The following is a 57,671-nucleotide window of genomic DNA, read 5'->3' on the forward strand; positions in this document are numbered from 1 at the left end:
CCTGCCTTTATCAAATCAGCATAAATACTTTTCATTGCCACGGTATTTTCAGTAAGGGAATCATCCCATTTATCACGTTTATCAAAGCCTAAATCACTAATTTTAAAGTAATGATCCGTTTTGATACCACTTTTATCCAAACAAGCTTTAGTGCAGCCCAGTTCACAACCATCAATGGCAATAATAGTTCGCCCTGAATTGGCTAGCTCCATTATTGGTTTAACATTACCAACTACGCCTGAGATACAAGACATATCAGCAATACCATCACCATCGAGGGTTAATGAAATATTGTGCGCCATTTGCGCGAGATTTGAGCAACCCGAGCAAGAGTAAACTATTGGTTTACCCTTTGTACTGTCGGTGTTTATTTGAGCTGATTTTTGTAAGTTCGACATTAAAGTCACTCCTTAGCTACTTTATTAGTTACCTTATTAGCTGGCAACATTACCAATAGAGGCATTTTAACAAGTAGAAATAACTAAGAATTGATTTAGATCATTACAACAAATAATACCCACTATTAATATGTGGTTAATTGTACCATTCAGTTACTATTTGTTTTATTTTGTCCATTGCTAAGTATTTTTGACAAGCTTTACTCACTCGTTCAATCGCTTTTTCCTCAAGCTCTTCAACACTCGGCCCCTTGCTTACATCATGACCAAGCCAATGCATAAAGAGCTGCAATGCTGCGGGTTGATCAAATAATCCATGTAAATAACAGCCAGCTATTTGCCCATCATCACTTAATAATCCCTGCCCCTCGCCTTGAATATTAAGTAAATTAGACGATTTCGTTCCAGTATCATTGAAAGTGCTCTGCCCCGCATGAATTTCATAGCCCTTAATTTCAGCGCTTTGCTGAGCAAGTTGCAAGATACCTGAAACATTAATCAAGGTTTTCTCAGCCTTTAATATTGTCTTCATCGCAAAATAACCTAAGCCTTCACTCATTCCTGTTTGCCCTTCTAGTCCTTCAGGATCGTCAATTAATTCACCTAACATTTGATAACCACCGCAGATGCCTATGACCTTGCCTTGATAACGCAGGTGTTTAGCAATACCATCATGCCAACCTCGTTGACGCAAAAATTTGAGATCACTACGAACATTTTTACTACCCGGTAAAATAATAAGGTCACAAGCGGGAATAGTTATTTTTTCGTGATTACTCTCGCCCTCAGAGCCCTTGGCAAAAAGGAACTGGCAATCAATATCTTCATGATGGCGTAGGGCATCAAAGTCAGTATGATTACTCATATGTGGATATACTAAGACCACAATACGTACTTTTCCAGAGGTCGATGTCCCCTCAACTGACGTTTGCTGAGTCACTAACGCATCCTCAGAAGAAATATCTAAGCCGTGTAAATACGGTAAAACCCCTAACACTGGTTTATTCGTCTTTTCCTCTAACCATGTCAGACCTGATTCAAGTAATTTAATATCACCGCGAAAGCGATTAATAACAAAACCAACCACTCTGTCTTGCTCTGATTGTGACAGCAGCATTAAGGTACCCACTAGTTGAGCAAAAACACCACCTTTATCAATATCCGCTATGATCAAAACGGGACAATCAACGGCTTCAGCAAAGCCCATATTGGCAATATCCCCTTCTCGTAAATTTATCTCTGCAGGGCTTCCTGCGCCCTCCACAACTATCAAGTCATATTGCTGCATTAACCGTTCATGCGAACTTAGTACAGCTTGCATCGCCACTTTTTTATAATCTTGGTACTCACTGGCCTCCATATTCGACGATGTATTATGCTTAAGCGCCTTACCGTGAACAATAACTTGTGCGCCAGTGTCGCTATTAGGTTTTAGTAATATAGGATTGAAATCTACATCTAACGCTAAGCGCGCAGCCTTAGCCTGCAGCGCTTGTGCTCTACCAATTTCACCACCACACGGTGTAACAGCACTATTAAGCGCCATATTTTGTGGTTTAAAAGGAGCCACTTTAATGTGTAAATCCGCAAAGACACGACAAAGACCAGCCACCAGGGTAGTTTTGCCTGCATCAGATGTTGTGCCTTGTATCATCAAGGTTTTACATTGCCTTACTTTGCCTTGCTCAAAAGGCTCCTGAGTAGAGTCAATATGACTTTGCTTAGCTTCCATCTTATAATTCCTCGACAAATGGCGTAGCAATGCTCGTCACTTGTTGGTGTAGTTGTGGATCTTGATAAGGCTGACTAATAACAACGCGAGACATACTGCCATAACCAATCTTTAAATTTTGGTGCCAGCTAGATTGTTGCCAATTTAACTGTAATATATGCGCTAAGATCATGCGAATAACGCCACCATGAACAACAACTAAAATCCGTCTAGGTGTTGGCGATCCTTTTTGCTTAGTGGCAATAGCTACTTGCTCTTCTAACAAATTTCTCCAAGCTTTTGTCACTCGATAATTGAAGTCTGACAGCGCTTCTGCTTCTGGTAATATAATATCCGCAGGTGCCCGGAAAAAGGCTTCAAGTTGTGCCCAATGCAGTTCAGTTTTATCTTCACCATGATGACCACCGTGAAAAGCGGTTTCCCTAAAAGAAAGATCATCAAATGGCACGCCATCAAAGCAGCCAAAGTTCATCTCTTGTAGATCAAGTGATATCTTTAACGGTAATTTATAGCTAAGTGAAAACTCTTGCGCTACAAGTTGGCAGCGTATTAGAGGAGAGCAAAAAACACCTTGATAGGCTTTATTTGTTTGTTGTTGGGTTACTAACCGCTCAAGTAAACGCGCGTTTTCTGAAGCAACAGGCTTAACATCAGTACAACCATATAAAGCAGGTTTACCCTCGACCTTTACATGTCTTATTAAGTCAATTTCAAGCATAAAAGATCCTTTTATTTACTCGATAATACTTTTTATACACAACGGAATACCAGCGGTTACTAAAGTGACCTTATCGGAGATCTCGGCTATTTTTTGGTTTAACCAACCACAATAATCAACATATAAACGGGTAGACTCACCCATTGGCACTACGCCTAGGCCGATCTCATTGCTAACAATCACAATATCGACATCGATGGCAGTTAATTGGGCGGTTAAAATGTCTATTTTACTTTGTAAATGTTGACCTTGCTCAGTGCTGCTTGCTTCGTGAACGTTATAAAGTTGGTTGTTCAGCCAGAGCGTTAAACAGTCCAGTAAGTAGACATTATTATTATCAAGGTCCGTCAGTGTTTCAGCGAGCGCCAATGGACATTCAATTAATTGCCAACCATCACCTCTATCACGTTGATGTTGGCTTATTCGACTACCCATCTCAGTATCAATGGCGGTTGCCGTAGCAATATACACCGCTTGTTTACCCTGTTTTTCCGCCAGCGCTGATATTTGTTGCTCAGCAAAGCGCGACTTTCCCGAGCGGGCACCGCCTAAAACAAAATGAATCACCCTGTAACTCCAGTAAAAATATGTCCTGTAAAAGCAATACCTGCGAAAATATCATTATTGATATAAGAAACCAGTGTCAGATAAATAAGTAACTCACAAATCTGCTGTGCCGCGCCTAAACAGTCTCCGGTAAAACCACCTATTTTTGTCATTAGCCACTGCTTAAATAGCCAACGAAAAGCCAATAAAACACACAACAACGTGAAGATAACTTCGCTTGAATAAAAAGCTAACGGAGCGACTCCTATCAAAAGTAAAAGGCTCAGTTCTGATGAGGATTGTGCTTGCGCTAATGGCTTACTTTTACTTTGCTCAGTATCACTTACATAAGGCATGGATGAAATTAAGCTACCAGCAATAGCTCTAGATAAACATTCTGCTAGTATTATGGCTAAAAGTAAGTGATTACTATCTTGCTTAGCTAGCTCTAGCAGTAAGGTATATTTTAACAATAAAGCTATCACTAAGGTAACAGCACCATAAGTACCGATTCGACTATCTTTCATAATGGTCAGACGTTTTTCAATGGTAAATGCTCCGCCTATACCATCAGCCATATCAGCTAAACCATCCTCATGAAAAGCGCCGGTTAACAGTAAGCTGATACCCATAGTAAGCAAAATAGAAATATTGGCAGGTAAAAAAGAGTTAAAGCTGACATAAGTAAATCCGAGCAGTAACCCTGTGACTAATCCCACTAAGGAAAAGTATCTGTTAGCTTTATTCAACAAGGCCGCTGAATAATGCATTTTTTTAGGGACAGGTAAACGAGTAAAAAAGCTTAACGCCAAATAAAATAAATTCAGTTGAGCTTTTAATTTATCTTTTAGCGGCTCATTTATCCCTGCAGTCATACCGTCACTCCAGCACTTTCAAAACTGGCCATATTATTATAAAAGCTGGCTGAAGCCTTTATCAAAGGTAAAGCAAGTGCTGCGCCTGTACCCTCTCCCAAACGAAGGCCTAGATTTAATAACGGCTGACAGCTAGTATTGCTAAAGGTTTGCGCCGCCATCAACTCTTCAAGCAATATTTGGTGCGCTTTCTCTTGAGAAACATGAGAAAAAATAAGGTAGTTGGCTACATTTTTATCTAAGCGCTGTGCGACTAAGGCAGCAACAGTGACAATAAAACCATCAATAACAACAGGTAGACTCGCAGATGCCGCAGCTAATATTGCAGAGACCATTTGCACTATTTCAAAGCCACCTAACTCAGCTAGGAGCGTTAGAATCTCTTCATGAGTTAAACCTTCTGCTTTATCTGATAAAGTGACACGCTGTAATGCATTTTCAATCAAACCAATTTTATTAGTTAACTGTTCATCAGTAATACCGGTACCTCGGCCAATACATTCTATAGCACTAAAGGAAGTTAATGCTGACATTAATGCCGCGGCAGAGCTGGTATTAGCGATCCCCATTTCACCTAATAATAATAACTCAACACCTTGCTCAACTTGTGTATTAACCAGTTGTTTTGCATATTCAAACCCTTGTTCTACCTGAATGATTGACATAGCAGGTCCGGCTGAAAAATCATTTGTTCCTGCACCAAGTCGTTGCTCAATAAGTTTAACTCCAGCCACTTTATTGTCGCCCGGTTGGGGAAGCTCATCACGATTGATAGATTGTAATATGCCGCAATCAATCACAGTCAATGCAATATCATTGCTTTGACAAAAACAATTAATTGCGGCACCTCCATGTAAAAAATTGAGCACCATTTGTTTAGTTACCGCACTGGGTGCAATACTCACCGCGTTGACATTAATACCATGGTCGCCGGCAAAAACTAACATAGTCGGTTTTTTTATACTTATTTGGTCTACACTATTTAGCTCGGTGCTTTGTGTACGCCTTTGTTCAGTGATCAATGCAAGTTGTAAAGCCAAGGGTTCTAGAACACCTAGAGCACCTAGGGGTTTAGTTTTATTGTCAATTTTGGCTTGTATAAATTCTACGGTATCTTTACTTAAAGAGGAGATGAGCATCATGAGGTTTAGTTTAAATAGTTTAAATATAGAAAGTCATGACATGATTTTAAGCTATTTAACTGACAAAAACATAACTGATTTAACTATGATATGCCGAAAAACTCACCTTAACTGCATGTTGCGTATTGTATTTTGTCTTATTTTGTTGCGCTTTATTCTTTAAATTTTACCCATAGCTAAACTAGGAAAAAGAGAGAAAACTCTGTACCATCACTCATACAAGTTTTACCTTAAAATTTTACGTCAGGCTGATATAGTTTTATGCAATCATATACAAAATATACCCTTATCCTTTCCAGCATATTGTTGGCCAGTTGTGTTAATCAAAACACAAAAATTGCCGATAACATTATGCCCACCACTAACCCATGTACTAAGCTAGAATTACTTAAAAGTGCATATTACGATGATTTCAGTCAATTAAAAGAAATCAAAGTAACTGGCCGAGTAAGTAATATGTGGAAAGCTAAATATCAACTTTTTGGTGAACACTGCCAAGTATTTTCATGGGGTGGAAAACAGAATACCTATTCTTGCAGTCTAGTGGCGCCAAATGAGGAAACTGCTCAAAAATATTACCAAAGTGCTAAAAGAATTACCCAAGAGTGTTTAGGTGAAGAATGGCAGTTTGAAGAGAGTAATAGAGCGCATGATGATGGTTTAAAAACAAGCTTTACTAATGATAATGCTAAACCGAGTGAGAAAGTCACCTTTTCAACACACTTAGTACCCACCTCGGGATTGTTTTCGACAACTTGGACGATTTTCTATTATGTTGGTAATATTTCACAACCAAAACAATAAACCACTCGTTGAAAAGCATCTTGATGGCTTAAATTTTTAGCTTGGTAAGTTAACTAACCTGAACTCTGTTTAATAGATAGTTAAGCTTATGAATTATATTACGTAAATGATTCAAATCTGTCGAGCTTGATATTTTTCTTAATTCGAGGAAAATTTACGCGTCAATAGCTGACCTATTGCAAGTGTATTTAACAAAGAAGTTAGTAAAATAGTTACTAGAGAAATATTTATTAAGCACAGTTCAGCTTAACCATTATTGAGTTAAATTTATCTGTAAAAAAGCTGATAGTAATTTACACAAAAGTCACTATCAGCTTTAATTATTTACCAAGCATAGTCTTGTTAATTCTCGTCTGGGTCAAAACCATCTAAAGTCACACCAGATAAACCACCGGTACCGCCTTGCTCATTACTGCGTAATTTAATCATTAAGCGTAAATCATTTGGCGAATCTGCATGATGTAAGGCATCAGCATAAGTAATCATACCATTTTGATAGTGGTTGAATAATGCTTGATCGAACGTTTGCATACCCAATTCTTTTGATTTTTCCATCACCTCTTTAATACCACCAATGTCACCTTTTTTGATGAGTTCACTGATATAGGGAGAGTTGAGTAAAACTTCGATAGCTGCTATTCGGCTATGACCATCTTTTGTCGGTACAAGTTGCTGAGCAATAATACCGCGTAAATTTAACGCTAAATCAAATAACAATTTTCCATGCTGGTCCGCAGGTACTAAATGCATAATACGGTCAATCGCTTGGTTCGCATTGTTCGCATGCAACGTAGCAATACATAAATGCCCTGTTTCTGCAAAACTAAGTGCATGCTCCATTATTTCTTGGTTTCGAATTTCTCCAATTAATATTACATCTGGTGCCTGACGTAATGAACTTTGCAGTGCCGCATCAAAGGATACTGTATCTAAGCCAACTTCACGTTGAGTAATCATACTTTTACCGTGCTCATGAACAAATTCTACCGGATCTTCAATGGTGAGAATATGGCCGTGGGAATTACGATTACGATAACCGATCAATGATGCCATTGATGTCGATTTACCGGTACCTGTACCACCAACAAAAAGCACTAAACCACGTTTAGACATGACTACTTCTTTTAGAATTGGTGGTAAACCGAGATCATCAACATCGGGGATTTCAGTGACGATTCGACGAACAACCATACCCGCCATGTCTCGTTGCCAAAAAGCAGAAACACGAAATCGACCAATTTCATCAATTTCAATAGCAAAATTACATTCTTTTTCTGTCTCAAATTGCTTCTTTTGCTTATCATTCATGGCGTCATACACCAATGCTAAAGATTGTTCTGCCGTTAAGACCACATCATCTATAGGTTGTAATTCACCATTAATTTTTGCACTCACTGGTAACTTAGCCGTAACGAACATATCAGAGGCGTCTTTTTTTACCATTCTTTCTAATAATTCATGAAGATTCATTTACTGTCCTCTATACCATTCAGTTCTACATTCAAAAAAACGCTTTCTTAAAAACCCGACTATTAAAATCCTGAAAATTGGTTCTTATCAGTCGCTTTTTCCATCGCATGTTGTTTAGTGATCATGCCTCGGTTAACAAGCCCCTGTAAACATTGATCCATAGTTTGCATGCCATGTTGCATACCCGTTTGAATAGCAGAGTACATTTGAGCAATTTTATCTTCACGAATAAGGTTTCGAATAGCAGGAACACCAATCATAATTTCATGGGCTGCCACACGACCACCACCCACTTTTTTAATTAAGCATTGTGATATTACTGCGCGAAGTGACTCTGACAGCATTGAACGAACCATTGATTTTTCTTCGCCTGGAAAGACATCAATAATACGGTCAATAGTTTTTGGTGCAGACGTTGTATGCAAGGTACCAAAGACTAAATGGCCTGTTTCTGCTGCTGTCATAGCTAAACGGATAGTTTCTAAATCTCGCATTTCGCCGACTAAGATAACATCGGGATCTTCACGCAATGCTGAACGTAGTGCCGCTGAAAAGCTTAACGTATCACGGTGCACTTCCCTTTGGTTAATAAGGCATTTTTTGTTTTCATGCACAAATTCTATTGGATCTTCAATGGTTAAAATGTGATCGTTTTTATTATCATTAATATAATCAACCATTGCTGCTAGCGTGGTTGATTTCCCTGAGCCTGTTGGTCCAGTAACTAACACCAAACCACGTGGTGTATCAGATATTTGACGAAAAATATCAGGACAGCCTAAATCATCAAGTGAAAGAATTTTACTTGGAATGGTACGAAATACCGCAGCTGGGCCTCGGTTTTGATTAAATGCATTCACCCTGAAACGTGCTAAATTAGGTACCTCAAAGGAGAAATCGACTTCTAAATTTTCTTCATACTCTTTACGTTGACGATCATTCATAATGTCATACACTAACGCATTGACATCTTTGGCATCAAACGCCGGAATATTAAGTTTACGTACATCACCATCAACACGAATGGCTGGCGGTGTACCTGTCGATAAATGTAAATCTGATGCGTCATGTTGCACACTAAATGCAAGTAATTCGGTAATATCCATAAAAGCCTCTTTTTATAGGGCGATAAAAATAATAATCATATTATCTTTTATCGGTAATTATTTAATAGGTTATAATTTAATAGGTTATACTAACCAGAAAATAAGATAAGTTAAAACAGTTCACTATAATTCCACATGATAAACATTAAAGAAAATATTGATAAAATTAAAGCGCAAATTCAGCAAGCTTGCCAACAAAGTGGCAGATTAATTCCCCTTGCTGAATTATCAAAGCACTCATTGCCTGTATCACTACTCGCTGTCAGTAAAACTAAGCCTGCTGCACTCATTGAACAGGCTCATTTAGCTGGTCAAAATGATTTTGGTGAAAATTACCTGCAAGAAGCCGTAGAAAAAATAGCTGAGCTAGCACATTTACCTGAGTTAATTTGGCACTTTATTGGTCCTATTCAATCAAATAAAACTAAACAAATTGCAAGTAACTTCTCTTGGGTTCACAGTGTGGATAGAGAAAAAGTTGCACTGCGTTTAAATCAACATATTGAAGATGATAATTGCCACAATACTCCGCTAAACATCTGTTTACAAGTGAATATTAGTAATGAAGATTCAAAATCAGGGGTAAGTATTGAGCAGGTTTTTTCTCTCGCTAAAATTGTTGATAATTGTGATAAACTCACCTTACGAGGTTTAATGGCTGTTCCCGAAAAAAATGCCCCTAAAGACTGTTATGAAAAAATGCAGCAGCTATTTAATCAGCTTAAAAAACAATACCCCAGCGTTGATACCCTCTCTCTTGGCATGTCTAATGATTTAGATAACGCTATAGCCCACGGTTCAACTATGGTGAGAATTGGCACCGCCATTTTTGGTGCCAGAGAAAATAAAATTTAATCGTTTAGGAACATCTCTTATGAATAAAATAGCCTTTATAGGTGCCGGAAATATGGCACGCGCCATAATCATTGGTTTAGTAAATTCGGGTATTACTCCACAAAATATTATCGTCGCAAACCCTTCTGAAGCGAAGAGGCTCAGCCTAGCTAAAGAATTTGGCGTTTTACAAACCAATGATAATATCAAAGCCAGTGAGTTCGCCGATATTATTGTGCTTTGTGTGAAGCCACACTTTATTACAGATGTTTGTCAGCAAATAAGCCAGACTGTTAATATTACAGGAAAATTATTTATCTCTGTTGCAGCAGGTACAACGGTTGAACAAATTCAATCGGCTTTAGCAAAAGATAATACAACAAACCTTACTCCTGTTGTACGTGTCATGCCTAATACACCTTCTCAACTCGGTTTAGGCATGAGCGGTCTATATGCTTCGAATGAAGTGAGTACAGAACAAAAAAGCAGCGCAGAAAAAATCACTAATGCTGTGGGTAAAAGTATTTGGCTAGACACTGAAGATAAGATTAATAATATTATTGCGGTTGCAGGCTCTGCCCCAGCTTATTATTTCTTATTCATGGAAGCCATGGAAAAACATGCTATACAATTAGGTTTTACCCCAGCAGAAAGTCGTATGTTAGTGCAACAAACAGCGCTTGGGTCTACGCAAATGGTTGCGCATAATACAAATGACGATATCAGTACTTTGCGTGCTAATGTGACCTCCAAGGGTGGCACAACACATGCAGCAATAGAGCGATTTAAAGATGATGGCATAGACGAATTAGTTAAAAATGCTATGAACGCAGCCATTGCTCGTGCTGAAGAAATGGCTAAATAACACCTTTTTATTGTAATTCAAATTAACTAGAGGAAAACCAATGGAAGCACTTATTTATTTGCTTAGATTCGCCTTCGACGCCTTGTTAATGATTTTAATCATGCGTGTCTGGCTACAATGGGTTAAGGCCGATTTTTATAATCCATTGAGCCAATTTATTGTCAAGGTAAGTAATCCGCTAGTCATACCACTGCGCCGAATTATTCCTGGTCTAGGTGGTATAGATCTAGCTACGATTCTCATTGCCTATGTGGTAGCAACATTGAAGTTTGTTACTTTAGCCGCTTTATCTGGCGAAAGCTTAGGTTTGTTAGCTTTTTACATTGGTTTATTAGTGTTATTAAAGCAAGCAGGATTTTTACTGTTTGTTCTGATGATTATTATGGCCATTATGAGTTGGGTTGTTCAAGGCTATAATGCAACGTTAATGGTACTTAGCCAATTAACTGAACCTTTCTTAAATCCTATCCGCAAAATAATTCCAAATATGGGTGGTTTAGATTTATCCATGCTATTAGCATTCTTGGCGATGAATGTGATTAATATTTTACTTTCAAGTTCATTGCCTTATTGGGCTGCTTTGTAAAAAAATACACCCGGTATATTTTTGAGCTTAGCTTATATTTTGTTAGGTCTGTTCTATAATGAAGAAATGATATAGAACAGTTTAAAATCCTGTGTACTTTTCTGGAGATTTACATGAAAACTTCAATCATAAAACTACTTATTGCCTTTAGTCTTAGTTTGTTTGTTATGACCAACGTTAGCGCTGAGAACATGAAAAAACTAGGTACAATGAATGTACATTACATGGCTATCGGTTCTACATTTTTTACACCTGAAATTGCTAAGGTCTACGGTATTACGCGTAGTCGTTACAATGGTTTAATCAATATTTCAGTATTAGATAATAGCCAAAAAGGTACCCCTGCCAAAACAGTTAGCATTACCGGTAAAGCCAAAAACAATCTAGGGCAATTTAAAGATTTAGACTTCAAAGAAGTCAAAGAAGGTACTGCTATTTATTACCTTGCTCAAGTTAACTATAGCAATGAAGAAACACTTCATTTTGATATTATGATTAATGATGGTAAAGAAAAGCAACAATTGAAATTTTCACAAATCTTCTATGTTGATTAGTTCGTCGGTGATTTTCGCTTACTATTGAAGAGTCTTAACAGGCTCTTTTTTTTAGTGTTAAATTTAGCGAAATATAGCTATTTAGGATAGAATACCGCGATTATAGCCCCATCAATAAAACTCAAAAAAGCCACAGGTAACTCTCATGTCAAAAGTTGTATTAGCGACAGGAAATCAAGGTAAAGTTAAAGAATTAGCCCACTTACTGGCTGAGCAATCAATAGAAATAGTACCGCAAAGTGAGTTTGATGTGCCTGAAGTGGCCGAAACAGGCACTACTTTTGTAGAAAATGCCATTATAAAAGCCCGTCATGCGGCAAAAATCACTGGCTTACCAGCTATTGCGGATGACTCTGGCTTAGAAGTAGATGCGCTTAATGGTGCGCCAGGTGTCTACTCCGCTAGGTACGCGGCAGATATAACTCAAGGTCAAGTAACCGATGATGACAATACCAATAAGTTACTGGTAGCGTTAGCTAATATCCCTGATGAGCAAAGAACGGCTCGCTTTCACTGTGTTTTGGTCTATATGAAACATGAAAATGATCCAACACCACTTATTTGTCACGGTGTATGGGAAGGCTCTATCTCTAGAAGTAAGCAAGGTGAACAAGGGTTTGGCTATGATCCTGTTTTTTGGCAAAACGATTTACAAATGTCTTCTGCACAGCTATCACGAGAAGTGAAGAACAAGCTAAGTCACCGTGGTCAAGCATTAGCTAAGTTGGTTGAAAAACTCGCTATTACTACATCATAAAATGAATCTGAGCCCTTACTTATGTTAGAACTGTTAGAAAACCAACCGCTTTCACTATATATTCATATTCCATGGTGTGTTGAAAAGTGCCCTTATTGTGACTTTAACTCACATGCCGTTAAAAGTGCTATTCCAGAGCAAGATTATGTCACAGCCTTGATTGCCGACTTGGACGCGGATATAGAGCGTTTTGGCTTAACCAATCGAGCTTTACACACCATATTCATTGGTGGTGGAACACCGAGTTTATTTTCTGCTGCGTCTATTAAAAGTTTACTAAAGCAGGTACTCAGTCGTTTTGATCATAAAGCAGATATTGAAATCACTTTAGAGGCAAACCCCGGTACTGTTGAAGCTGATAAATTCATAGGTTTTTTCGATGCCGGTGTGAACAGGCTTTCTATCGGTGTACAAAGTTTTTCCTCTGATAAATTAATTAAATTGGGTCGGATCCATGATAGTAACCAAGCCAAAATAGCAGCGAAATTAGCAACAGAAAGTGGTGTGACGAGTTTTAATTTAGATCTAATGCATGGTTTGCCTAATCAATCATTAGATAATGCCCTTGATGATCTAAAAATGGCTATCAGCCTCAACCCTAATCATATCTCTTGGTATCAATTAACTATTGAGCCAAATACCATTTTCCACTCTAAACCACCTAAGTTACCGGTAGATGATATTTTATGGGAGATTCAAGACCAGGGCGTAAAATTACTCAATGAAGCAGGTTATCAGCAATATGAAATTTCTGCCTATGCTAAATCCGGCTATCAATGTCAGCATAATTTGAATTATTGGCAATATGGTGATTACCTTGGTATTGGTTGTGGTGCCCATGGAAAAATCACCGATAGTCGAACACAAAAGATAATGCGTACCATTAAAGTAAAGCACCCTAATGGCTATTTAGATCAAAGCCGTGATTTCTTAGACCAATTATCTGAAGTTGATAAAAGTGAGCGCCCTTTTGAATTCATGATGAATCAGCTAAGACTGCACAGAACTTTTAGTATTGGACAGTTTCAAACAAGTACGGGTCTTAATATAAGCTCGGTATTACCCTTGCTAAAAAAAGCTCAACAAAGAAAGTTGATGGTTTGTGAAGTGATAGATAATGAAGAGCACTGGCTAGTAACTCAAACAGGACAACGATATTTAAACGACTTGCTGGAAATATTTTTATGATAGAGCCATCCTCAGCAAGTGCCCCCTCTCCTCTAAGCATTGAACAGCAAGAGCAACTTGATTTAATTTTCATGCAAAGAGCTTTTGAACTAGCACAACAAGCTGAGCAACATGATGAGATCCCTGTTGGTGCGGTAGTAGTGCACCAAGGAAAAATCATTGGTGAGGGTTTTAATCAGTCAATCATGCTTAATGATCCCTCAAGTCATGCTGAGATGAATGCCATCAGACAAGCAGGAGAGTTTCTTAATAATTATCGATTACTTGACTGCACTCTATACGTAACACTCGAACCCTGCCCTATGTGTGCGGGTCTGCTAGTACATAGCCGAATAAAGCGCTTAGTTTATGCCTGTAGCGACCTTAAAACAGGTGCTGCTGGCAGTGCTTTTAATCTAGTGAATAGTCCACTGTTGAATCATCAGATAAACGTCCAGTCAAACATCATGCAAGATGATTGTAGTCAGCTACTTTCCACTTTCTTTAAACGACGTAGAAAAGAAAAAAAGCAAGCCAAACAAGCGGCTAATAACACCTCTATTTAATAACCAATATAGTCTCCTGACATTGGGATTAGAAATAGCAGCAGATTGATGGCGAATATTGAGCCTTGTGCTAACTTATAAGTGTCACGCGTATTTAATCTTATCGATTATTCAGGCTTTATAGCTGATGAATAATATATAATTTTTCAATCCTGTATCTAGCTCATGGAAAGAACCCTATGCCGGCTAACTTAGCTAGTAATCCAGAACAATCGTCTATTCAAGAATCTCCTCAAATTACTATTCCTGAACCAATTTTTGATCAAAATAAAAAAAACGTTCTTTTAATAGTCTTAATGCTGTGTTTGATACCCAGTATTCTCAACCTTGTAGGCGTCGATTTTTCCTCATCGGTGATTAAACTTGAGAGTAGCCAACCGATTGATGTTAGCAATGTATATGATAACCTTGCAGGAACACTTCAGCATACTCTCCTAGAGTGGTCTGCTGTAATACTCGCCATACTCACCTTTATTCTAGCACTAATGCATTATCGCATTTATAACGACATTGCTATTCCTATTATGGGGATGACTCTTCTTTGTTCCGGCTTTGTTGATGCATTTCATATACTAGCAGCAACTCGAATTATTACCGCTGAAGTGGCCAATACTGACTTCATAGCCTTTACTTGGGCTTTATCCCGTATTTTTAATGCCTTTATTATGGTTATTGGTACTTTAATTTGCTTCGTTCTATATGCTAAGAAGCGTCAAATGAGTACGACCGAATTTCAAAATAATGATTTAAATAATAAAATTAAAAAAAATGAGCAGCGAGTATTATTACTAATAGCTATTTGTTTTTTTACACTAGTTTTTCTATCAATCTTTATTGCAATAAATAGTACTAGCTTTCCACAAACTCAATTTACACAAGCTTTTATCACCCGACCTTATGATGTACTGCCACTCGGGCTTTTTATTTTTGCCTCCAGCTTATTTATTAATTTATATAAGCAATACCCGACACGAGCAAAATATGGTCTATTGCTCAGCTTAATACCTGCAATCGCCACCCAACTTCATATGGGCTTTGGCTCAGCAGCATTGTTTGATAATCATTTCAACATAGCTCATAGTTTGAAAATACTCGCTTATGGCTGTGCATTTTCAGGTGTATTAGTTGATTTGAGTCATTCAAGGCTAGACGGCATGAGCCAGAGCGAAAATATCAGTACAGGATCAACCTCACGCAACAAACAAGAACCCGATGAAGCACTTCATAGTAAATTATTAACGGTTGGTCACGCTAAGCACTCCATTAGTATGCAAATACCCATTGCTGCTTTTATTTTAGTCTTAAGTGTTACCAGTCTAGTAAGCTTTTTGTTCTATTTTGAAACAGAACGTTTATTAACTCAACAAATAAGTAATGAGGTAGCTATTGAAAGCAATTTAGTTGAGCCGATGATCGAGCAACTTTATAGCCAAGCTCATTCTGATATATTATTTCTTAGTCGCACACCTCCAATTCAAGGCATGTTAAAGTCAGCAGGCAATGGTGATATTCATAACTATACGTTATGGAAAGATCGCATGGAGCAAATTTTTAGCCAATTCCTTATTAATAAGGCATTTTATTATCAGATCCGTTTCATTGGCGTTGCCAATAATGGCCAAGAACTTATCAGTGTTCGTAACGACAACTACAGCGTAATCATTCCTAGTTATCGTTTACAACAAAAGTCTTCAAGGCCTTACTTCAAGGCAACGCTTGATAAAGATCCTGGACAAGTATATTTTTCAAAAATAGAGCTTGCTAAAAATCACGGTAAAATTGAACAGCCACACAAACCCGTGTTGAGAGTTGCCACGCCCGTATACGATCCGGTTACAGGCAATAGATTTGGATTAATTATTATTAATTTGAACTTTGGTGAGTTTATCGCGCAATTAAAAACAAGGGAGATGAGTCAACTCTCATTTTATTTGGCAAATAAATCCGGCGATTTTTTATCACATCCTGATAATGATAAAGTTTTTGGTTTTGACCTTCAGCAGCGTTATTTAATTCAAGAAGAGTTCCCCACGTTAACACCAATTGTCAGTAAACAAATAAAAGAACATAGCCTTGGTAAAGTGTCCATTAATGACAATCAGTACTTGGGCCATTATCAACAGGTAAAATTAACTCATTTCGATAGCCTCCATCAATTGAACTTATTAGTACTTAAAAATACCACCAAAATGGAACAGACTCTAGCTGCCTATAGAATACGTAGCTTATTACTTGGCAGTACTTTAGCTTTAGTTGCTCTAGCAATAGCTATCATTGCGGCCAGACGTATTGCTAATCCACTGCAACAAATTACACTCAGTTTAGAGAACTATGAGACATCTAATCAACTAGGTGAGCTGCCGATCCAAAGCAGTACTGAAATTGGAGTGTTAGCCCGTAGCTTTAATAATTTATTTGCACAAATGCAGTTCTCATTGCGAGAACAACAACATTCTGCACTACTTGAAAAACAAAGCTCTGACCAAATAAATGCCATATTCTCAAGTGCTGCTGAAGGTTTTATCACGATAAATGAGCGTGGAAGTATTATTTCTTTCAATCAAGCAGCCCAAAAAATGTTTGGTTACAGTGAAGAAGAGACGCTCAATAAAAATATTAATATGTTAATGCCGTTCAATGAGAGCGCCAAACATGATGCCTATCTGAGTAACTATAAGAATACCGGTATTGCCAGCATTATGGGCGTTGGCAGAAAACTACAAGCGCAAAAAAAATCAGGCGAAGAATTTCCCATTCACTTATCCATATCGAAAGTAAGCAGTGAACAAGGAGTTGTTTTTACCGGGATTGTTCGTGATATTTCAAAAGAAGAGTTACTTGAGTTAGCACAAGAAAAAAATCAACGCGCATTAATGGAGGTCAATGAACGCATAAGCTTAGCTACGGATGCGGCAAGTATCGGTATTTGGCAATATGAAATAGCCAATGACAAGCTAACTTGGGATAAGTGGATGCATAAAATTTATGCCACATCACCACAAGACTTTACTGGCAATATTAACTATTGGCAGCAGACAGTTCATCCTGAGGATGTTGAATCAGCGATCCAAGCAGTAAACAACGCCATAGAAAGGAAGTCTAGTTTAGACAGTGAGTTTAGGATAATTACTCCTACAGGTACTATAAAACACATAAAAGCCATGGCTTTAGTGAAACTAGATGGTCAGGGTAATGCGGTACAAATTACAGGCGTTAACTTTGATATAACTGAACGAATAGTTGTTGAGCAAGAACATATTGCAGCCAAAGAATTAGCAGAGGATACTGCTCGACATAAAGCTGAATTTCTTGCCAGTATGAGTCATGAAATTCGTACACCAATGAATGGTATTCTGGGCATGTTAGGCTTATTACTTAGAAATGACTTAAGTGAAGAACAAATGCATAGAGTCGAATTGGCTAACTCAAGTGCAGAAGCGTTACTTTATTTGATCAATGACATTCTGGATTTTTCTAAGATCGAGGCAGGAAAACTTGACTTAGAAGTGATAGATTTTGACTTAAGAAAACTCTTTGGGGAGTTTAGTGAGTCACTTGCGTTAAAGAGCCAAGAAAAAAATATTGAGATTATTTTAGACAACAGAGGCATCCAACAAAGTCATGTAAAAGGTGATCCTGGACGTATCAGGCAAATTCTGAACAATTTAACCGGTAATGCGATTAAATTCACCGAGCAAGGTGAAATTGTTATCACGGCAACATTAATGGAAAAAAATGAACAGTTAAGCTTAGAATGCAGTGTAATCGACACCGGAATTGGCATCCCGAGAGATAAAATCCCTTTTTTATTTCAATCATTTACACAGGTAGACGCCTCTACAACGAGAAAGTATGGCGGTACGGGTTTAGGACTCGCGATTTGTAAGCAGTTATGTCAGTTAATGCAGGGAGATATAAAGGTTACCAGTATTTTAGGGAAAGGCTCTACTTTTTCATTTACTATTAACTTAGCCAAAAGTACTAAAGCACATATTGTCTTACCCAATGTAGACATTAATAATGTACCTATGTTAATCGTTGATGACAATGCGACCAATAGAGAAGTATTAAAAGCTCAATTACAGCATTGGGGCGCCATCGTATATGAGGCTGATTGTGGTTTAACTGCCTTATCAGTACTTGAAAATAATGTTTTAGACCCGCAACAAGACAATATCGTAATGGCATTTTTTGATATGCATATGCCACATATGGATGGTTCTGAACTGGCTAGAAATGTCAAAAACAATGTACTATTAAAAGATATAAAATTAGTGATGATGACCTCTATGGCAGCTCGTGGAGATGCTAGCTACTTTATGAGTTTAGGCTTTGCTGCTTATTTTCCTAAACCAGCCATAACAAAAGATTTATTTAAGACGTTAAGTTTGTGTTTATCCGATAAAGACTCTTTATCACAAGATTTACCCTTGATAACTCACCACTATTTGAAAGAAGTTGAACCTGAAGACATGAACAATAAAAATTTCAGCCAGTGCCGATTATTGCTAGTAGAAGACAATCGTATTAATCAAGAAGTAGCTCGCCATATTCTCGCTGAATTTAACATAATCCCTGATGTTGCTGTTAATGGCTTAGAAGCATTAGCACTACTTCAATCAACAATGGGACAAGCTACAAAAGGTAAAACGAATTACGATATAATTTTAATGGATTGCCAAATGCCTGAAATGGATGGTTATCAAGCAACCAAAGCCATTCGAAATGGAGAGGCTGGAGAAGATAATAAAGCGATCACCATTATAGCAATGACGGCCAATGCGATGAAAGGTGATAAAGAGAAGTGCTTAGCCTCAGGCATGACCGATTATTTAAGTAAACCTATCGATCCCGTAAGCATTAAAGAAAAACTATCTCAGTACTTTGAACTTTCGATTGAAAATGAATTGAGCATTACCCCCTCTAGCCCTCCGTTAGAAATACAAAGTGCGATTGAAGTATCTGAAGTAGTAACAACTTCAGAGGTTATGACTGTTGACGATAAAGAAGCCGGCTCAGAAAAAGAACAACAGGTTATATGGCAAAGGGAGGAATTTAGTAAACGTTTAAATAACAATGAAATAATTCAGCAAAAACTTATTGAATTATTTTTAGAAGAAACGCCTAAACAACTTAATGAATTAGCCAACAGCATCGAACAAGGAAATAACACGCAACAACACGAAATTAGCCATAAAATTCAAGGTATGTCAGCAAACTTAAGTGCTAAAGCGTTATTGCAGCAAACCAAAGACTTTAATCAATATGTAAAGGAGTCAGATCCAGTTCAAGATAAAGTAGAGCGTTTATTCCAAGCAATGGAGTTAAGTTATCAAGTGCTTGAACAAGAATTAAAACATAGCCTCAGTAATAAATAGCCAGCAGCTAACTATAAACAACTGAATATTAATGACTTTAAGGTACTCAAATAAAGGAATGATTTATCTTGGCTGCTATTAACTTTTTAGCTTAAATTTGATATACCCAGCACATTAAGGTATTAATAGAGTCGTAACGACAGCAAAACAATAATAATAAAAAAACAGCTAAGGTTTTCACTACACATGATCAAACGTATTCTGCCCATTTATCACACGGGTTGGTTTTATCTGCTTCTATTATTCTGGGGTTTTAGCTTTTGGTATGTTTCCATTGGCGGTCTAAATCCATTGAATCAATTAAATATTCATTGGCAAAGTCAACTTAAACAATCCTCTGCATTGTCGGAAAAAAATTCGGGGTTAGAGACTAGCGATGTTTTAACGTTACAATCAGGGTTCAATGAACAAGATATAACATCAGTGATGGCACTCTTGTCATCTAACCCTAATAGCCAGATAACATTTTTAGGCCATCAATCAGACATTTTTATGAAAAAGCTTGAGGGTTACTTATCCTTAAAGCCGCGTAAGAATAAGATTGTTATCGACTCAAACCTAATAACATCAGCATCACCATTAAAGTCTCAAGCTACAATGACTTTTTCGCCGCTGCTCAATTGGTTTCGTTTTTCGTCCAAAGCGAACACGGATATTTTGAGTTCCCCCTACTTTATTTATACGCCTTTATTAAAAAATGAACGACAAAGTTTTCCTTTGGTATGGCACCAACAAGGGAAAATTCACCTCAGTTTAGCCGGCGAAATATTAAAGCAGCTAAGTTCAAGTACTGAACTACTTATCAAACAAGATTGGCAATTAAGTTTAATAAGCCAAGAAAATATTTTAATCCCTACAACATTGCCTTTAGGTTTTTTCGGTGAGGTATTTATATCAGCAAACTTACCTCGGGTTGATAAGATAAACCAAGAAAAGTCTGCTTCTCATTTATCTAAGTTAATCTCGGTAAGTCAGTTTATTCAAAGATACTCTTCTGGTACTACTAACCCAAGAAATGAATACAAAGTCATCATCATTACCGATAATGAAAACTCACACGATAAAATAATCACGCCGTTACTTAACAAGTTGCTTCAACACGATTATGTTTCACAGAGTCTAGTCATTCTAGTATTGACTTGGTTGCTATTATTTATCGCTATGATCCTAACTTGGTTCATTCGTCACTTTTCCTTAAAACAGCAATTAATGAGTGTATTTAGTTACACCTTGCTGCTACTTACTCTGCAATATTTTTTGTTCAATCAGCAGCAATGGCTTGAAGTTATGCCTGTAATTATTGTAATCATCGGTACATGGCTGTTACTTTTTGCTTATCAAAAAGAATATAGCTACTTTGTAGCCGCGCTTAATTATCAAGGTCCTTTGAACAAGATAGATGGATCTACGCCTCGGGTTGCATCCAAACTAACGAAGTTAACAAGCCACAACAAAGAACAATTGACTCCAGTAAAAACAAGCACGACTTTACTTGAAGAAAGAAATATGGCGGCAAATCGTAATCGAATGTCACCAGCAGATAAGCTATCACCGGATAACCTTGAACAAACGTTAGTAATACTTGATAACCAAGTACAGAGCCAAGCAAAATTCAGTCACCACCTTACGGTTGAAAACTTTGGTCGTTACCAAGTTGAAGGTATTTTAGGAAAAGGTGCTATGGGCATTGTTTATCAAGGTGTCGACCCTAAAATAAACCGTCATGTTGCTATAAAAACACTACAATTAAGCGATGATATTGATTCTCCGGAGTTTGGTGAAGCTAAAGAGCGTTTCTTTAGAGAAGCGCAAACAGCGGGTGGTTTAAGCCATGCTAATATAGTTACTATTTATGATGTGGGTGAGGATAATCACTTAGGTTATATCGCCATGGATTTACTCACTGGTGCACCCTTATCATTATTTACCCAGCCTGGGCAAACACTCCCTACGCCATTAGTTTATCAATTACTAATTCAGATAACAGATGCACTAGATTATGCCCACAAGCAAGATGTTGTGCATAGAGATATCAAACCAGCCAACATTATTTACGATGATGATTTACTCAAAGTTACCGTAACGGACTTTGGCATAGCCTACGTTAGTGATAACAGTAAAACCCGTACTGGCATTATTATGGGCAGCCCTTATTACATGTCTCCAGAACAAATACTCGGTTTAAAGGTAGATGGTCGTAGTGACATTTTCAGCTTAGGCGTCACGTTCTACCAACTACTCTGTGGGCACTTACCTTTTGAGGGGGAGTCCATCGCTACTGTTGCTTATCAAATTACTAAAGCGAGAGCCATTGCTGTCAATCAGCACAATACTAGCCTACCGACAAGTGCGATGCGTATCTGTAATAAAGCCATGCATAAGGATATTGAAAAACGTTATCAAACAATGGCTGAATTTAAACTAGCCTTAACGAGCGCGCTTAAAAGAGATTTTAAGCTCGACTAACTAACTAACTAACTAACTAACTAACTAACTAACTAACTAACTAAAGGTTAATCAATTAACTAGCTATGCATCATAATAAGATAAAGGTGAGAACAGTTACTCCTATGAATTATCACATAAAATCCCTTTGTCATCAGGGCGCGATTCGTGACAATAACGAAGATGCAATTAGTTACGGCACCGATGAAAAGACAGGTGTTACATGGATGGTAGTGGCCGACGGCATGGGGGGACATAATGCCGGTGAAGTGGCGAGTGCCATGTTAGTTGATCATATCAAGTGTGCATGGGATAAAATATCTCTAACTAAACAACTTGATTGGCCTACATGGATTACTGAGCAACTCAATGCCGCAAACTTAGCCATTCTTCATTCAGCAAGTAATAATAGTGCCCAGCAAGGCATGGGAACGACAGGTGTATTAATAGTTATTGATAACAATGAATGCCATATTGGCTGGGTTGGTGATTCCAGAGCATATACTTTAATAAATCATAAATTAGTACAAGAGACTGTCGACCACACCATGATTCAAGAGTTAGTCAATAAAGGGGCGATAACTGCTGAAACAGCAAAAAATGCCAATACTAAAAATTTGCTTTCACAGGCAATTGGCGTTCGAGAAAAAATATCAGTGGATACAACCACTATCGCAATCAATAATGGCGATACGATTATGTTGTCAACCGACGGCTTGCATGATTATTTAACTGAACACGAGATTAATCAGTATTTATCAGAATTTTCTCTTGATAAAGATGTCTGTCATGACATGTTATATCGAGCAATGGCAAAAAATAGCAGAGACAACGTTACCTTAGGTTTAATCTATTTAACCAAATAAAGTGACGTAACTTTAAGTAAAATAAACAATGTAGGAGTTTGTATGGCTTATCTAGCCTTGAGTGTTGAAGATGTAATTATTAATAAATGGCCATTAGCGGAAGGTATTTTACATATAGGCCGTGCCAGTGATAATGACATCCAAATTAATGATGGTGCAGTCAGTTCAAGACATGCTCGATTAATAACAGAGCCAGACCCATTCATTGAGGGTCAATTGATGACTTATGTAGAGGATCTTGCCAGTACCAACGGCACTGAATTGAATGGTACAAAGATAACTCGTGAAAAACTAAGCCATGATGACATCGTCACCATAGGGTTTAATCAATTTCAATTAATTGATAAAGAATCAAATAAACTTGATGAAACAGCTATTATTATTAGTTAACTTGGCTACTGGCCTGCGATTCAAATAGCTCATTTATTACTTGGTTAAAATGAGACTGTCTACGTGAGGTCATTTTATTATGCTGACGGTTTAGTTGTTTTTTACGTTGATTATTTTTTAATGATCTTTTCATCTTTTAAGACTTCCAAAGGTTATTTATATTATCTGTTCACTATAGAGGGCTATAGTGACAGTTTTATGACATTGGAAAATCAACAAGACGAGAGGGAGATTGCCGTTACTTTTATTGAACCACTTCAGATTTCTCTTCACCTTTCTCTTCAATTGTCGCTGTAGGCTCTTGCTCAGACAAAGCTTCCTTTGATGACTCATCCATTAGCCGCTCTTCAATTAGCGCCTTCATCAGTAATGCTGCTTGTGACTTATCTTGCGTTAGTTTTAAGGCTGTAGACTGCTCTATTGCTTTGTCATCTAACCAGCTTAATGTGTCGTAATATCGACGAATATTATCAACGTAATGCACAGGCTCTTCACCACGGGCATAACCATGTTTAGTATTTTTGTAATATTTTTTCTGTTGTAATAACGGCAAGCGAGTCTTAACTTCCACCCAACGGTCAGGATCTCCACCTTGGCGTTGGGTGATAATTCGTGCATCATTTAAATGACCAAAACCAATATTGTAAGAAGCTAACGCAAACCAAATACGATCTGGGGCCGGTATTCTATCCGGCATCATAGCAATCATGCGTTTAAAGTATTTTGCGCCGCCTCGAATGCTTTGTTCGGTATCTAAACGGCTTTTTATACCCATTTGTTTCGCTGTTGCCAATGTCAACATCATCATGCCTCGAACACCGGTATATGAACGTGCTGTAGGGTTCCAGTGTGATTCTTGATAGCTAATAGCTGCTAATAAACGCCAATCAAGCTCTTGTGCGTACTTTTTGAAGAAATCTCTATATTCAGGTAAAGTACTTTCTACCGCCTTAATAAATGTCCGAGTTTCAACATAATTAAACTGTTCAATATGACCATAATATTTGTCATCTAGCGCAAGTAAAGTACCGTTTTGATGTACTATACCAAAAAACTCCACCAAGCTTGCTAAGATGTCATCAGGGCTATTTTCACTCACCATCCAAGCCAGTTGTTCAGGCTCATCAATGCTAAAACCTATACTTATTTCGGGAAAATAACGGCGATTAATGGCTAAGCTATTACTGTCAATAATGGTGTAATCTATTTCGCCACTTAATACTTTTTTCAGTAACTCTTCGCTATCAAACTCAGCTGTTTCTTGCCAAACTAGTTCGCTATTTGTTTTTTTCAGCTTTTCAAGGTTTTCTACGTAACTTGAGCCTGAAGTCACCATTAACTTCCCGGTTAAATCAGCCACTTCCCTCGGTCTAATATTACCTTGTTTAAACACTAACTTCTGGCTAATAGTTTGATAGCTAGGAGCAAACCTAAAACGTTGTAAGCGTTTATCGGTAATTGATAATCCCGCCGCAAGTAAGTCTACTTCACCCGTATTTAATTTAATGAAAAGCTCATTAAGGCTATAAGTGGGGACAATACGTAATTCAACATTGAGTGAATCAGCATATTTTTTTGCTAACTCATATTCAAAACCAGCAAAGCCATCTGCGGTGCTGTAATAGTTTGTCGGGCCGAAGATAGTGCCAATATTGATATAACCTCTATCCAAAATACGGGATAAACTTGCTGTATCATTTTTTTTATTACAAGCACTCAACAACGTGGTCACAAAAATAACCAAGACCAACGCGGTAAATTTAGTCACTAACTTACGCTCTAACATACTCTCTAACATAGTAAAGAGCTTAGATTTTATTGAAAAAGATAAATATTTATTCATGTGCTCAATTGTGTCGTGTATTGAACTATTAGCCAAGCATTTTTTACCTGACAAGCATGTCAAGTTATTACTTCATTTTTTACGTTAACAAAAGCGTTATTTTCAACTATAATATGCGCGAAATTTTCGGTTAGCTTTTACTGTGCAAATTTAGCAATTAAAAGCCAATCAAAGCCTTACATAAAACTTGGTGATTACCCTATGACGATGTTGATTAAAAACCTTCGTGGCGCTCCAGCACTTTCTGACTTTAGAGTTAAAAAACTATTAGCTCAATGTGAACAATTACAACTGCCAGTAAATGATATTTATGCTGAATTTGCCCATTTCGCTCAACTTAATGAAGAATTAAGCGCAAGCGAAGAGAATGTTTTACAGCAATTACTTACTTACGGTCCAACAATTGAAGAACATCAACCTGCTGGTTTGTTTTTATTAGTGACTCCTCGTCCGGGCACTATCTCTCCTTGGTCATCAAAATCTACCGATATAGCACACAACTGTGGCTTAGCTAAAGTAGTTCGTTTAGAGCGCGGTATTGCGTATTACGTCACGTTAAAAAGTGATACGCCATTAACCACTGAGCAAGAAGTACAATTAAACGCTTTATTGCACGACCGTATGATGGAAAGTATTTTTAATGACTTTGATCAGGCAAGTTTACTTTTTGCTAGCAGTGAACCAGCTAAATTAACTGTTATTGATATTGAAAATGGCGGTAAAGAAGCGTTAGTGCAGGCAAATATTGAATTAGGTTTAGCTTTAGCGGTTGATGAAGTTAATTACTTATTTGAAAACTTCACTAAACTAGGTCGTAATCCTCACGACATTGAGCTTTACATGTTTGCTCAAGCAAACTCTGAGCATTGTCGTCATAAAATATTCAACGCTGCTTGGACTATTGACGGCGTTAAACAAGAAAAATCTTTGTTTAAAATGATCCGTAATACCCATGAAATCAATCCTGACTATGTACTAAGCGCTTATAAAGATAATGCTGCGGTTATGGTAGGTAATAAAGGCGGTCGCTTCTTCCCTAATCCTGAAACGAATGTGTATGGTTACCACCATGAAGACATTCAAATATTGATGAAAGTTGAAACTCATAACCATCCAACTGCTATTTCTCCATATCCTGGTGCTGCAACTGGCTCAGGTGGTGAAATTCGTGATGAAGGCGCTACTGGTATTGGTTCAAAACCGAAAGCTGGTTTAGTCGGTTTCTCTGTATCTAACTTACGTATTCCTGAGTTTGTACAACCTTGGGAAACTGATTTTGGCAAACCAAGCCGCATTGTTACTGCTTTTGATATCATGATGGAAGGCCCATTAGGTGGCGCAGCATTTAACAATGAATTTGGTCGTCCTGCTATTTTAGGTTACTTTCGTACTTATGAAGAAGAAGTTAACTCGTTTAACGGTAAAGAAGTACGTGGTTACCACAAACCAATTATGCTTGCTGGTGGGTTAGGCAACATTCGTGATGAACACGTACAAAAACGCGAAATTATCGTTGGCGCTAACCTTATCGCTTTAGGTGGCCCAGCAATGAATATTGGTTTAGGTGGTGGTGCTGCTTCGTCAATGGCATCTGGTCAATCAGCTGAAAGCTTAGACTTTGCTTCGGTTCAACGTGAAAACCCAGAAATGGAACGTCGTTGCCAAGAAGTTATTGATAAGTGTTGGCAGCTTGGCGAAGAGAACCCAATAGCCTTCATTCATGATGTTGGTGCGGGTGGCTTATCTAATGCTTTCCCTGAATTAGTTTCTGATGGCGGCCGAGGGGGTATTTTTGAACTGCGTAAAGTACCTAATGACGAGCGTAGTATGGCGCCACATGAAATTTGGTGTAACGAATCTCAAGAACGTTATGTCATTGCCGTATCAGATAAGAACCTAGCGACTTTTGAACAAATATGTCAACGTGAACGTGCTCCCTATGCCGTTGTTGGTCGTGCAACAGAAGAAGAGCACTTAACCGTAACTGACTCGCACTTTAGCGACGATGAAAAATTAAATACGCCAATTAATTTACCACTTGAAGTATTACTAGGTAAAACACCTAAAATATTTAAAGACGTTAAAACGGCAACCGCTGCGGGTGATTCATTAGACCTTAGCACAGTGACATTAGCTGACGCTGCTGACAGAATTTTAAGCTTACCAACCGTTGCTGAAAAAACCTTCCTAATTACCATTGGCGATCGCTCGGTAACCGGTATGGTTAATCGTGATCAAATGGTTGGTCCTTGGCAGGTTCCTGTGGCTGATTGTGGTGTTACCGCCTCTGCACTTGATTCATACCACGGCGAAGCAATGTCACTCGGTGAGCGCACGCCAGTTGCCTTATTAAACTTTGGCGCATCTGCTCGTTTAGCCGTCGCTGAATCACTTACTAACATTGCCGGTACTGATATTGCTGGTTCTGACGGTAATAGGCTAAACCGTATTAAGCTTTCAGCTAACTGGATGTCCCCTGCGGGTCACCCTGGTGAAGATGCAGGCCTTTATGAGGCCGTTAAAGCCATTGGTGAAGAACTTTGTCCAGCCCTTGGTTTAACCATTCCGGTAGGTAAAGACTCAATGTCGATGCGTACTCAGTGGGATGAAAATGGTGAACAAAAGTCTGTCACCTCGCCAATGTCATTGATCATTACCGCTTTTGGTGTTGTTGAAGATATTCGTAAAACCGTAACGCCAGAGTTAAGAACTGATAAGGGCGAAACTCGTCTTGTTGCCATTGATTTATCGCAAGGTAAAAAACGTTTAGGTGGCTCTTGTTTAGCGCAAGTTTACAAACAGCTTGGTAGTGAAACACCTGATGTTGATAGTGCAGAAACCTTAAAAGGCTTCTTCAACGCGATGCAGACACTTGTTCGCGCTGAAAAATTGATTGCTTATCATGATATTTCAGACGGTGGTTTATTCACTACGGTTACTGAAATGGCCTTTGCTGGCCATACCGGTGTTGATATTGACATCAGTAAACTCGTTAGTGTAAATGAAGCAACAGGTGCAAGTGATGATTTAGCAACCTTATTCAATGAAGAGTTAGGTGCTGTTATTCAAATTCACGAAGATGATGTAGAGGCTATTCACGCTATTTTAGCTGAGCACGGCATTTTGGATTACTGCACTGATATTGGCCGACTTAACAACGAAGATACTATTCGATTTAGCCGTGATGGCGACGTTGTGCTAGAAAACTCCCGTACTTATTACCGTACGGTTTGGGCACAAACGACTTACAGAATGCAGTCACTTCGTGATAATCCAGAATGTGCACAACAAGAACACGATGTTAAGTTTGATACTGAAGATCCAGGCTTAAACACTGAGCTTACTTTTGATATCAACGAAGATATTGTTGCCGATTTAATCTTAAAAGATGCACAAAACGCAACGAATCCACGTATCGCTATTTTACGTGAGCAAGGCGTTAACTCACATGTTGAGATGGCAGCAGCTTTTGATAGAGCAGGTTTTGTTGCTATTGATGTTCATATGTCTGATATTTTATCAGGCCGTACTGATTTAGCTAACTTCAACGGTTTAGTTGCTTGTGGCGGTTTCTCTTACGGTGATGTTCTAGGTGCTGGTGAAGGTTGGGCAAAATCAATCTTATTTAATGCTGATGCACGCGCAATGTTTAAAACATTCTTCGAACGGACAGATACCTTCACCTTAGGTGTATGTAATGGTTGTCAAATGTTGTCTAACTTAAAAGATATCATCCCTGGCTCAGAGCATTGGCCTCGTTTTGTACAAAACAAATCAGAGCGTTTTGAAGCACGTTTCTCACTAGTTGAAATACAAGAAAGCCCATCGGTATTGTTTAAAGGCATGGTTGGTTCACGTATGCCAATTGCTGTTTCACATGGTGAAGGTCATACTGAATTTAGCTCTGATGAAGCAATCGATGCGGCGAATAACTCAGGCACAGTGTCAATGCGTTACATTAACAACTACGGTGATGTGACTGAAACATACCCAGCGAATCCTAACGGCTCTGTTGATGGTATAACTGCATTAACAAGTACTGATGGTCGTGTAACGATTATGATGCCACACCCTGAGCGTGTATTTAGAACAGTTGCTAACTCATGGCATCCAGATAGCTGGGGTGAAGATTCACCTTGGGTACGCATGTTCCGTAACGCTCGTGCTTTTATCGGTTGATCTTTTTGCTATTAAGCCCAAATCATTTGTCAAAAGTACTCACTGACATTCGTCAGCTCCGTGCGTTTTCCTTTGATTTGGACTGACTAGCTGCAAGATAAACCATAAAATATAACCGGTAAATTTCTGTTAAGAGATTTATCGGTTTTTTATTGCCTTTTTTTCCTTGTTAAAATATTGTTACACCAAGAGGTTAATTCCGAATAACGCACTACCCCGAACTAACAAAAATAATAAAGGACATATTGCTTATGCAACAACATGACAGCTCTCCCCTAACCGATTATGTAGAATATTCTGAAGATGAAATGTTAAACCGTTCGCAAAGTTTTTATAACCAGGTTAAACGTCGTCATTCCATCCGCAGTTTCAGCGATAAACCGGTCGATAAACAAGTTATCGAAAACTGTTTAAAAGCAGCTGGAACCGCTCCTAGTGGTGCAAATCATCAACCTTGGCATTTTGTTGCCGTTAATTCTGCCGATATAAAAAAACAAATTAGAGAGCAAGCAGAGTTTCATGAGCGTGGTTTTTATGAAGGCCGTGCAGGAGAAGAGTGGTTAGGTGCTTTAAAAGATTTAGGTACTGATGCTAACAAACCTTATTTAGAGCACGCACCTTGGCTTATTGCTATTTTTAGTCAAAAGAAAGGCGGTATTACTGAAGATGATAAAAACACAAATTATTATGTTCATGAGTCGGTTGGTATTGCCACCGGCATATTGATTACCGCACTGCATAATGCTGGTTTAGTAACGTTGACACATACCCCCAAACCAATGTCATTTTTGAACAAGGTTTGTCAGCGTGGCGATAATGAGCGTGCTTATATGTTACTTATTGCCGGTTACCCAAGTGAAGATGCTACCGTACCTGCTCATGCACAGGTGAAAAAGAGTTTAGAAGATATAGCAACGTTTTTATAAGGACTAATGACCATTTATTATGTAATGGGTAGTCTAGTTAAGCAAAATCTAACGCAATATCTGTGCAACCTTTTGCGCAGCGAATACCGGTAAGTTCACCTTGTTCTGGTGTATAAAGGGTTAATGGTTGCTTACAAGTATTACACGGGACTGTTCTTCCTGACATAACTTGTTTAAGCAATTTTTTTTGTTCAAAGAATGACTCTTTACTCGCCTTTTGTAGCGCTGCGAACTGTTTAAGATCTATATTCATAACCTTCCAAACTCACTAATAATGAAGCCAACAATTTATTCAACGTTAAAAAAGTTGTTAACGTAATACATTGTGGCGGTAATCTATTTAGAACTGGTTAACGCTACTCTACAAAGTAAACACCGTCAAACTGCCCTTTTAATGGTGCGGCGCTTGACTCCAATAACGCTTGATAACTGGCAATATTCTCATAAGTCGCCGGCATTTGTGGATAAGCGGTAATTTCCCAAGGTAAATCGGCATGTGCTTCTGATGGCGTAAAAGACAGTTTTTGATTGTTTTCTAATAATAATTGGCCGAAGTTAAGTGCAAGTTCCTGACTGGGAAATAATATTGAAAATTCAATTTCACGCTCACTAAGTAAATCTTCACCACTTTCTTGCATCTGCCATAGGGTATTGCCAATTTCATCTTCAGGGTAAAGTGCTAAATCACGTGTCATAGTTACTCTCATTTATTTATATTATTGAGGATTATTATCCTCATTTCGATATTTTAGCTTTGCTAAGTGAATAAACCTAGTAAAATAAGTGCAAAGTCCTCGTTACTCATTTGAAATATGCCCGTAGATCACAACTGTTCAGACACGCAAGGTCAAAGCCAAACTCAAAGCCAAACTCAAAGCCAGGAAAAGTTTGAATGGCATATTATTATCACAGAGAAATGTGTCGCTGAACAAGAAAACTGTACTGCCATTACACTATTAGCAAGTTACGGTCATGGGCAGAATATTTCGCTGTCAAAAGCTGAGTTAAAACAAGCAATAAGTAAAGGCGCGTTATGGCTAACGCCCGCTAAAAACAAGCAACAAACACAACGACTACGTCGGGTAAAGAAACGGTTGTTAGTTGGTGATGAACTGCACTTTTATTTCAATAAAGAAGTGCTATCAGCACCAGTACCACAAGCAAAGTTAATTGCCGATTTAACTGAGTACAGTGTTTGGTATAAACCTTACGGTATGCTCTCTCAGGGCTCTAAATGGAGCGATCATTGCACCATAGCTCGTTTCGCTCAACAAAACTTACCGAACGAACGCCCGGCCTTTATTGTGCATAGATTAGATAGAGCAGCAACGGGTTTAATTATTGTTGCCCATAGTAAAAGCGCAGCAAGAGCGCTGTCTCATATGTTTGAGCATCATCAACTAGAAAAGTATTATCACATCATTGTCCATGGAGATCACAATGAAAGGCCTCAGCCAGAAGTCATAGAAAAGGACGTTGATGGCAAAAGTGCCCGCAGTACCTTTACTTGCTTGGCCTATGATAGCGCTACAGATCGTTCGCTAATAAGAGTAAAAATAGACAGTGGCAGAAAACATCAAATACGATTACATGCAGCAAGCATTGGTATGCCGGTAGTCGGTGATAGATTGCATGGCGTAGCGGGTATAGATGAACAGTGTAATTTGCAATTGTGTGCCGTTAGCTTACGTTTTATTTGCCCGCTAGCAGCTGAGATTACCCGAGTAAGTGCTACCCCCCTGATTGAAGAAGAACGCTTTTTTGAGTTACCAGAAACGTTAAAGCCTCAGTTATCACTGAGGCTTTAACGTTATAACTGAGGTACATATAATTGTTTATAAACGCACTTTATAACTTATTTTATAAACTCTTCATAAAAGAGGAAAGCGCGTTAAATAATAGACTAAATGCAGTAGTTAAAATCACTATCTTCAAGTAAAGACAAGCTGTCGCCAACCAAATCTTTTGTCGCTATCGCTTTTAATAATTCAAGACCAACTTCACGTTGCTCCTTAGTAAGTGCGATGTAGGGTAAGCGAAAGTTCTTAGGCACAGCATCTGTCATGATCAAGGCAGTATTGATGGCAATAGGATTAGGCTCACAAAATAGCCACTTCATCAAACCTTGTAAACTATCATTCAACTTAGCTGTTTCGTCTAAATTGTCTTTATCCATTAATTGGCGCATTAATCCTGGAATGATATTAGAAGTAACAGAAATAACACCATGAGAGCCATGCTCATGACGACCAACATAACATTCATCGTCATTACCTGACCAACAAGCAATGCCCTGTTTTTCATAATAGGCGATACGATCATTACCGCCACATTCTTTAACACCAATAAAGTTTTTATGCTTTGATAAAGGCTCAATAACTGCTGGTATTAGGTCTTGGCCAGTTCTACCCGGTACGTTATAGATAAAAGCAGGACCAATATCAAGCACACGTTTAAAGTGCTCGCTGACACCTTTAAGTGATGTACGACCATAATAAGGATTAATTTGTAGTGCTGCATCCATACCTATGGCGAAACCATTTTCGGTGGCTTTTATTGCTTCGCGGGTATTGTTACTGCCCGTGTTACCAACAATAATAAGTTTATCACCAAAATTATGTACACAATGAGCAATAAGCATTAAATGCTCTTCCCAGCTAAGTAAATGCCCTTCGCCGGTTGTTCCACCAACTACTATGCCGTCTACGCCAGCAGCAATTTGTTGTTTTATTAAGAAATCATACGTTTTTAAACAAACCTCTCCTTTTTCAGTATAAGGAGTTTTTACTGCGGTAATTAAACTCGCTGCTTTTAATCGCTTCATTACTTATCTCTAATGCTTTTATTTAACTTTAATTAAGGTAAATTACAAATTCTTGCCGAACATTCTAACAATGACCGGGGGTATCAACAACCCGTCTCATGATATATTCTTCATTCGTTAGCCTATGTTGATAATGGAAGACTTGATGATCCAACGCTAATACCGTATATGCCTGATAGTTATCATCATTATTTAAGTCTGCTGCATAGAGTTCATCATTAATGAGTTCATTTTTAGTGAGTGTAAAGTGAATGTCACCAACAAGTCCCCAATCACCTAACTCGGTAATTTGCTCAATAACTTCACCTTTTATACCCAGTGTTATAAAAGTAAACTCAAAACTACCATCACCACTAAGTTCAGCATATTCAATGGTTTCATTGCCTTGTTCATCAATATCATTTCGAAACCAGCGGCCAAAAAGCAACGCTCGAGGGTACATAGTTTTACTCACCATTGTTTTCCTTAGATTTTGCTATGTGGAATTATAATTTTAAGTTATTACTTAGTAATAAAAAACCACAAGCCTTGTTAACAAGCTTGTGGTTATATTAATGTAAAAAGTGGGCATATGAAAAGTTATTCTATTTATCCGACCTCATCAATGCGTATTACCCGAATACTACTGCTATTCACTTGTTAACACCTTAATGCTGCCATTGACACTTTCTAAATTTATTTTACTGCCACCATTACCGATTTTTCCACGTAGGTTATGACCAGAAAAGAAATTCTTTTTAGTTTCTAGTCCATAAGCAGTCTTAATACTTCCATGCATTGTATCTACAGTAATATCGGCATTAATGTTTTCAGGAAGGTACAATTTAATACTACCATTAACGGTTTCAAGTTCGATGTTATTAAAGCTAGTAGCCTCTTGGGTGTAGACAACATCTACGCTGCCATTAACAGAACTAATTCTACTATCGCCGCTTAAACCACTCGCCTTTACAGACCCATTAACCACTTCTGCTTCAACTTCTCCACTGATATCTCGAATAATTAAACTACCGTTAATAAGTTCGATATCAAGTAAATTTGAATCTGCAGGTAACCATACTTGGTAATCAACTTTAGCCGACTGTATATTTTGGCGATAGCCATTCTCTTTATAATTGGTACTTACCGTTACCTTCTGTCCATCTTGAGTCATGTTAATGGTCACGTCATCACGAGATTCCTGAGTATTAGCGCTAACATTTGCCAACACTTTAATATTACGTTGTGACCAACTCTTAATGGTGACAGTGCCATTAATATTATTTAGGCTAAAGTCACTTTGGCTTGTTACCGAAAAAGATTGTGCTATTTCTTCATTAATTTGTGCTGATACTTGCAAGCTCAACAGATTAAACGAGGTGAACATTACTAAACTTAACAGACTGTTTTTAATTACTTTACTCATTATTTATTCCCTATGTTTTAATTATTGTTACCTTCACAAAAAAATTAGATGTAAGTTTAGCTAAAAAGGTTTAAATTTATCGACAAATAAACCATTTAGGAAAGTGAACGATGTCAGCACCGAAAGTACAGTTATTATTAACAGGTAATGAGTTGATGACTGGAGATATTGTTGACAGTAATTCAGCCATGATGGCACAAGTACTCAAAGGTATTGGACTTGGTGTTAATCGCAAAGTAACTGTTGCTGATGATTTAGCGCTACTTGTCAGTGAAATAACTTATATGGCGAGTACAAGTGACATCTTAATTATTAATGGTGGCTTAGGGCCGACAGTCGATGACTTAACGGCACAAGCGTTAGCGCTTGCTATAGGAGAAGAGTTAGGCCAGCACCCTCTAGCGCTTGCGCATTTAACCCGCTGGTGTCAGCAACGAGGCGCTGAGTTAAATGCTCCCAACCTCAAACAAGCCATATTACCTATGAGTTGCCAAATAATAGCGAACAGAAGTGGTAGTGCAGTTGGTTTTTCAGTACGCTATAAAAATTGTGATATTTACTGTACTCCAGGTGTTCCTCATGAGCTAAAAACAATGCTTAGAGAGCAAATAGTACCTGCTATCTCTAAAAATTTACCGACGGATTTGATCACAGATATTACTCGTTTGCAGGTGTTTGGTCTTGGTGAGTCTAGTTTACAAAAAATAATTAATGAGCAACTCCCGCACTGGCCAACAGCAATTGAATTAGGCTTCCGAGCCGGTATACCGTTACTTGAAGTAAAATTAACAATAAACACTAAGCAAGGCTTAGCGCTTAAACCCTTATGGAAAAAGAAGCTAGCCAACGTCCTTGGTGATCACTTAATCGCTGAAATTAAAGGAAAACCCAAAGCTCTTGCTGAACACCTTCTTAACCAATTACAGCAGAAAAACCTAAAGATAACTACGGCAGAGTCATGCACTGGTGGTCTAATTGCCAGTAAATTGACTGAGATTAGCGGTTCGTCGATAAGTTTTGAAGCAGGTTTTGTCACCTATAGTAACGAAATGAAGACAGCTATGCTGGATGTCCCCGTTCGTCTTTTTGAGCAATATGGCGCGGTAAGTGAAGCAGTAGTTATTGCCATGGCAAAAGGCTCTTTAGTAAAATCGAACGCTGATCTGACTATTGCTGTTTCCGGGGTTGCGGGTCCTGACGGAGGAAGTGATGATAAGCCTGTAGGCACCGTATGGTTCGCTTGGGGCAGTATTGATAATATTAAAACGCAATGTTTACTCTTACCTTACAACAGACATCAATTTCAGCAATTTGTCGCAGCGATTGGCTTAGACTTACTTCGTCGTTTTCAGCAAAATACAACAACAATACCAAATTATATAACAGAAAGAGCCTTTTCTGCTCAGTAAGTGTTAATAAACATAGATAAAACATTAACAAAATATGAACTAGAATAAGAATATAAGCGATTAACTCTCTGCTTAGTCATTGCTTAGTTTAGTAAAAATTTATATATTAAGACTAATAAATAATAGAAACAATAAATTTATATCAGGAGCTTATTTTGATAGAGAAAAATTTTATAACTAGCGGTCGTAATACCGTTATTCACAAAATAAAAAAATTCGACTTACTTATAATCAATGGTGATAAAGTCGTTGTTATTGTTAGTCATCGTGGCATAGGCGTTTATAAAGGTGAGATCCCAGAAAAACGTTCAATTGCTAAAAAAGCCTACCAAGATATTGTTGATATTTCGTCTTCTGAATTATTCGGTGAAGAAAAAACACTATTATTTGTGCAAGCGCTTGATGGCATAGAGTATAAAATAGATTACTCTAAAGAAGGCACTAATAGCTTTATCAAAATACATCAAAATCATTATATGTAACATAGCGTTTAAATTACACAATAATAATAATTATAAAAAAGAACAGCACCTACCGTTACTTGGCTCAGCAGTACTTAACGGTTAGGGGGGAGCCTTTGCAATGACCAAAGCCAGTTTAGTCAGTAATAATAAAAACAATATTGATTTAGTCTTAGAGCCTATCAAAGGTGGTGAGACCATCTCAGCCTTGAGTATCAAAGAACTAATTGACGCATCAGAATTTACAACACTTCGCATTAATAACGGTAATGTTAAAAATTCTGTTGCTGAGCTAGATGATATTTTAAAACCTCTGCAAGATAACCAAACAGGCAGAACTATTCGCTATCAAGTACTAGAACGCGTTGATGCGACAATTAAAATAACAATCGAATCTGATGAAATGGAGGCGACTGCTGAAATAACTAGCGCTCAAGGTGGTAAACATCTATCGGCAAAGGCTATCTTAACAGCAGCGCAAGAAGCCGGTGTAAAAAAGGGTTTTAGTAAAGAACATTTAATTCAGCTTGCACAACTTGCCGCCAAAGAAGCACCTAATACCCAGGTAAATATGCAAATTGCAACGGGTAAAATTGCGATTAATGGTAAAGACGCCTTAATAAAGCCTTTAGTAGAAAGTGCACAAACAAGAATCCTAAAGCCTAAAAAACAAGAAGACGGTAGTGTCGACATGCGTGATTTAGGCGATATTATCTGTGTAAAAGTAGGCGACCCACTCGCTAAAAAAGTGCCTCTAACGCAGGGTATACAAGGCTATACAGTTACAGCCACCCCGCTATCACCAGAACCCGGCAATGATGTTGAACTCGTCGCTGGCGAAGGTACCAATATAAGTCCGAAAGATACTAACATTCTGATTTCTCAAAAAGTTGGCTTACCTAAACTCATTAATAACGGTATGGAAGTTGATGAGATTTATAAGATTAAAAATGTCAATGTTGCCACTGGCAATATCAACTTTACTGGCAGTGTTATTATTGATGGTGATGTTACTGAAGGTATGAAGGTCACTGCTTCAGGTGATATTACTGTGGGTGGTTTTGTTGAATCAGCAACCCTAGAGTCAGGGGGTGACATAACGATTTCTGGTGGTATTATTGGCCGAAAACACGATATTGAAAAAACACATATTACCGACATCACCATGAGTGTAAACATCAATGCCAAAGGAAGTATTTATGCCAAATATGGTCAATATGCCCAAATCACCTGTGGCCAAGATGTCCGTATTGAAAACCAATTACTACACAGTATTTTAGATATAAATGGCCGACTTTGGATTGGAAAAAGTGAACAAGCTAACGGAAAACTTATTGGTGGATATACTAAAGCAGGCACTTCTGTCCATGCTGGTATGATTGGAGCAACAGCAGGTAGTAATACTATTGTTAACTTTGAGCATAAGATACTCAAATTTAAAGATGAAATTCATCAAGTAGACATTCTACTTAAAGTAGAGTCTGATAAAACCAACGAATTGAAAGCTGCTATCAATAAATTAAATAAATTGCCTAAAGATAAAGCAAAACCTGAATTATTAGCCAAGATAATGCCAACTTACCAATATCATGCAAATCAAATGGGTGAATTCCTTAATGAAAAAGAGGCCCTTGAAAACAGTCTCCAAGAATACATGGCCAGTGTTTATATTGAAGCAACAGAGAAGCTCTTTCATGGCGTTGAGCTAATTGTTGGTGATTTTAATGATAGGTCTCGCCGCGAATATGGTCCGAGTAAAATGATATACCGAGAACGGAAAATATTGATTGATGCAATAGTGAATACTTAACAGCTATGGCTAACATTTCAAAGCTTAAGTACTGTTCATTCTTTTTAGCAACCTTACCTTTTTATCAACAAGCATATGCGCAACAATGCTCTATTAACCTTAATTACGGGGTCATTATTGACCCAAAACACATCCGTATTGTTGATAAAGGTAAGACAAGAGTACAAATCAATAATACCAAACAACTTTTTATCCGAGGCAGAGAGATATCTTTATCTCCCGAACAACAACAGCTATTAAGTAATTTTAGTGTTGGTATTCGACAGCAAGTACCTGAAATTGTCTCTATTGCTATTGAAGGCGTCGATATTGGATTAAAAGCAGTGAACGAAGTAGTTGCCGGTTTAACCGGTGAAAACAGTGCCTCACAACAAAAAGTACAGGCCAAGTTTGATGAGCTGAAGTGGCGAATACGTGCCCGTTTCAATCAAAGTGCTAATAATTATTACATTGCGCCACAAGACTTAAATGATTTTGATGAAATGTTTACCGGTGAATTTGAACAAGAGATTGAAGCAATAATATCAAATTCTCTGGGCACAATATTAGAGGCGGTTGGTCAATCAATTCTAGCAGACGATAACAATACTGAATACGTTGGTGAAACTCGAATAGCTACTTTTGACAAACGTTTAACAACTATTAGTAATGGCTTAGAGTTACAGGTAGCACAAAGAGCGAAAGCATTAGATAAAAAAGCAGCACTATTTTGTCAGGAACTCACTCACTTAGATGAACTTGAAGCAGAGCTTCACCAGGCCATACCGGCATTAAAAGATTATAATCTAATAGAAACACTTAACTAAAAACTATTCTATTCCCACTTGTACTTTATAACTAACTTAGCGCTTGCCAGCTTTAATTTATTGCCTCCTATAAATAAAAAACCCAAGCCACTCAATAGAGTATCTTGGGTTTTAAAAAGAACAATTAACTAATTATTATCTGAACCATATTACATATTAGGGTAGTTCGGCCCACCCGTACCTTCAGGGGTTACCCACGTAATATTTTGGCTTGGATCTTTAATGTCACAGGTTTTACAATGGATACAGTTTTGCGCATTAATAACGAACTTATCGCCTTCTTCCGTTTTTTCAACCTCATACACGCCTGCAGGACAATAAAGCTGCGCAGGTTCATTGTATTTAGTTAAATTCACTTTAATTGGAATATCAGCATCTTTAAGTTTTAAATGGCAAGGCTGCTCTTCTTCATGGTTAGTATTTGACAAAAATACTGAAGACAGTTTATCAAAGCTTAATTTATTGTCAGGCTTAGCGTAATTAATAACTGGCATCTCAGCCGCTGGCTTTAATTGAGCATAGTCTAAGCTATCATCTTTAAAGTTAAACGGTAATTTACCGGCAAAAAAGTTTTGATCTAAGGTGTTATAAGCGCCACCTAACATGGTGCCAAACTTATGCATTGCGGGACCAAAGTTACGAGTATTGTATAATTCTTCGTATAACCAAGAATCTTTGTAAAGCTCGGTGAAGCTGGTTAGATCCTGTTTACCTTCCTCTGCAACACCTTCACTGCCAATCAATGCCTGCACAATAGCTTCGGCAGCTAACATACCCGATTTCATTGCTGTGTGATTGCCTTTAATCTTGGCAAAGTTAATCGTTCCAGCGTCACACCCAACGAGTAATGCGCCTGGCATTGTCATTTTAGGTAAAGAATTAAAACCACCTTTAGCCATAGCACGTGCACCATAAGAAACACGCTTGCCACCTTCTAGGTACTGACTAATTTTAGGATGGTGCTTATAACGTTGAAATTCATCGAAAGGGCTTAAATGCGGGTTGCTGTAGCTTAAGTCGACAATTAAACCAACAAACACTTGGTTATTTTCGGCATGATAAAGATAGCCACCACCATTAGTATTTTTATCTAATGGCCAACCTGCGGTATGTACGACTAGACCTTCTTGATGTTTTTCTGGGTCAATATCCCAAATCTCTTTAAAGCCTAAACCATAATGTTGTGGCGAGCTTTGCTCATCAAGCTTGAATTTTTCAATTAACTCTTTCCCTAAATGGCCTCGACAGCCTTCAGCAAAAACGGTGTATTTAGCACGTAACTCCATACCTGGCATAAAACCGTCTTTTTCTTTACCTTGTGCATCTAGACCCATATCGCCGGTAATTACACCACCAACACTGCCATCATCATTATAAATTACACTTTGCGCAGGAAAGCCAGGGAAAATCTCTACACCTAACTGTTCAGCTTGTTCAGCTAACCAGCGACAAACATTACCCATACTAACAATATAGTTACCGTCATTATGCATAGTTTTTGGCACAGCGAAGTTAGGTAATTTGATACCTGAATTCTCATTATTCAACAGGTAAATATCATCACCGGTGACCTTAGTCGTTAACGGTGCATTACGCTCTTGCCAATCTGGAAATAATTCATTTAAAGACCTTGGTTCAAACACAGCACCGGAAAGAATATGGGCTCCAACCTCAGAACCCTTCTCAACAACGCAGACCATTAACTCTTGCTGTTTTTCTTGTGCTAATTGCATTAATCTACAAGCCGTTGATAGACCTGCAGGCCCTGCTCCAACAATGACTACGTCAAATTCCATCGATTCGCGTTCCATAAGATCTCCCAGTGTGATTATATTTATATTTTAATTTATATTTTAAAAGTCTATACTAAATTTCAAACATGCGTTTGATATTCAAACAAGTGTTTGATAGTATCCTACAACAGATGTCCAAGCAATACACTGTTATAAGCATTTATTTAGATTGTATCTTAGTTTAAAAGTTTTCACCAAGATTACGTTGACGTTGACGTAAACCATAGGTATCTTTTAACTATTATTGAAAATTAACAAACCTTTTCAGAGGCTACGATGAAAGTATTAGTTCCGATCAAACGAGTTATTGACTATAACGTCAAAGTTCGAGTAAAACCTGACCATTCAAATGTAGATCTTGCCAATACAAAAATGGCGATCAACCCTTTTTGTGAAATTGCTGTTGAAGAAGCTGTTCGTTTAAAAGAAGCAGGTATCGCAACAGAAGTCATTGCAATTTCTATTGGTAATAAGTCTTGCCAAGAACAATTACGTACCGCATTAGCATTAGGTGCAGATCGTGCCATACAAATTGACACTGATGAAAGTTTAGACGCACTAAATATAGCTAAATTACTACAGAAAGTTGTTGAAGAAGAACAGCCGCAACTAGTTATTTTAGGTAAGCAGTCTATCGACAGTGATAATAACCAAACAGGCCAAATGCTCGCTGCACTAACTGGCATGCCACAAGGCACTTTTGCTTCAGTGGTAAAAGTGGAAGGCGACAAAGTTAATGTAACCCGTGAAGTAGATGGCGGTTTGCAAACGGTTTCTCTTCGCTTACCAGCGATTGTGACCACAGATTTACGCTTGAATGAGCCTCGCTACGCTTCGTTACCTAATATTATGAAAGCGAAACGCAAGCCATTAGTAGTAAAACCAGCGGCAGACTTTGGCATTGATTTAACAGCTCGTACTAAATTATTAAAAGTAACTCCACCTGCACAGCGTAAAGCTGGAATAGTGGTAGAAAGTATTGATGAATTAGTTGAAAAATTAAAGAATGAAGCCAAGGTGATCTCATGAGTATTTTAGTAATTGCTGAACATGACAACAGCTCGTTAAAAGCTGAAACTCTAAAAACAGTTAACGCCGCACAAAAAATTGGTGGCGATATAACATTATTAGTAACAGGTTTTAATTGTCAAAGTGTCGTTGATGCTGCATCAAAGGTAAATGGCGTAAGCAAAGTTTTAGTTTGTGACAATGCTGTTTATGAACATCAACTTGCTGAAAATGTTAGTTTACTAGTGACTGAATTAGCCGCTGACTATGAGCATATATTAGCAACAGCGCTAACGACTGGTAAAAACTTTATGCCAAGAGTTGCCGCGTTATTAGATGTTGCCCAAATTTCTGACATTATTGACGTTGAAAGTAGCGATACATTTGTTCGTCCTATCTATGCAGGTAATGCTATCGCAACAGTACAAAGCTTAGATAACAAAAAAGTTATTACGGTACGTACTACTGGCTTTGATGCCGTTGCTACAGATGGTAATGCTGAAGTAGTTATCTTAGACACTGTAACTGATGCTGGTATTTCAAGTCATGTAAGTGACGAATTAACGGTATCTGCGCGTCCTGACTTAGGCGCAGCAAGCGTTATTATTTCTGGTGGTCGTGGCATGCAAAATGGCGATAACTTTAAATTGCTTGACGGTATTGCCGATAAACTTGGTGCTGCTATTGGCGCATCACGTGCTGCTGTTGATGCAGGCTTTGTTCCTAATGATATGCAAGTTGGGCAAACAGGTAAAATTGTTGCACCCGATTTATATATCGCAGTAGGTATTAGTGGTGCAATTCAGCATTTAGCCGGTATGAAAGATTCAAAAGTTATCGTTGCTATCAACAAAGACCCTGAAGCACCAATCTTCCAAGTTGCTGATTACGGTATTGTTGCTGACTTATTTGATGCGTTACCAGAGTTAGAAAGCAAATTATAACTCAAACATCTATCGTTACTTTCGAGTAGTCCTTTAAATAGTACTCAGCACAAAGTAATATTGATATAATAAAGCCACGCTTATGAGAATAAGTCGTGGTTTTATTTTATCTGCAATTTGTTTAGCTAATTTAATGATTAATGGTATTGAGTGATATATGAAAAATAGTTTATCTAGTTTAAGTGATTTAGCCAGTGCTTTTGGTAGAGCCCCTGTAAACCTTGATAATGCATCACCAGTAAGTGATGAGTCACTCGTCTATTCCACAGACAGTGGTCGCATTAGCCAGACAAAAGAAAAAAGCGTAACACCAAGTGATGGTTTTGCACGAGTCAGGCGTGAAACCAAAGGGCGAAAAGGTAAAGGCGTTGTTGTTATCAGTGGTCTAGGACTCGATAACAAAGCGCTAAAAGAATTAGCAAAAAAGCTAAAAAAGACCTGCGGTACCGGTGGCTCAGTTGTTGATGAGACCATAGAAGTTCAAGGTGACAAGCGCGACGTAATACAGCAGGTGTTAGAAAAGGCTGGTTTTAAAGTTAAGTTTACCGGTGGTTAACTCCCCCATCGACTTCACTCTATTTAATATACAGTGAACTAAACAGCTCACCATATAATTAGTTAAGCTAGAACTAAATCAGGTAACTTTTTCTGCCCGATAAGGCATGAGATAATGTATTACCATCAACATACTCTAATTCACCCCCTACAGGGACACCGTGAGCTATTCTCGAGATATTAACTTGATATTGCTGAGCAAGCTCAGCAATAAAGTGTGCTGTTGCCTCACCTTCCACTGTTGGGTTAGTTGCTAAGATAACCTCACTAAACTGACCTGTAGCAAATTGCTTAGCTAAAATATCTAAACCTAAATCATCCGGACCTATGCCATCAATGGGGGATAAATGCCCCATTAAAACAAAATATCGACCGGAAAACTCACCTGTTTGCTCAATAGCTATAACATCACCTGGCGATTCCACGACACATAAAGTAGTGGCAATTTTTCGTTTTGGAGATAAACAAATTTCACATAACGCTTCTTCAGTAAAATTTCGGCACTGCTGGCAATGACCAATATCGGTCATTGCTCTAGCTAAGGTACTAGCAAGTTTACTGCCGCCACGGCGATTACGCTCTAGTAACTGAAATGCCATGCGTTGCGCTGATTTTGCGCCAACACCGGGTAAACATTTTAATGAATCAATTAACTCTTGTACCAGTGGACTAAATTTCATAAATAACAGCTACTTTTCAATATATGAGAGTGATTTTAATAAAATTAACGCAAAATTAGTAGTGTCTTATTAAAAAACAATCATCATATATCAGATAACGACTGCCGAAGATGCTGAGGAAGATAAGCGCTGCTGTCTAAGTTCAGAGGGCAACTCATCAAACATTAACTTAAAGTGACGACTAAAATAACTGTGATCAGAGAAACCCGATTGATAGGCAATTTGGGCAATAGGTAATTTTGTTTCAACCAATAACCGTCTAGCATTATCTAAACGGACCTGCCGAATAAATTGCTTAGGGGTTTTAGCCAAGTACTTTTTAAAACGTCTTTCTAACGCACTAACCGATAAGTATGCCACTTGGGCGAGTTTCTCTATTGATAGTTCCATATGAAAATTATCTCTAATGTATTGCACCGGAACTTTTAATTCATCAATACCTGACAAGGTCTTTACTGTTTTTTTTAAGTGTCGGGTCACGCCATATGAGCCAATGATTACTCCATATTCATCAAACAATGGTCTTTTGGAGGTTGAAAACCAAGCAAGCTCTCCTCCTTCATTGATATTCATTTCTAAACGATCGGTAACAAGTTCCCCCAACATCACTTTTTGATCATCGGCAATAAACTGTTTTGCTACATGAACGGGCGATAAATCACTATCTGATTTACCTAAAACTTGCTCTAGATTGCTATAACCAATATGTTCAACAAACATTTGATTAGCGTAAACCACCCTACTTTCAATATCTTTTATCCAAAAAATGATATCAGGCAACATATCAAACATAGCGAGAACTTGTTTAACACTTACCTTATTTAATAATGTTTCCTTGAGCATAGTGATTACATAGTGAAAAAATTATATTGATAGTAGCAAAACATTAATAAAAGTAAACGCCGATTTTGTTGCATTAACAACCGATTTTATAGTAACTGTCCCTAGGTGTTATCGATATACTGATGTAATCAACAATTAACCAACTAATCGTTTAATCGCCAATTGAGACTGTGGTATGAATAGAGTTCGCCAAGAGAAAATGCGTTTAGGTATGATAAGAGACGGTGAAGGCGCTTTTATTGATAGTATTCATCGATTGGCTGGGAAAGTGCATTGTCAAATACAAGTAATAAAAAATATTATTGCCATTATGGTATTGCTGCCTTTTCTAAGCAATGTTAATGCTCACACAACGGGTAATGATATGAAAGAAAGTACCATGAAAAAAGTCCCACAACTCAGTGTGCAACTTTGGTCTGTTAAAGATGTTATTAGCGAAGACTTTGAAGGTACACTTAAAGTCTTAGCTGATATGGGCTTTGAAGGTGTTGAGTTTGCTGGTGAATTTGGATCTTATGCCAATGATGTTAAAGGCTTAAAGAACTTCTTAGACTCTATTAACCTTAAAGCAAGTGGTGCGCATGTTTCGTTTGAACAGCTAAACCCAAGTAACTTTGACAAAACGGTCGCTTTTTATCAACAGCTAAATCTTGATACCTTGATTATCGGTTGGGATGAAAGAGCATGGCATCCTGAAGGTATTAAAGCAGTCGTTAAGTTACTTAATCAGCTCGATAAAAAATTAGCTCCTTATAATATTAAAACTGGCTTTCACAACCATAACCATGAGTTTAATGACTTTCAAGGCACTACTTACTGGGACTACTTAGCAATGAATACTGCTGATTCAGTGGTATTACAACAAGATGTAGGCTGGACAACCTATACAGGAAAAGATGCTGTTGAGTACGTAAATAAATACCCTAATAGAACACTTACTACCCACTATAAAGTGCGTATTCCAGAAGGTGTAAAAGGCAAACTACCTATTATTGGTCAAGATACGATTGACTGGCTAAACCTACTAAAAGCAAATATTAACGTAGGTGGTACTAAGTGGATAGTGGTTGAACAAGAGGAGTATCCTAATGGGTTGAGCTCACTGGATGCTGTTGCTTTGTCTAAAAAAGGCCTAGATACATATATTAAGCAACTTTAGCAATATAGGATTTTATATGACTCATTATCCTTATATATGTGGTTAGCGATTGCTTTGTTAAGTGAGTTTGTATAAGTTAATTATTAAAATAAAAATAATTAGAGAAGACGGACGTAGTATGAGTACTGTTCTTTTTAACACACTTGATTTAGCATTGCTTTTCACTATATATCAATGTGTTTTATTTGCCTTTTTTTTATTATTGATAAAAAAAGGCAAAAAGCAAAGTAACGTATTGTTAGCTTTGTTTCTATTGTCCTATGCGGCAATACCACTTGATACCCTAATTAATTTTGGAGAAGAATTTCGTCAATTTGCCATTGCTTTTTCCCCTAATATATTTTATGTCTTTGGCTTAGCTTATTGGTTAGAAGCCGTATTACTACTTTTCTACGTTCGCTCTCTTATTTATAAAGACTTTAGCTTTAAAAGAATTGACCTTTTATATCTATTACCTTTTGTGCTTTACCTTTTTTATGAAACGAGTAACTGGTACATGATTGATAGTGCTACCAAAATAGCTATTTTAAATGGTTATCATATCGAGGCTGAGCCATTTTATACTCGCTTTATCAACTTGTTCAGAGAATGTTTTAGAGCTTTTTGTGGTGTACTGTGTTTGCTTGAATTGCGCCATTACCAAAAACAAATCAAAGACAATTTTGCTGATATTGAAGAGGTTGATCTTACTTGGCTCAAAATTTTAGTTATAGGTTTTCTAATCATTAAAGTACAGGCGGTATTAGTCACTATTGGCTACATGACCTCAATAGATCTCAATTTTTATATTAATTACCCTGTTATTGGCCAAGTCTCTAATTTTATGGTGATGTTTTTAATCAGCTTTTTAATATTCTTCAGCTTAGGTGTATCAAACATCTTTCATGGTATTGATAGCTCAACAGTTACTAATCAAGAAAAACAATCGATAGACCCGGCTCAAATAAGTGCCTTGACACTCTATATGCAAGAGCACAAACCCTATTTGAATCATTTGCTTACTTTAGATAATCTTGCTACACAAACATTTATGCCTTCAAGGCAGTTATCGCAAGTCATTAATAGGCACTTCGAAAAAAACTTCTTTGAATTCATCAATAGCTATCGAATAGAGGAGTCCAAAATATTGCTAGCCAAAGAAGAGAATGCAAAAGTGACTATGTTAGAAATAATGGCTCAAGCAGGCTTCAACAGTAAAGCGACTTTTAATACCTTCTTTAAAAAATCTGCTGGCATGACACCAACGCAATTTAGAAAAGAACAGCGAGAAAAATAATTGTACTGTATCGACCTTATTTATTTCTTCGAGAAAGCTTAAATGACAACTGTTCTGTTTAATAGCCACGATATAGTACTTTTAGTGACTGCTTATATTTGTTTTCTGTTTGCGGCAATGATGTTATTAAGCCGCCATAAAGCTGATTCAACTCATTTTTTCTTAGGTGTTTTTTTACTCTCCCAAGCAGCTATTTCCGTCTATGTATTGGCATTATACGGTGAAGCATTCCATCACTGGTCAGTTGAAAAAATTCCGGCTATATTTGCAATGTTAGAGTCAGTGCTTTGGCTAGAAGGGCCATTGTTATTATTATATGTACGCTCGGCTATATTCCAACAACTTCACTTTAAAAAGCATGATTTGCTGTTATTACTGCCCTTATTTATCTACCTTGTTGTGCTAGTTGCCGTTAACATTAAATTTGAAGCCGAACAGGGTTCCGATTTTTTGCTCTTTTTGAGATCAGACTACAGTCAATACTATGAACATCTACGTAATATTGTGAGGGCAGGTTTTGGTTTTTGGGCATTTTTCACAATACGCTATTACCAAAACCACCTATCAACAGCCTACTCTAATCTAGAGTCAGTCAATTATGCTTGGCTTAAAATCTTAGTCATCGGTTTTATTATCTTAAGATTGTGGTCTGAAAGTTACTTGCTCGTTTATACCTTTATTACAGCAATTTTTGACGCTTCAGCGGTTACTTTAATCGATTTCAATTTAATGGGGATTTTAGAGAATTATGGACAATTATTACTCGTCTCTACTTTGCTGTTTTTTGCTTTATCTGATCCTCGTAATATTCTAAGGGTTAGCAAAGAGACGCTCGATGGCATTACCAAAGCAGACGCGGCTAAAACAGACATTGATAATACAGACTTAACTAAAGCAGATAAGCCTAATACGTATTCACCTGAACAGATTACACGTGTCTGCAGCCACATGGAAAAACAACGCCCCTATTTAAACAACCAGCTAAAAATTGATGATTTAGCTCAGCAAGTCTCTCTCTCACCTAAGTTACTTTCTAATTTAATCAATAGAGAGTTTAACGTTAACTTTTTTGAGTACATTAATAGCTATCGTTTGAAGGAGGTATGTTCCTACTTTGTTGATCCTGAAATGGATGAGCAGTCGATAATCGATCTTGCCTTTCTTGCTGGCTACAACAGTAAAAGTAGCTTTAATCGATTATTTAAATTAGACACAGGAAAAACGCCTACCCAATTTCGAAAAGAAAGATTAATAGCCTAAACGAGTTAAATCCGTTTAAATTTAACAATGGATTAATAAAATTCACGAGCTGTGATGATTTTCCCCTCTCCAACAAAAACCTCCCTACAGTAGTACAAACTTACGTATCCCAAGTATTTAAACGGCTAACAATCATACAAAGCAAGTCAAGACAACAACTAAAATAAAAGCACAATAGCGCTAAACCAATGATTTATAGAACAATAAAAAACATCCCCTTATGAGCAAGCGTTCAACTTTATAAAGTACCTAACTTGGTACGCAAGCAATGTTTTCCTTATGCGATAGTCAATCCCCTGTGATGTCAAAGCAGATATGACGGAGCAGGAAACTAATAATAATAAATAATAAGCGGAGAGAACGATGAATTTCAAATCAATAAAACAGTCTCGCAAAAAGCCACTAACTAACATAATAATAACGACATTATTAGCCGGCTTAGCAACAGCGGGAATGTTAGTCTCAACAGCAGCTATGGCAATAGCACCTTTAACAGTAGAGGGCAATAAAGTACTTGTTGGAGGAAAAGTCAATGGTCGAGCCCTAGAAGGTATTTCACTTTTTTGGAGTAATACCGGTTGGGGTAGTGAAAAATTTTATACCGCTGAACATGTTCTGCGCATAAAAAATGAATACGGTGCTAACTTGGTTCGTGCCGCCATTGGTCACGGACCTGTCGGTAGCTTAACTACCGATTGGGCAGCAAACATGGCACGCCTTGATATTGTTGTTCAAGCAGCAATCGACAACGATATGTACGTTATTATTGATTACCATAGCCATGAAGCACATCAAAATTGGGAGTCAGCCGTTGCTTTTTTTGATGCCGTAGCTAAAAAATGGGGTGGTTATGATAATGTCATTTATGAAATTTACAATGAACCCCTTGATGTAAGTTGGGCAAACGACTTAAAACCTTACGCTGAACATGTTGGTGCCGCCATTCGTAATATTGACCCAGACAATTTAATTATTATGGGCACACCTAGATGGTCTTCAGAAGTTGATGATGTGGTAGGTAATAAAGCCAATGTATCTAACATGGCTTACACCGTGCATTTTTATGCCGGTACACATAAAGCGGGTAATCGCGCCTTAGCACAAACAGCGTTAAATGGTGGTGTGCCAATATTTGCCACCGAATGGGGCATGACTAACGCTAGCGGCGGTGGTGATATTAACTATGATGAAACTTGGGCTTGGATGGAATTCTTGCGTGCCAATGGTGTTGGTAGTGCTATGTGGGCATATCATGACAAAGACCGTAACAGCCAAGGCGAAATTGAAAACTCGTCAATGTTTTGGTCTGACGGCTCTGAAAAAGATTCTGCCGGTTTCATTAAAGAAATCCTAGGTGGTGGTATCACCAATAATGAGCTTATTGATGGCCCATGTACACAATTAGCGGTATCTGGCACGCTGCAAGCTGAAAATTTCTGTCAGGCTTTTGCTATTAAAATTGAAGCCACTGAAGATGTTAATGGTGGTGACAATATTGGCTATATTGATGATGGTGACTATTTAACTTATAACATTAATATGCCACAAGCAGGTGCCGCAACTGTTACTTATCGCGTAGCGGCTGATGGCAGTGGTGGTGTTATTCGTCTTGAGAAATCAGGTGGTGACATTTCTTATGGCTCAGTGACCGTGCCTAATACCGGCGGCTGGCAAGTTTGGCAAGATGTAAGTCATACCGTTAACTTACCTGCTGGTGAGCAAACGATTGCTATTGTCGCTGAAATTGGTGGCTGGAACTTAAACTACTTAACTATTTCAGCCGATGACGAAGAGGTTTGTACTGTTGACTGTGAGCCTACTGTTGATAGCAGTAGAGTAGAAGCTGAAAGCTATACCGAAATGGACGGCGTAGAGAAAGAAGCAACTCAAGATACTGGCGGTGGCAATAATGTTGGCTGGATTGATGCGAATGATTGGATGAAATACAACGTTACTTTACCAACGAGTGCCTCAGGTCAATATGAGATTTCTTATCGTGTAGCTTCGTTCAACGGTGGCAGCTTAAAAATAGAGCAAGCCGGTGGTGCAGTAGAATTTGGTAACATTAGCTTTAGTGCTACTGGCGGATGGCAAACATGGACAACCGTAAGCCATACTATTAGCCTACCTGCAGGTATAACTGAATTGGCTATTGCTTCAACGTCTACGGATGGTTGGAATTTCAACTGGTTTGAAATTAAAGCAGCTGATGGTGAACCTAGTTCAACTTGTGCTGGTGCCCCGATGTACCCTAACTGGCAGAGAAATGATATCTCTGGCGGCGCAAACACTCATCAAGATGCAGGCGATGAAATGGAATTTGGCGGCAATCTATATGTTGCCAATTGGTATACCAATACACAGCCAGGTAGTGATGCTTCTTGGAGCTTAGTCCGTAGTTGTTTGTAGCCACTTGTTATGGTGACTAAAAAATAAATAGCTGAAGGACTAAATAAGTACTTCATTTTTTGAAAAGGGCTACCACTACTCTCGGTAGTCCTTTTTATTTGTAATACATAAACTAATCATTTTTATCACTAACTTAATAAGTACAGTAATTTATTAATATAAAGTTGAACGTACAGTTATCGTACTTCCCTCAAGTTTAAACGACTTCTGCCAAGCAACTTTCTATTATTAATGACGATAATAATATTGTTTCAATCCTTTTAAAAAAAAGATTAACTTGCTGGTACGGAATTTAACAAAATCTATTTAAGTTTGAGCTAAGTATTTTATCACTAAGACCCTACTGTTAAGCATATTACTGCTGAAGTAATCCTTCAACGTGATAAAAAATAATAAAAATCAAATTTCAAACATTTACAGGTAAGTACAATGATACTGAATATACAATCTAGTTTTACTCTTTTTCAAACCGCTACCAAAGCAATAAATATAACGCTCTTTTTATGTGCCTTATTCATATTAAGCGCATGTGGTGGATCATCGACAACTGAACCAGAGCTAGCTGATACAACTAAAGCACCCGATGTTATTACCCCTCCTGCAGTTATTATACCAGAGCTCCCTATTGGAACGGCCTTATTAATTGAAGCTGAAGATTATGTCCGCTTTTTAGATACCACTGTAGGTAACGAGGGTAATGCGTTTCGCAATGACAATGTTGATATTGAAGCGTTAACCGACGACAGTGGTTTTATCGTCGGTTGGACTGAAGCAGGTGAATGGCTTGAGTATGATATTACTTTAACCGCTGGTGCTTATATCCTAACTACAACGGTTGCATCAGCGCTTGGTGGCGGAGATTATTCAATATTTATTGATGATAAACTTGTTGCTACTGATAGTGTTGATGAAACGGGTGGTTGGCAGGTTTTTGAAGACCATGATATTGCCTTATTTACCGCGACAGAAGGCGCTCATACCTTACGCCTAGCCATCAATACCGGCCCGTTCAATATAGATAAGATCAACTTTAAAGTGGATGATGGCTCATTTGTACCACCTGCGGTTGTGCCTGAAGAAGTGCCCTTAGAACTACCTGATGTTGAGATAGTTATAGACCCTGCCCCAATCAGCCCAGAAACAGCCGTTAGTGACATGGGCATAGGGATTAACTTAGGTAATACATTAGATGCACCATCAGAGGGAGCTTGGGCACCAGCAGCACAAGAGCAGTTTATTATCGACTTTAAAGACGCAGGTTTTAAACATGTGAGAATTCCAGTTACTTGGGATAATAGAACGGCAACCTCTGCACCTTATCAAGTCGATACGGTTGAAATGGATAGAGTTGAAACTGTGGTTGATTGGGCGTTAGCACAAGATCTTTATGTTGTGTTAAATATGCATCATGAAGGTTGGATAGAAAATAATTTCAGTCAACATAATAGAAACCGCTTTGACTCTATCTGGTTGCAAATTGTGGAGCGTTTCAAACATAAATCACCTAAATTAATATTCGAAGTTTTGAATGAGCCAAATGGATTAACGGCAGAAAATGTTGATGAAATAAATGTGCGAGTACTTGATATAATTCGTCGTGTTAACCCAACACGTTTGGTGGTATATTCTGGTGAGGGTTATACTCCTTTAGATTCATTGTTAGCCGCAGCAATTCCAGATGAAGATGATGAGTATTTAATTGGTAACTTCCATAACTATGACCCATGGCCATTTGCTGGTATGTGTACTCGTTCATGGGGCACTGATGCAGATATTGCAGCACTAGGCGCTATTTATCAAAGAGCAGCAGACTGGTCGACGGAAAATGATATTCCAGTCACAGTCAACGAATTTGGTGTAGCTCATTATGACTTTACTGCACCAGATAATGTATGTGATGAAGACGATCGTTTAGCGTACATAGAAGCACATGTGACCTTCGCCACAAAACATGGTATTGCAGCAACCTTTTGGGATGATGCTGGTTCGTTTAGTACTTATGATAGAGCGACTAATACTTGGGGTGATGAAAAAGATATTTTAGTAGCACCTAACTTACCTTAGAGGTTACTCAATTTAATAAGCTGTTTATTAAGCTATTAGATTTTAAAATATATCCCTGCATTATATGCAGGGATTTTTTATCTTCAATTCAACTGGTTTTTTAACTGGCGTTATTTAACTACACTGCTTTAATTTATTAAAGTCGCTACAATAGCAGGATGATCTGAAGGCTCTGCTACTATTTTAATCGCTTTACCCGTAATGCCTTTGACAAAAAGACAATCAATACCGGCATGTTTAAGTAAACTCATTTTAGCTTTTGATTGCACTAACAAAACCTCACTGCTATCACATTGACTATTAAAATCACCCAGTAATATTTTAGGGTACTCATTCATGGTAATTAGCAGAGCAGCGGTTTCTTCTGCGTTGGCGACTTGGGTAACAAGACTTTCATGGTCCCAATGTACATTGACCAATAGATAACGTTTAGACGTCTTTTCTATCACCGCATACTCGCCCGTTCTGGTAGCATTAGGTCCATCTGTTAAATCAAACCGACCCGATTCTATAAAGCTATTGCCTTGGCAATGATTGATAAAGATTTGAAATCTATGCTGCCAGCACTGCCCAAGTGACTTATTTAAAGTGATAGCACGTTGATAGTTTGTTGGTAGCTTACCTTCAATATCAGGATGCTTAAGCTGCCAGTCTTCAACTCCTTCCTGAATTCCTAAAACATCAACGTTATGACTATTAATTAACGCTGCATAATCAACACTATGCTTGGGCATAGTTTTCCAGCCATAGATGTTTAACGACATAACGGTAATGGCCTCATCAGCAGCCTTATTTATGCCTATTGCTGATAAATTAACAGAGAATAAAAGCAAAAAAATATGGCCTAACCGTAAGTGTATTTTTCTATTTCTTAAAAGCGGCATCATATTTTAACCTGCAAGTTAATCATTAATTTCATGAGATAATAACCACTGATAAAGATCCTCGCCTGAATAAACGCGTGTCCAAGCATCGTGGCCTTTATCTTCATGAACAGTAAAACGAACACCGTTATGACCCATCTTTTCTAATTCATTTAACCCTGCATAAAAATACTCAATATTAACCGCGCTATCTCTACCTCCGGCAAATTGCCAAACAGGTAATTTATGCTTTGCTATTGGCGCCATTAAACTTGGATGCCCCCAACCTACTACAGGTGCTATAGCTGCAAACCTTTGTGGATATTTACTTGCCATATACCAAGTACCAAACCCACCATAACTTAAACCAGACAAATAAGTTTTATCCTTATTTACCCGATACTTCTTTTGTACTGTATCTAGCATGGTGATTAAATCTGTCTCAAGCTTTTCCCAACCTTGTGGTAATAAAGGGGCTACTTCGCTCATATCGTTAAGTGACGGCATTCTTTTAATATCAGTTTGAGTTTGAAAAGCAGCACTGCGTTTTGGTACGCCATGACTGAGCCTTTTTGGAATATTCTCTTTTAAACGGTTATCAATGTACTCAATGCCTTTATTATCCCAACCAAACATATGAAGCTGAGGAGAAATAATAATAAAAGGTAGATCTTTTTTCTGCACCCAAACCTCATGTAGTGGCCCCTGCATCATGACGAAGTCTAATTCATCCTGACCATTACCTCGTTCACCATTGCCATGTAAAAATAACATCACAGGCCACTTTTTTTCTGGCTTATCATGGTAGCCTCGAGGTAAATAAACAAAATATTCGCGGTCACTTTGGTCAACGCTCGATTGGTAAGCTTCGCGCAATAGCTGATCTTCTGAATTCACTTTAGTTAAAGAAGGTTGCACTCCCTGTTGATCGCTATTATGAGCACAAGCGGTTAAGGCTAAAGTAACGATTAAAGTAAAGTTTACTGATAAATATTTTATCTTATTCATGGGATTCCTATGATAAGTACTAGGTAAAATTCTATGCAAGGTTGCTTTTATCTAAGAGCGTTATTCAACATCACCTAGGGTTTAGGAAGATTGGCATGAGTCAGTGTTTCGTAAACAACATTCCAACTTGTGCGCATACTATTAGGCCGAATTTTATTTATGATTAATTTTTGAGTATAAGGCAATTGAATACCTTGTCGATTGTGGTAATGGTTAAAACCAATTTCCCAAGTGTTAAAATAATTCTTACTGGCTTGTGTATTCTGGCAAGTAAAAAAATCATTAGATAACAATTGCTTTGCCATCAGCTCCATAGCTTCGGTATAGCGTAATTGATTCTCACTATAAACATCAACACCTTGGTTCCAAGCCACTTCAGCGACATGTAAAGCTGAAGCTAATGCATATTGAGAGTGATGACCATTGTCTCGGCAAGTTTCTTGGTTTAAGCCGTCCACCCATTGTGTAGGCTTTGACCAAAACTGCTCTATATTGCCACCATCCCCTTGAATAGAAGCTCCTCTTTTACCATCTGATGTTAAATAAAAATAAGCAGGATTTCGTTGTGAAAGTCGAGTAAGCGCCATGTTAAATGCCTCTTCATCATCATTAAAAACAGCGATTGAAATAAGTGCATCAATTTGGGTTAAATCAACATTGCCATTCCATGAACTTGCGGTCAGTAATTGCGGATAAAAAGCCTTTTTGAACATTAGCTGAACATTTAAAACCTGATTTTGAGGCCAGCCTTGATAAAGCCTCATCAACTCGCCAGCGGATGCGAAAACGGCTCCAGTCCAACCGGCTTGTAATTTGTCTTGATCACTGCAGCTGGTGAAGCCTTTAAAACTTGCCCATGCATTGAGAATAGCAATCGCACGTTTAGCATAAACCTCTCTATCCGTAATAACCCACATTAATGCAAGCGAGTATGCCGCAATAGCATCGTCACGCATTTCAGCAGATTCATTATTATTTTTTGAGTTTACCGTTTGCAAAGCGTGTGGCTTTCGACTCAATAAGGCTGACTTTTTCAATCGATTAAATTCAGTTAACCAAGGCTGTTTATTATTCGATATCTGCTGTTTAATAAAGTCTAGATTAGCTTTACTATTTGTAGCACCAGGATGAATAAAATTCATAGCTGCATAAGTTGTTTGTATAGATAAAATAAAAATAATAGATAGCAACAGAACGGAGAATTGTTGATTTTTCATGGCTTATTTATCCACAGGAGTTAATTTTTAATAACATGAACATTTACGCTCGGAATTAACCAAACATTTTTTTCAACATCAACCTTTCCCTGCATTTGCTCAATCACCACTTGATCAATCATTTTAATAGCGCGTTGTGCCATCATGGTAAAAGTATCTTCACCTAATTGATTAGGTGTATGATCAGGGAAGTTTCTGCGAGTACGGTGAATCCAATAAGTTTCTGAAAGGTTATCTTGCCCAAATGCTTGTGCAATACCTTCTGGGCCAATCATAAAGCCTAATAATCCGCCCCAAGTTGCGGTTGGGTTATCTGAATCCCAGCCAGCCAAGGTGCCAATTTGAATGGTACGAACAATGTCTCCTTCACCATAAAATAAACTCACTAAACTTGCAGCGAAGTTAATACCAGCTTCAAAGGGGTCATTGTAAACATAACCATCAGCGCCCTTAATTTGATAACGCTGGTAAACTTCATCGCGGGTTTTTTCCCAATCATTTTTATTAGGGTTTAGCTGATAAGAATTTAAAATGAAATCATACATTTTTGCCGAGGTAGATTGCTCAGGTAATATCAACCTAGCCTGCTCTGCCAACCAGTATGTTTGTTGCTGCATAGTCAGTGATTTATCTACTTTAGAGGCTAAAGACTGCATGGTGACATAAAATTGTGAGATCCACTGAGCATCATATTTAGCAGATACTCTAATCGGCAACGCTGCTATTTTTAGTGCAACGTCGGCTCTTACAGGGGCTAATAATCCAAATATTTCAGTAGTAAGTTGAGCATCAATCATCATGTATTTATTATTGTTTTTAGGCTCACTGGTTTCTGGTGGCAACATGCCTTGCTGCATTAGTATTCGAGCTTGTTGGTTTGACTCCCATAAGAAATTCTCTTTCTCTGCTGTAGAGTCAGGGAATTTTTTAAACAGTGGCGCATCTTCTTCTGAATAGGTATGTGTTAACCAACCGGCGCTAATCTGCTCGGCGCTTAATATGCTTGTTTGGTGCACTTCATGTAAATACTGGTACATATATTCAATGTCAGTATCATCATCCGCGCCCCAAGGTTGTCCTGCTTCAACAAAGAAAAAATCAATAACATCACTATGAGGAACCCCTTCTCCCCACATCGCAGGTAAATCCTTACTTCCCCAATCATCATCGGTATAAAATGGCATAGTCTCAGGCGTACCCACTTTATCCATTTCAGTTACTAAGCCAGTCCAGTTAGCAATACTCTGCCCTAACCAAAACCCATGTAACTTATCTTGATAATCACCTCTTGAAACAGCAACGTAGTGAACACTATCAATAGCAGTTGATTCCTTTTCTTTACTTAAATCATTGTAAACATCTGGCTGGGAATTTTCTGCACAGCCAACTAAAAAAATGACTATAACGAAGTAAAAAAATAACTGTATTGGTTTCATCGACTTTATCCCGTTTTATAGATGTGTTTTAGTTTGTTGAGGGCTAACTATTTAGCGCAGCATTTTAGGTTTTCAATTAAAAAAGTACTCAGCACATAATTGTGCATGAGTACTTTCAACGCAGTACTGAGTAATACCGCTAACCAATAGCCATGTTATTTCTGGTAGTTAAATTTTTCTCTTAAATTTATTCTTTCAAGTGATGTGCCCAGTAATACTTCAAAATCACCGTCTTCAGCTAACCAATCATTGGTCTTAACATCCCAAAAAGATAAATCACGTTTATTCAGTGAT

At 37.9% G+C, this 57,671-nt stretch carries 50 protein-coding genes (2 of these 50 cut by a window edge); 27 read left to right on the forward strand and 23 right to left on the reverse strand.

What is annotated here, in order from left to right; translation table 11 throughout:
• The 6 genes from CXF71_RS07240 to cobT all read right to left on the reverse strand — a co-directional run.
• Nucleotides 1-398 carry the 5' portion of a putative zinc-binding protein gene (locus tag CXF71_RS07240; protein WP_101232275.1) on the reverse strand. It extends 16 nt beyond the left edge of the window, so the window shows 398 of its 414 coding nt (coding positions 1-398); the start codon lies at nt 396-398; the stop codon falls past the left edge of the window.
• A 136-nt stretch (nt 399-534) separates the two neighbouring features.
• A complete protein-coding gene (locus CXF71_RS07245) occupies nt 535-2,130 on the reverse strand; it encodes a cobyric acid synthase (RefSeq protein WP_101232276.1) in 1,596 nt (531 codons plus the stop codon).
• Nucleotide 2,131: 1 nt separating this feature from the next.
• Nucleotides 2,132-2,848, reverse strand: coding sequence for a histidine phosphatase family protein (locus tag CXF71_RS07250; RefSeq protein ID WP_101232277.1), 717 nt, complete (start codon nt 2,846-2,848; stop codon nt 2,132-2,134).
• Nucleotides 2,849-2,863: 15 nt separating this feature from the next.
• Nucleotides 2,864-3,415: a bifunctional adenosylcobinamide kinase/adenosylcobinamide-phosphate guanylyltransferase gene (cobU, locus tag CXF71_RS07255; protein ID WP_101232278.1), complete on the reverse strand. Its 552-nt coding sequence runs from the start codon at nt 3,413-3,415 to the stop codon at nt 2,864-2,866.
• Complete coding sequence (locus CXF71_RS07260; RefSeq protein WP_101232279.1) at nt 3,412-4,269, reverse strand: adenosylcobinamide-GDP ribazoletransferase; 858 nt, start codon at nt 4,267-4,269, stop codon at nt 3,412-3,414. The genes cobU and CXF71_RS07260 overlap by 4 nt, the downstream gene beginning before the upstream one ends.
• Nucleotides 4,266-5,411, reverse strand: coding sequence for a nicotinate-nucleotide--dimethylbenzimidazole phosphoribosyltransferase (cobT, locus tag CXF71_RS07265; RefSeq protein ID WP_101232280.1), 1,146 nt, complete (start codon nt 5,409-5,411; stop codon nt 4,266-4,268). The genes CXF71_RS07260 and cobT overlap by 4 nt, the downstream gene beginning before the upstream one ends.
• Before the next feature lie 261 nt (nt 5,412-5,672).
• Between cobT and CXF71_RS07270 the strand changes: the two genes are divergently transcribed.
• Nucleotides 5,673-6,215: a hypothetical protein gene (locus CXF71_RS07270; RefSeq protein WP_101232281.1), complete on the forward strand. Its 543-nt coding sequence runs from the start codon at nt 5,673-5,675 to the stop codon at nt 6,213-6,215.
• A 342-nt stretch (nt 6,216-6,557) separates the two neighbouring features.
• Here the strand turns inward: CXF71_RS07270 and CXF71_RS07275 are convergent, their stop codons facing one another.
• Both CXF71_RS07275 and CXF71_RS07280 read right to left on the reverse strand, forming a co-directional pair.
• On the reverse strand, nt 6,558-7,685 hold the full coding sequence (locus CXF71_RS07275) for a PilT/PilU family type 4a pilus ATPase (RefSeq protein ID WP_101232282.1): 1,128 nt from the start codon (nt 7,683-7,685) through the stop codon (nt 6,558-6,560).
• Nucleotides 7,686-7,747: 62 nt separating this feature from the next.
• The gene (locus CXF71_RS07280) at nt 7,748-8,791 is read right to left on the reverse strand and encodes a type IV pilus twitching motility protein PilT (RefSeq protein ID WP_101232283.1); all 1,044 of its coding nucleotides are present in this window, start codon (nt 8,789-8,791) and stop codon (nt 7,748-7,750) included.
• 135 nt (nt 8,792-8,926) lie between these two features.
• On the opposite strand from CXF71_RS07280, the gene CXF71_RS07285 reads away from it, so the two are divergent.
• The 11 genes from CXF71_RS07285 to CXF71_RS07335 all read left to right on the forward strand — a co-directional run bounded on the left by CXF71_RS07285 (nt 8,927) and on the right by CXF71_RS07335 (nt 23,199).
• Nucleotides 8,927-9,646 (forward strand): YggS family pyridoxal phosphate-dependent enzyme, encoded by a 720-nt coding sequence (locus CXF71_RS07285; protein ID WP_101232284.1) that lies wholly within the window; start codon nt 8,927-8,929, stop codon nt 9,644-9,646.
• A 19-nt stretch (nt 9,647-9,665) separates the two neighbouring features.
• On the forward strand, nt 9,666-10,490 hold the full coding sequence (gene proC / locus CXF71_RS07290; protein WP_101232285.1) for a pyrroline-5-carboxylate reductase: 825 nt from the start codon (nt 9,666-9,668) through the stop codon (nt 10,488-10,490).
• 40 nt (nt 10,491-10,530) lie between these two features.
• Nucleotides 10,531-11,076: a YggT family protein gene (locus CXF71_RS07295; RefSeq protein ID WP_101232286.1), complete on the forward strand. Its 546-nt coding sequence runs from the start codon at nt 10,531-10,533 to the stop codon at nt 11,074-11,076.
• Between the two features lie 113 nt (nt 11,077-11,189).
• On the forward strand, nt 11,190-11,630 hold the full coding sequence (locus CXF71_RS07300) for a DUF4426 domain-containing protein (protein WP_101232287.1): 441 nt from the start codon (nt 11,190-11,192) through the stop codon (nt 11,628-11,630).
• A 145-nt stretch (nt 11,631-11,775) separates the two neighbouring features.
• A complete protein-coding gene (rdgB, locus tag CXF71_RS07305) occupies nt 11,776-12,387 on the forward strand; it encodes an RdgB/HAM1 family non-canonical purine NTP pyrophosphatase (RefSeq protein WP_101232288.1) in 612 nt (203 codons plus the stop codon).
• Between the two features lie 21 nt (nt 12,388-12,408).
• Nucleotides 12,409-13,575: a radical SAM family heme chaperone HemW gene (gene hemW / locus CXF71_RS07310; protein WP_101232289.1), complete on the forward strand. Its 1,167-nt coding sequence runs from the start codon at nt 12,409-12,411 to the stop codon at nt 13,573-13,575.
• Complete coding sequence (gene tadA / locus CXF71_RS07315) at nt 13,572-14,120, forward strand: tRNA adenosine(34) deaminase TadA (RefSeq protein ID WP_101232290.1); 549 nt, start codon at nt 13,572-13,574, stop codon at nt 14,118-14,120. Before hemW ends, tadA begins: the two co-directional genes overlap by 4 nt.
• A gap of 179 nt (nt 14,121-14,299) precedes the next feature.
• A complete protein-coding gene (locus CXF71_RS07320; RefSeq protein WP_101232291.1) occupies nt 14,300-19,498 on the forward strand; it encodes a response regulator in 5,199 nt (1,732 codons plus the stop codon).
• A 186-nt stretch (nt 19,499-19,684) separates the two neighbouring features.
• Nucleotides 19,685-21,964 carry a serine/threonine-protein kinase gene (locus CXF71_RS07325; RefSeq protein ID WP_101232292.1) on the forward strand — a complete coding sequence of 760 codons (2,280 nt, stop codon included), beginning with the start codon at nt 19,685-19,687 and terminating at the stop codon, nt 21,962-21,964.
• Nucleotides 21,965-22,068: 104 nt separating this feature from the next.
• Nucleotides 22,069-22,809: a PP2C family protein-serine/threonine phosphatase gene (locus tag CXF71_RS07330; RefSeq protein WP_101232293.1), complete on the forward strand. Its 741-nt coding sequence runs from the start codon at nt 22,069-22,071 to the stop codon at nt 22,807-22,809.
• 42 nt (nt 22,810-22,851) lie between these two features.
• A complete protein-coding gene (locus tag CXF71_RS07335) occupies nt 22,852-23,199 on the forward strand; it encodes an FHA domain-containing protein (RefSeq protein WP_101232294.1) in 348 nt (115 codons plus the stop codon).
• On the opposite strand, the gene CXF71_RS21490 is transcribed toward CXF71_RS07335, so the two are convergent.
• Nucleotides 23,192-23,332 (reverse strand): hypothetical protein, encoded by a 141-nt coding sequence (locus CXF71_RS21490; protein ID WP_198559846.1) that lies wholly within the window; start codon nt 23,330-23,332, stop codon nt 23,192-23,194. The genes CXF71_RS07335 and CXF71_RS21490 overlap by 8 nt on opposite strands.
• A gap of 111 nt (nt 23,333-23,443) precedes the next feature.
• Nucleotides 23,444-24,985, reverse strand: a complete 1,542-nt coding sequence (mltF, locus tag CXF71_RS07340; RefSeq protein ID WP_442871925.1) for a membrane-bound lytic murein transglycosylase MltF — start codon at nt 24,983-24,985, stop codon at nt 23,444-23,446.
• Nucleotides 24,986-25,243: 258 nt separating this feature from the next.
• Between mltF and purL the strand changes: the two genes are divergently transcribed.
• Together purL and CXF71_RS07350 are read left to right on the forward strand one after the other, a co-directional pair.
• Nucleotides 25,244-29,221 (forward strand): phosphoribosylformylglycinamidine synthase, encoded by a 3,978-nt coding sequence (purL, locus tag CXF71_RS07345; RefSeq protein ID WP_442871921.1) that lies wholly within the window; start codon nt 25,244-25,246, stop codon nt 29,219-29,221.
• Nucleotides 29,222-29,472: 251 nt separating this feature from the next.
• Nucleotides 29,473-30,147, forward strand: coding sequence for a nitroreductase family protein (locus CXF71_RS07350; protein ID WP_101232295.1), 675 nt, complete (start codon nt 29,473-29,475; stop codon nt 30,145-30,147).
• Between the two features lie 37 nt (nt 30,148-30,184).
• Here CXF71_RS07350 and CXF71_RS07355 read toward each other — a convergent pair whose 3' ends face one another.
• Both CXF71_RS07355 and CXF71_RS07360 read right to left on the reverse strand, forming a co-directional pair.
• Nucleotides 30,185-30,400 carry a hypothetical protein gene (locus CXF71_RS07355; protein WP_101232296.1) on the reverse strand — a complete coding sequence of 72 codons (216 nt, stop codon included), beginning with the start codon at nt 30,398-30,400 and terminating at the stop codon, nt 30,185-30,187.
• 103 nt (nt 30,401-30,503) lie between these two features.
• A complete protein-coding gene (locus CXF71_RS07360) occupies nt 30,504-30,842 on the reverse strand; it encodes a ribonuclease E inhibitor RraB (RefSeq protein WP_101232297.1) in 339 nt (112 codons plus the stop codon).
• A gap of 117 nt (nt 30,843-30,959) precedes the next feature.
• On the opposite strand from CXF71_RS07360, the gene CXF71_RS07365 reads away from it, so the two are divergent.
• The gene (locus tag CXF71_RS07365) at nt 30,960-31,955 is read left to right on the forward strand and encodes a pseudouridine synthase family protein (protein WP_101232298.1); all 996 of its coding nucleotides are present in this window, start codon (nt 30,960-30,962) and stop codon (nt 31,953-31,955) included.
• 95 nt (nt 31,956-32,050) lie between these two features.
• Here CXF71_RS07365 and dapA read toward each other — a convergent pair whose 3' ends face one another.
• From dapA to CXF71_RS07380, 3 genes are all read right to left on the reverse strand, one after another.
• On the reverse strand, nt 32,051-32,971 hold the full coding sequence (gene dapA / locus CXF71_RS07370; protein WP_101232299.1) for a 4-hydroxy-tetrahydrodipicolinate synthase: 921 nt from the start codon (nt 32,969-32,971) through the stop codon (nt 32,051-32,053).
• A gap of 64 nt (nt 32,972-33,035) precedes the next feature.
• Nucleotides 33,036-33,428 carry a hypothetical protein gene (locus tag CXF71_RS07375; protein ID WP_101232300.1) on the reverse strand — a complete coding sequence of 131 codons (393 nt, stop codon included), beginning with the start codon at nt 33,426-33,428 and terminating at the stop codon, nt 33,036-33,038.
• 171 nt (nt 33,429-33,599) lie between these two features.
• Nucleotides 33,600-34,376 carry a DUF4097 family beta strand repeat-containing protein gene (locus tag CXF71_RS07380; RefSeq protein ID WP_101232301.1) on the reverse strand — a complete coding sequence of 259 codons (777 nt, stop codon included), beginning with the start codon at nt 34,374-34,376 and terminating at the stop codon, nt 33,600-33,602.
• Between the two features lie 110 nt (nt 34,377-34,486).
• Here CXF71_RS07380 and CXF71_RS07385 point away from each other — a divergent pair, with 110 nt between their 5' ends.
• The 4 genes from CXF71_RS07385 to CXF71_RS07400 all read left to right on the forward strand — a co-directional run bounded on the left by CXF71_RS07385 (nt 34,487) and on the right by CXF71_RS07400 (nt 38,862).
• Complete coding sequence (locus CXF71_RS07385; protein WP_101232302.1) at nt 34,487-35,785, forward strand: CinA family nicotinamide mononucleotide deamidase-related protein; 1,299 nt, start codon at nt 34,487-34,489, stop codon at nt 35,783-35,785.
• Between the two features lie 155 nt (nt 35,786-35,940).
• Nucleotides 35,941-36,267, forward strand: a complete 327-nt coding sequence (locus CXF71_RS07390; protein ID WP_101232303.1) for a hypothetical protein — start codon at nt 35,941-35,943, stop codon at nt 36,265-36,267.
• A 100-nt stretch (nt 36,268-36,367) separates the two neighbouring features.
• The gene (locus CXF71_RS07395) at nt 36,368-38,056 is read left to right on the forward strand and encodes a DUF342 domain-containing protein (protein ID WP_101232304.1); all 1,689 of its coding nucleotides are present in this window, start codon (nt 36,368-36,370) and stop codon (nt 38,054-38,056) included.
• Between the two features lie 5 nt (nt 38,057-38,061).
• Nucleotides 38,062-38,862 carry a YggN family protein gene (locus CXF71_RS07400; RefSeq protein ID WP_101232305.1) on the forward strand — a complete coding sequence of 267 codons (801 nt, stop codon included), beginning with the start codon at nt 38,062-38,064 and terminating at the stop codon, nt 38,860-38,862.
• Nucleotides 38,863-39,011: 149 nt separating this feature from the next.
• Here the strand turns inward: CXF71_RS07400 and CXF71_RS07405 are convergent, their stop codons facing one another.
• Nucleotides 39,012-40,673, reverse strand: coding sequence for an electron transfer flavoprotein-ubiquinone oxidoreductase (locus tag CXF71_RS07405; protein WP_101232306.1), 1,662 nt, complete (start codon nt 40,671-40,673; stop codon nt 39,012-39,014).
• Between the two features lie 258 nt (nt 40,674-40,931).
• On the opposite strand from CXF71_RS07405, the gene CXF71_RS07410 reads away from it, so the two are divergent.
• The 3 genes from CXF71_RS07410 to CXF71_RS07420 all read left to right on the forward strand — a co-directional run bounded on the left by CXF71_RS07410 (nt 40,932) and on the right by CXF71_RS07420 (nt 43,163).
• Nucleotides 40,932-41,684: an electron transfer flavoprotein subunit beta/FixA family protein gene (locus CXF71_RS07410; RefSeq protein ID WP_101232307.1), complete on the forward strand. Its 753-nt coding sequence runs from the start codon at nt 40,932-40,934 to the stop codon at nt 41,682-41,684.
• On the forward strand, nt 41,681-42,607 hold the full coding sequence (locus CXF71_RS07415; RefSeq protein ID WP_101232308.1) for an electron transfer flavoprotein subunit alpha/FixB family protein: 927 nt from the start codon (nt 41,681-41,683) through the stop codon (nt 42,605-42,607). Before CXF71_RS07410 ends, CXF71_RS07415 begins: the two co-directional genes overlap by 4 nt.
• Before the next feature lie 157 nt (nt 42,608-42,764).
• Complete coding sequence (locus tag CXF71_RS07420; protein WP_332871769.1) at nt 42,765-43,163, forward strand: stress response translation initiation inhibitor YciH; 399 nt, start codon at nt 42,765-42,767, stop codon at nt 43,161-43,163.
• 73 nt (nt 43,164-43,236) lie between these two features.
• Here the strand turns inward: CXF71_RS07420 and recR are convergent, their stop codons facing one another.
• Together recR and CXF71_RS07430 are read right to left on the reverse strand one after the other, a co-directional pair.
• Nucleotides 43,237-43,842, reverse strand: coding sequence for a recombination mediator RecR (gene recR / locus CXF71_RS07425; RefSeq protein ID WP_101232309.1), 606 nt, complete (start codon nt 43,840-43,842; stop codon nt 43,237-43,239).
• Between the two features lie 90 nt (nt 43,843-43,932).
• Entirely contained in the window at nt 43,933-44,685 is a 753-nt protein-coding gene (locus tag CXF71_RS07430) for a helix-turn-helix domain-containing protein (protein ID WP_101232310.1), read from the reverse strand.
• 175 nt (nt 44,686-44,860) lie between these two features.
• Here CXF71_RS07430 and CXF71_RS07435 point away from each other — a divergent pair, with 175 nt between their 5' ends.
• From CXF71_RS07435 to CXF71_RS07455, 5 genes are all read left to right on the forward strand, one after another.
• The gene (locus tag CXF71_RS07435; protein WP_332871770.1) at nt 44,861-45,844 is read left to right on the forward strand and encodes a sugar phosphate isomerase/epimerase family protein; all 984 of its coding nucleotides are present in this window, start codon (nt 44,861-44,863) and stop codon (nt 45,842-45,844) included.
• A gap of 118 nt (nt 45,845-45,962) precedes the next feature.
• Entirely contained in the window at nt 45,963-47,120 is a 1,158-nt protein-coding gene (locus CXF71_RS07440) for a helix-turn-helix domain-containing protein (protein ID WP_101232311.1), read from the forward strand.
• A 42-nt stretch (nt 47,121-47,162) separates the two neighbouring features.
• Nucleotides 47,163-48,380: a helix-turn-helix domain-containing protein gene (locus tag CXF71_RS07445; protein WP_101232312.1), complete on the forward strand. Its 1,218-nt coding sequence runs from the start codon at nt 47,163-47,165 to the stop codon at nt 48,378-48,380.
• A gap of 363 nt (nt 48,381-48,743) precedes the next feature.
• The gene (locus CXF71_RS07450) at nt 48,744-50,789 is read left to right on the forward strand and encodes a cellulase family glycosylhydrolase (RefSeq protein ID WP_101232313.1); all 2,046 of its coding nucleotides are present in this window, start codon (nt 48,744-48,746) and stop codon (nt 50,787-50,789) included.
• A 429-nt stretch (nt 50,790-51,218) separates the two neighbouring features.
• Nucleotides 51,219-52,853 carry a cellulase family glycosylhydrolase gene (locus CXF71_RS07455; protein ID WP_101232314.1) on the forward strand — a complete coding sequence of 545 codons (1,635 nt, stop codon included), beginning with the start codon at nt 51,219-51,221 and terminating at the stop codon, nt 52,851-52,853.
• 128 nt (nt 52,854-52,981) lie between these two features.
• On the opposite strand, the gene CXF71_RS07460 is transcribed toward CXF71_RS07455, so the two are convergent.
• From CXF71_RS07460 to CXF71_RS07480, 5 genes are all read right to left on the reverse strand, one after another.
• Complete coding sequence (locus CXF71_RS07460; RefSeq protein WP_101232315.1) at nt 52,982-53,740, reverse strand: endonuclease/exonuclease/phosphatase family protein; 759 nt, start codon at nt 53,738-53,740, stop codon at nt 52,982-52,984.
• A gap of 15 nt (nt 53,741-53,755) precedes the next feature.
• A complete protein-coding gene (locus tag CXF71_RS07465; RefSeq protein ID WP_101232316.1) occupies nt 53,756-54,724 on the reverse strand; it encodes an alpha/beta hydrolase-fold protein in 969 nt (322 codons plus the stop codon).
• A 74-nt stretch (nt 54,725-54,798) separates the two neighbouring features.
• Nucleotides 54,799-55,941: an alginate lyase family protein gene (locus tag CXF71_RS07470; RefSeq protein WP_101232317.1), complete on the reverse strand. Its 1,143-nt coding sequence runs from the start codon at nt 55,939-55,941 to the stop codon at nt 54,799-54,801.
• Between the two features lie 20 nt (nt 55,942-55,961).
• Entirely contained in the window at nt 55,962-57,377 is a 1,416-nt protein-coding gene (locus CXF71_RS07475; protein ID WP_101232318.1) for an ADP-ribosylglycohydrolase family protein, read from the reverse strand.
• A gap of 155 nt (nt 57,378-57,532) precedes the next feature.
• Nucleotides 57,533-57,671, reverse strand: partial view of a glycoside hydrolase family 3 C-terminal domain-containing protein gene (locus CXF71_RS07480; RefSeq protein ID WP_101232426.1) — the 3' portion only. 2,471 nt of this gene lie beyond the right edge of the window; 139 of the gene's 2,610 nt are visible here — the last part of the coding sequence; the start codon falls outside the window, past its right edge; the stop codon is at nt 57,533-57,535.

Origin of the sequence: Colwellia sp. 12G3 (assembly GCF_002836775.1) — a bacterium.
Lineage (GTDB): Bacteria > Pseudomonadota > Gammaproteobacteria > Enterobacterales > Alteromonadaceae > Colwellia.

Coding starts and splice junctions, on each gene's coding strand:
- CXF71_RS07245 (WP_101232276.1), bottom strand. CDS start 2,130: ATGGAAGCTAAGCAAAGTCATATTGACTCTACTCAGGAGCCTTTTGAG.
- CXF71_RS07250 (WP_101232277.1), bottom strand. CDS start 2,848: ATGCTTGAAATTGACTTAATAAGACATGTAAAGGTCGAGGGTAAACCT.
- CXF71_RS07260 (WP_101232279.1), bottom strand. CDS start 4,269: ATGACTGCAGGGATAAATGAGCCGCTAAAAGATAAATTAAAAGCTCAA.
- cobT (WP_101232280.1), bottom strand. CDS start 5,411: ATGATGCTCATCTCCTCTTTAAGTAAAGATACCGTAGAATTTATACAA.
- CXF71_RS07270 (WP_101232281.1), top strand. CDS start 5,673: ATGCAATCATATACAAAATATACCCTTATCCTTTCCAGCATATTGTTG.
- CXF71_RS07275 (WP_101232282.1), bottom strand. CDS start 7,685: ATGAATCTTCATGAATTATTAGAAAGAATGGTAAAAAAAGACGCCTCT.
- CXF71_RS07280 (WP_101232283.1), bottom strand. CDS start 8,791: ATGGATATTACCGAATTACTTGCATTTAGTGTGCAACATGACGCATCA.
- CXF71_RS07285 (WP_101232284.1), top strand. CDS start 8,927: ATGATAAACATTAAAGAAAATATTGATAAAATTAAAGCGCAAATTCAG.
- proC (WP_101232285.1), top strand. CDS start 9,666: ATGAATAAAATAGCCTTTATAGGTGCCGGAAATATGGCACGCGCCATA.
- CXF71_RS07295 (WP_101232286.1), top strand. CDS start 10,531: ATGGAAGCACTTATTTATTTGCTTAGATTCGCCTTCGACGCCTTGTTA.
- CXF71_RS07300 (WP_101232287.1), top strand. CDS start 11,190: ATGAAAACTTCAATCATAAAACTACTTATTGCCTTTAGTCTTAGTTTG.
- rdgB (WP_101232288.1), top strand. CDS start 11,776: ATGTCAAAAGTTGTATTAGCGACAGGAAATCAAGGTAAAGTTAAAGAA.
- hemW (WP_101232289.1), top strand. CDS start 12,409: ATGTTAGAACTGTTAGAAAACCAACCGCTTTCACTATATATTCATATT.
- tadA (WP_101232290.1), top strand. CDS start 13,572: ATGATAGAGCCATCCTCAGCAAGTGCCCCCTCTCCTCTAAGCATTGAA.
- CXF71_RS07320 (WP_101232291.1), top strand. CDS start 14,300: ATGCCGGCTAACTTAGCTAGTAATCCAGAACAATCGTCTATTCAAGAA.
- CXF71_RS07325 (WP_101232292.1), top strand. CDS start 19,685: ATGATCAAACGTATTCTGCCCATTTATCACACGGGTTGGTTTTATCTG.
- CXF71_RS07330 (WP_101232293.1), top strand. CDS start 22,069: ATGAATTATCACATAAAATCCCTTTGTCATCAGGGCGCGATTCGTGAC.
- CXF71_RS07335 (WP_101232294.1), top strand. CDS start 22,852: ATGGCTTATCTAGCCTTGAGTGTTGAAGATGTAATTATTAATAAATGG.
- CXF71_RS21490 (WP_198559846.1), bottom strand. CDS start 23,332: ATGAAAAGATCATTAAAAAATAATCAACGTAAAAAACAACTAAACCGT.
- mltF (WP_442871925.1), bottom strand. CDS start 24,985: ATGTTAGAGCGTAAGTTAGTGACTAAATTTACCGCGTTGGTCTTGGTT.
- purL (WP_442871921.1), top strand. CDS start 25,244: ATGACGATGTTGATTAAAAACCTTCGTGGCGCTCCAGCACTTTCTGAC.
- CXF71_RS07350 (WP_101232295.1), top strand. CDS start 29,473: ATGCAACAACATGACAGCTCTCCCCTAACCGATTATGTAGAATATTCT.
- CXF71_RS07355 (WP_101232296.1), bottom strand. CDS start 30,400: ATGAATATAGATCTTAAACAGTTCGCAGCGCTACAAAAGGCGAGTAAA.
- CXF71_RS07360 (WP_101232297.1), bottom strand. CDS start 30,842: ATGACACGTGATTTAGCACTTTACCCTGAAGATGAAATTGGCAATACC.
- CXF71_RS07365 (WP_101232298.1), top strand. CDS start 30,960: ATGCCCGTAGATCACAACTGTTCAGACACGCAAGGTCAAAGCCAAACT.
- dapA (WP_101232299.1), bottom strand. CDS start 32,971: ATGAAGCGATTAAAAGCAGCGAGTTTAATTACCGCAGTAAAAACTCCT.
- CXF71_RS07375 (WP_101232300.1), bottom strand. CDS start 33,428: ATGGTGAGTAAAACTATGTACCCTCGAGCGTTGCTTTTTGGCCGCTGG.
- CXF71_RS07380 (WP_101232301.1), bottom strand. CDS start 34,376: ATGAGTAAAGTAATTAAAAACAGTCTGTTAAGTTTAGTAATGTTCACC.
- CXF71_RS07385 (WP_101232302.1), top strand. CDS start 34,487: ATGTCAGCACCGAAAGTACAGTTATTATTAACAGGTAATGAGTTGATG.
- CXF71_RS07395 (WP_101232304.1), top strand. CDS start 36,368: ATGACCAAAGCCAGTTTAGTCAGTAATAATAAAAACAATATTGATTTA.
- CXF71_RS07400 (WP_101232305.1), top strand. CDS start 38,062: ATGGCTAACATTTCAAAGCTTAAGTACTGTTCATTCTTTTTAGCAACC.
- CXF71_RS07405 (WP_101232306.1), bottom strand. CDS start 40,673: ATGGAACGCGAATCGATGGAATTTGACGTAGTCATTGTTGGAGCAGGG.
- CXF71_RS07410 (WP_101232307.1), top strand. CDS start 40,932: ATGAAAGTATTAGTTCCGATCAAACGAGTTATTGACTATAACGTCAAA.
- CXF71_RS07415 (WP_101232308.1), top strand. CDS start 41,681: ATGAGTATTTTAGTAATTGCTGAACATGACAACAGCTCGTTAAAAGCT.
- CXF71_RS07420 (WP_332871769.1), top strand. CDS start 42,765: ATGAAAAATAGTTTATCTAGTTTAAGTGATTTAGCCAGTGCTTTTGGT.
- recR (WP_101232309.1), bottom strand. CDS start 43,842: ATGAAATTTAGTCCACTGGTACAAGAGTTAATTGATTCATTAAAATGT.
- CXF71_RS07430 (WP_101232310.1), bottom strand. CDS start 44,685: ATGCTCAAGGAAACATTATTAAATAAGGTAAGTGTTAAACAAGTTCTC.
- CXF71_RS07435 (WP_332871770.1), top strand. CDS start 44,861: ATGAATAGAGTTCGCCAAGAGAAAATGCGTTTAGGTATGATAAGAGAC.
- CXF71_RS07440 (WP_101232311.1), top strand. CDS start 45,963: ATGAGTACTGTTCTTTTTAACACACTTGATTTAGCATTGCTTTTCACT.
- CXF71_RS07445 (WP_101232312.1), top strand. CDS start 47,163: ATGACAACTGTTCTGTTTAATAGCCACGATATAGTACTTTTAGTGACT.
- CXF71_RS07450 (WP_101232313.1), top strand. CDS start 48,744: ATGAATTTCAAATCAATAAAACAGTCTCGCAAAAAGCCACTAACTAAC.
- CXF71_RS07455 (WP_101232314.1), top strand. CDS start 51,219: ATGATACTGAATATACAATCTAGTTTTACTCTTTTTCAAACCGCTACC.
- CXF71_RS07460 (WP_101232315.1), bottom strand. CDS start 53,740: ATGATGCCGCTTTTAAGAAATAGAAAAATACACTTACGGTTAGGCCAT.
- CXF71_RS07465 (WP_101232316.1), bottom strand. CDS start 54,724: ATGAATAAGATAAAATATTTATCAGTAAACTTTACTTTAATCGTTACT.
- CXF71_RS07470 (WP_101232317.1), bottom strand. CDS start 55,941: ATGAAAAATCAACAATTCTCCGTTCTGTTGCTATCTATTATTTTTATT.
- CXF71_RS07475 (WP_101232318.1), bottom strand. CDS start 57,377: ATGAAACCAATACAGTTATTTTTTTACTTCGTTATAGTCATTTTTTTA.